Here is a 56,410-nt window from a genome sequence, read left to right on the forward strand (position 1 = left end):
CTGCACGGCGACTACACGATCAAATGGCTCGAAGAGTGGCTTGAGACCCGCGAAGACTGAGCCGCAACCACTACGGTCACGCGCAATCGCCTCTAGCCTGTGAGCGCGACAGGCGGTTCCAGCTCCTTCACCTCCAACCCACTGGCGGTGCTTGGCGAGGCTCCGGGATCGTCCAGCATGCTGAGCGGGCAGGTCAGGCGATAGATGAAGGTCGCGGGCGCTATATCTACCCTCCCCTTCCCACCCAGCAGACGTGGAATGGTCTGGCGCAACAAGGTCTCGCTGAAACTGGTCAGAGGCTCTGGCGTGTAGGTGCCGTCACCTTCCACCGCCTGATCGAACGCATCTGCCCCGCCCGCCACGAACGTTTCGCGCCATTCGAGAGTGAACTCAGCCGCGCACCCAGCTTGCGTGTGCACATCCCACGATATTGCAACCCGTCCTCGGGCCTGTTCTGGATGCCCCATCTGCGCAAAACGCGCGCCCAACTCCCAGACAATCAGGCTAAGCTGCTGCGCTCCTTGAGTGCCGATGTCGAGCGGCGGCCCAGCCACGCACAGCTCTCCGCGCGGACTTGCGAAAAGCGGTTCGAGCTGCCGCATGATGACATATTCGAGAGAAACACCGCCCGGCTCATCCTGTTCAACCACTGCGGCTGTGGCGACGGTCAGCGCATTGACGCGGCCCCGGAGCGCTCGCAGGAAACCGTCGGGATTGGCGCTGTCCTCCCTGGGCTGGTCGACCAATGAGGAAACGACATGGATCAAATTGCGGTTGCGCTGAACTGTCTCGCGCGCCGTAATGGCGAGCTGCGATTTCGCCACTTCCAATTCCCCAGTTCGCCGCTTCACCCGCGCCTCCAACTGGTGACGTGTCTGGGAGAGATCAGCGAGCGCAACTTCCAATTGCTCAACAACGGCATCATGCCGGTCCTGTGTGGGCAGGCCAACAACGTCCAAAGCTCGCCGGATCAGGCCAAAGGCTAAAACCAGCAAAAGCACGGCACTGACCAGCTTCACCGCTCCAAACAAACCTGCCAACAGGCCAGGCAGCGGGTACCATAGGCTGACAAGATCAAGCGCTTGGCCAAATCCGATGGTGAGGAGCAAGGCCGCAAAAATGCTCAGCAATCGGCGGTAGGCACTTTCGGGCCGATGCCGGAGAACCAGAGCAATCACGACTGGGATGAGGCAGCACGCAATGACAACCATGACTTCAGACGCGAACCACAGCGACCCCGCCCACGCGTCCGCATCTGGCCGCATGCTGGGGGGATAGGTCTGGTCATTCGTTAACAAGCGCGCACCTCAATTGAGCTCGCTCTTACCAAGCATACTGGCTCAACAGCCCTACCCCTGCCCCCGGGGCAAATACCTAGTTCGCGGTCGATTGAGCCTTATCGAGCCAGCCGCCCTTGCACTTTGCTGCATATGCTCACACAAAAGCAGCGCAGTGTTGCACCCCAGCGGGATCGGGGGATCACCTATTTAAGGCCCTGAGATGAAACACGATATTCAGTCGCGCACGGATTCCGAGCGATTGCCTCCCGCACGCACAGGAGCCTCGCCCAAAACGCAGATCGTTGTCGTTGGCGGAGGCGCTGGCGGGTTGGAGCTGGTGCGGCGGCTGGGCGCGCGTTACGGCAACAAGCATCACGACATCATTCTGGTCGACCAGAACCTCAGCCATATCTGGAAGCCGCTGCTTCATGAAGTTGCCGCGGGGTCGCTCGACGCCAATCTCGACGAAGTTGGCTATCGCGGGCATTGCGCCAAATGGGGCTACCGTTTCTTTCACGGGCGGCTGGAAAGCATTGATCGCGAGGCCAAGACCATCACCCTCGCCCCGGTCATGGACGATTTTGGCGAGGAGCTGATCGGGACGCACACTTTGCGGTACGATATGCTGGTGCTGGCCATGGGATCGGTCTCGAACGACTTCGGCGTGCCGGGCGTGGCGGAGCACTGCCTGTACCTCGATAGCCGGGTCCAGGCTGATCGCTTCCGCACGAAGCTGCTCAACCACTGCCTGCGCGTCAGCCGCGCGATGATCGCTGACCCGGACGCAGATGAGCGGGTCAAGGTTGCGATTGTCGGAGCGGGCGCGACGGGGGTTGAGCTTGCCGCAGAGCTTTACAATGCGGCAGGGGCGCTGCGCCACTATGGGCTTGAAGTGTTTGATGAAAACCGGCTTGACGTGACACTGGTTGAGGCGGGTCCGCGGATCCTCCCCGCCCTTCCTGACAAGCTTGCCAAGGCAGCGAAATCCGAGCTGGAGGCGCTGGGTGTTGAAGTCCGTGAGAGCACGCAGATCGTTCGGGCGGAACGCCGCTGCCTTGTCACTAAAGAGGAAGAGCGGATCGAAGCGCATCTGATCGTTTGGGCCGCAGGCGTGAAAGGCGCAGACTTCCTCACTACGCTGGGCCTTGAGACCACGCCGCGAAACCAGATCCTGGTCAAGGATACGCTGCAATCGGTGACCGATCCCGACATCTTCGCACTGGGAGATTGCGCGTCCTACACTCCCCCCGGAGAGACCCTGCCGATCCCCCCGCGCGCCCAGGCCGCACACCAGATGGCGAGCACCGTGTTCGAAAACATTCGGCGGCGGGAGCGGGGTAAACAACTGAAACCCTTCGTCTATGACGACAAGGGCTCGCTGATCTCCCTCAGCCGTTTCTCAACCGTAGGCAGCCTGATGGGCAACCTGATCGGCGGCGCGATGGCGGTCGAGGGGCGGCTGGCACGCTTCATCTACGCCTCGCTCTACCGCCTGCACCTGATCGGCATTCACGGCTGGCTTAAGGGCATGGGGCTGATGCTGATCGGAAGGGTCAACCGGATTGTGCGGCCGAAGCTGAAGTTGCACTGACCTTAGCTGCGAGCGAGCCGAATTTTGGCTTTCCCTGGCTCCATTGCGGTGTCCTCTGGGCATTGTCCACGAACAAACTCGGTCGATTGGTGGTTGTTCAGGTCAGGGTCCCACAGCTGCACTATCCGCAACTGACCTAAGGTCTTGATACGGTGCTTGTGTCCGCTCTCCGGATGCAGCTCAATTTTTTCGTGCGATCTGTCCCATTGAATAAAGTGTGACGCAGCGAAGTAATCGAAGTGTTTGCCTTCGCGCCAATCGACTATATCGACCCGCCAACTTTTGCCGCGCGCTTCATCAGTTCTGAGTTCGAAGGCAAAAGTGTCGCGATGAAAGTAGCAACCGACAAACTCCGCCGGGTCGATCGGCGCACGGCCACACGCACCCAAAGCAGCAAGCGCCATCAATCCGACAAGGCCAAGCCGAAGCTTGGGTAAGGTCAAAGCGGCACACCCGGCGCGTGTTTCGACGTGCGGATGGTCAGCGAGGTTTTGACGCTGGCGACATTGGGCGCTGGCGTCAGCTTGCTGGTCAGGAATTCCTGAAAGCTTTGAAGGTCTTGGCTCACGATCTTCAAGATGAAGTCAATCTCGCCATTGAGCATATGGCACTCGCGGACCTCTGGCAGGTCGGCCATGTGCTCTTCAAATTCACGCAAAGCGCTTTCGGCCTGGCTCTTCAAGCTCACCATCGCAAAGACGGTGATCGCAAAGCCCAGTTTGGATGGGTCGAGATCGGCGTGATAGCCGCGGATTACGCCGTCTTCCTCCAGCCCCCGGACACGGCGAAGGCAAGGCGGCGCGGTAAGGCCAACACGCTGGGCCAATTCCACATTGGTCACGCGCCCTTCCGCCTGAAGCTCGCTCAACAGCCGCTTATCAATATCGTCCAAGTTCGCCATTTCCTAAGGCCCCCGAAGGTGAAACTTTCAACGCGCAATATGGGCAGGATCGACCCTGAAAATTGCGCCCACACGTAAAACAGGCTTACGCGCTAACAATCACTAGCAAGAACACGCACGGTTTCACACGGTTCCGGCTAATTTTATTATGTGTGCCAGCAATTGTCCCGCTTTGCAACGCGCTCCGCGAAGCCTGTGTGTCAAGGCTCGCGCGGTGCTAGACATAGGGAGAAGAATTGCGCCATCTGCTTGCGTCGGCGCCATTCATACGGGCGCTGCTACGATCTGATGCGCCCGGACCTGTGCGCAAGCTGGAGTATGTGATGTTTTTCGACGATCGCTTAGAGACGGTGCTGCGCCAGCGCGCCGATAGCGATGTCGGAAAGCGCACACAATACAGGCAGTTGCTCGATCTTCTTGGGGCGAACTCTGCGCCGCATGAGAGCCAATCCGGCGATCCCAGCCTGCTCGCGGCTGCATGGTTGCGGATGGATGCGCTGGGGCAATCGATTCCACCTGCCAAGCGCGCGCAAATGGTCCGAGAACCGGGCTGGCGTTTCCGCAACCCACAGCTCGCCGCGCATCTGGCCGAGTTTGAGCCAGAGGTCGCGGCAGCGGCGCTGTCCCGCGCGCAGTTGAGCGAGGACGATTGGGCTGCGTTGATCCCGCGCCTGCCGGTCCGGGCGCGCGGCTTCCTGCGGCTGAGGCGCGATTTGCCGGTCGATGTGGAAGTGTTGCTGGATCGGCTTGGGGTGAGCGACCGTGGTCTTCCCTCTCCTGCCCAAATGCCCGGTGATGAGCGGGCTGCGGAGCCTGAGCCTGCGGAGACCCCGGCACCCATCGCAACGCCCGAAACAGCCATCCCGACCGGCATCGACATTGCCCGTCCGGTGGAACCGGAACCCGAAACGCCGCCTCCCCCGCCCACGCCGCAATTGGAAGAGCGCGCTTCAAATACGCAGCCGCCGCATGATTTCTCGGACGACGATGCCGACAATGATGACGATGTCGATGTTCCTGATGAGGGCGAGAACGGCGAGGAACCCTTTATGCTTGCAACGCCGATCAGCGAGGATGAACCGCTGTCGCAGGCACCGGAAGAATCCGAGCGTGAGGACGCAGACAACGCCGATCCGCAAGCCTCTGGACGCAGCGAAATCTCCGCTCTTGTCGAACGCATCGCGCAATTCCGCCGCGACCGCGAGAGCGGCGATGCGAGTGAAGGCGATGACGGCGGTTTGATGCCGCGTTTGCCCCTGGGCGAAGGCCAGTATGGCGGAGCGCGCGACATTGTCGGCTTTGGCTTTGCCGCCGATGCAAGCGGACGGATCGGCTGGGCCGAGGGCGAAGTCGCACCGATGGTCGTGGGCGCCCGGCTGGTACGCCCCGTCCGCGCCGGAACAGGTTTGGATATTCAAGAGACGGATATTGAGCGCGCTGTCAGCCGCCGCCAGCCCGTCAGCGCTGCAAGGCTCTCACTCGAGGGCGCACCGCGCATTGCCGGTGAATGGGTTGTCGATGCCCAGCCGCGCTTTACCGATGGCGGCCACTTTGCCGGATATGTCGGACGCTTCCGCCGTCCGGTACGCGCTGACAGCGCTGCGCCATCGGCTGCCGAGCAAGAGGCCGACCGCATCCGCCAGCTGCTCCACGAATTGCGCACGCCTGTGACCGCGGTTCAGGGCTATGCAGAAGTGATCCAGCAACAGCTGTTTGGCACCGCCCCGCACGAATATCGCGCTCTCGCCGCTGCGATTGCCGCTGATGCGGCGCGCATTCTGGCGGGCTTTGAGGAGATGGACCGGCTCGCGCGGCTCGAAACCGGCGGCCTCACCATTGCGCCGGGGGCTGCGGACTTGTCGGCTCAGGTTGCGCGCACGGTCAAACAACTCTCCGACGTCCTTGCCCCGCGCATGGCCGGGATCGACATCACGGCGAGCCCGGCAGACCCGCTCGACGTCGCTATCGCGCCGGAAGAGGCGGAGACGCTGCTGTGGCGGCTGCTCGCGACGCTAGCCGGTGGGTGCGCGGCGGGTGAGATGCTGGAAGCGCGGCTCTATGCCAAGGCTGAAAACGCGGCGCTGACATGCGAGATGCCTGCGGTTCTCCTGCAAGAAGAGGACATCTTCGCAGCCGAAGCTCGCCCAGTCGGCAGTGCAGTCAATGCCGGGCTGTTTGGCGCAGGCTTTGCCTTGCGGCTGGTCCGGGCCGAAGCGCGCGCCGTGGGCGGCGACTTGGTGCGCGAGGGGGAAACGTTGACGCTCACCCTGCCTCAGGTCCTTGCCCTGACACAGCCCGTGGACGAGGCAGAAGAGGACGACGAAGCCGCCGGGAATTGAGTCTTCCGCTCCGCTCGCGCAATCTGCTTTATCGGGCCTACGCACCACCGGGTAACCTCTCCCTTACCGCTTTACGCTAAGGCGGCGCGGATAAGGGATCGGAGCTCGTGATGGGCCCAATGACCGGGCAAAAGGGGAAGTGTCGCGTAATGGCTGAGGCTGCGACCAGCGTTTCAATGATTGAGCCTCCGTCGCAAAGCCGCCTGGCGCGGTTTTCGGCGGGCTTTGGTCAGCGCGTCCTGCTCACCGTCGACACCGAAGAGGAGTTCGATTGGGAGGCCCCCTTCACCCGCGACCAGCACGGCCTCAAACACGTGGCTGCAATCCCGCGTTTTCAGGCCTTCTGCGAGGGGATCGGCGCGCATCCGGTCTATCTGGTCGACTGGCCCATCGCTGGCGATGCCCGCGCGGTGGAGATCATTGGCGACGCTGTGAAGCGCGGCAAGGCTGATGTGGGCATGCAGCTGCACCCCTGGGTCAATCCGCCCTTTGACGAGGATGTGAGCGCGAGAAACTCCTATGCCGGCAGCCTTCCGCGCGAGCTTGAAGCCGCCAAGATGGCTGCTTTGCGCGACAGGATTGAAGAGGCATTCGGTTCAGCGCCCCTCATCTACCGCGCCGGGCGCTATGGGCTTGGCCCCAACAGCGCCCAGATTCTGCGCGACAACGGGATCAAGATCGACACGTCGGTTCGGTCCCTGTTCGATTACAGCGCGCAGCACGGGCCGGACTTCTCCAACCATCCGCTCGCGCCCTATTGGGTTGATGGCTCAAAGGGCGCACAGAATTTGCTCGAATTGCCCGTGACCACAGTGTTCTGGGGCGTGTTGCGTCAGCTTGGCCGTAAGCTCCACCGCGCACAGCGGCACATGCCGACCTTCTTCTCCGGCTTCTCGCGCCTCAACCTGCTCGAACGGATCGCGCTGACGCCAGAAGGGGTGAGCGCGGAGGAAGCGATCCGGGGCATAGACATTGCGCTGGACGAGGAACTGCCGCTACTGGTCCTCTCCTTCCACAGCCCCTCTCTCGCGCCCGGCTTCACGCCCTATTCGGCCAATGAAGCGGATGTGGAGGCGCTGTATGACTGGTTTGCGCAAGTTTACGCCTATCTCGGCAAGAGGGGCGTGCGTTCCGCCAATGTGAGCGAGGTTATCGCAGCAGCCGGACTTTAATGCACTCACGCCCAATCCGCCGCTTGCCTGTTGGGAAAAGGGGCTGTAGAGGCCCCTTTCGCGCATTCGCCCGGACATTGGTTCGGGAGCATCGGGTACGGGCCTGTAGCTCAGCGGTTAGAGCTGGCCGCTCATAACGGCTAGGTCGCGGGTTCGAATCCTGCCGGGCCCACCAAACCCTTGTCGGTGAGGTGGCGAGAGCGCGAGATTGAAATGTCGGGGAGTGGCGCAGCCAGGTAGCGCACCTGTTTTGGGTACAGGGGGTCGGAGGTTCGAATCCTCTCTCCCCGACCATTTCAATCAGAGCGAAGATTGTAATTGCACCATCATAACCGTGTCTCTGACAAGACCTTCTCGACCCGGCAAGTTTCTCCGCTTTCGAGAAAGATCAGCGTCCCTCCGCCATATCCATTCGATCTGAATATGGCATCCTCATAGTAGACATACTCGTAGCAAGTCGGTGTGATAAGAAGGAAACCGTTGAGTGTGGAGTACGACTGCTCCTCAACGGTGACAGTTAGCTCATAATTGCCGCGGGCCGGCGAAATCTCTTGGTAAACTTGTTCAACGTCGCACTTTGAACCCGAATCAAGAAAAATTATCTCAAAATTGCTCAGGATCGCGTCTTCAAAATAGGCAAACTCATAGCAATACCGCGTTTTCACCCAGAAAGGCTGAAGGTTCACGGAGTAAAGGTTTTGCTCCTCGCGGGAGATGGAGACTTCATATCTTGACTGCGCCAAGGCGCTGGTTGTCACGGCAATTATCGCGATGTTTATCAAGAACAGTTTGCCCAACCAACCCATAGTCACCTCGCTTTTGGCCTGCTTTGTTTTCTAATCGAACCTTCAATTTGAACAAGAGACCCCAAATTTGAAAGAGCCATCAGCGACCCCTCGCTGATGGCTCTTTCGGTTGTCGCGCGACCGCGAAGGGCTCTTTGTGGAGCCTCTTAATGCTTAGAACTTCATGCCGACTTCGACGCCGTAGAGACGGCGCGCACCGGGGGAGATGAAGGAACCGCCGAACTCGATCGCGGGGATCGCTTCGTTGATATATTCCTCGCCCAGCACGTTCTCGCCAAAAGCGAAGATGCTGAAATTGCCGATCTCAACGCCTGCGCGGATGTTCAGAACGCCAAACGCGTCACGCTCTGCGACCGAGAAGTTCGCGTCGCCCGTCTCCGCAGGCAGGAAGTTCACCTGACTGATCGGGATGAGGCCGGTGAACAAAGTCGGACGCGTCTGGTCCTGCACGGAGTGGAACACGGTCGGACCCGTGATGCGGTAATCTGCGCGCATGATCAGATCGACATTGTCGCTCATCGGCGTGTCGATCTCCGTCCCGAAATTGAGCGTGTAATCGGCTGTGTAAGGCGACTTGTTGCCGACCGTATAGGGGCGCGATGAGTTGGCCTTGATCTCACTGTCGGTGACGTTGGCCGAGCCGAAGAAGGTCCAGCCATCGACGACTTCAGCGGTCAGGTTGACCTCCGCGCCCATGACCTCGACCTCATCAATGTTCGAGACCACTCGCAGCAGACCAAAGCTGCCCACAAAGAACTCGAAGAACTGCATGTCGTCGATTTCGGTGTAGTAGCCCGCAAGGTCATAGGTGATCGAGCCACCTGCGAAGCTGCCCTTCACGCCGACTTCGAACGCGCTGGAGACTTCCTTGTCATATTGGTCAAGGATCGTGACATTGGCGTTGATCGTACCGGGCGTCACGCCGTCATTGAAGTTTGCATCAATGATCGCCTGGCTGCCCTGATTGTTGAAGCCGCCCGACTTAAAGCCGATGCCCCAGTTGGCGTAGACGTTGATGTCTTCGCTCGGCTGCCAGCTCAAGGAAAGCTTGGGCTGGAGCTGCTTAAAGGTCGCGTCCGCCGGATCGAGCGTGCCGAAGGCCTGCCCCGGATTGATCGGGCCGCCGGTGATTGGATCGGTCGCCGTCGGGACAAGCGATTCTGTCGAGCGATCCTCAATGTCATAACGCAGCGCAAGACCGGCGGTGACATTGCCGAAATCGTACTCCGCATTACCGAAGGCGGCATAGACGCTGGTGTCGAAACTGTCGGCGAGCAGCAGCGAGGTCGGGTTGATCGTATCCGGGCCATTGAACAGCTGCGGGATAAAGCCCTGCCCCAGATCCGCGCCCAGGCTCACGCCGGTCTCACGTTCAAGGTTGAGATAGTAGACGCCAAGCTGCCAGCTAAGCGGCCCGTCGCCGTTCGAGGACAGGCGGATCTCACCGCTAATATCGCTCTGTTCACGCGACTGGAACTGTGTGCCGTCGCAAGTGGTCGGGCTGTAGGGGCCAAAGGTCGAACCGTTGGCGGGATCGAACAGGAACGGCACCGGGACCGTGCCGATGAAGCCGGGTTGGTTGACCGGGAAGCCGGTAAGCTCTGCGGTTGAGGCAAAACACGCGCCCGCGACTTCGCCCGCCGTCGCAGTGGGCGCAGGGAATGGTATGTAGCGCGCAAAGTCAGCCGAGGTTCCGTCCGCAACCAGGCTCTGATCGACATCAGAATACAGCGCCCATGCGGTCAGCGTCGCCCCGCCAAAATCGTGGTCGATCTTGGCTGAGATATCGAACGTGTCCTGATTGTTCTGCGGGTCGATATTGCCGTAATAATTGAACGGGTGGTCGTTCACGTCCTCGTTAAAAGCCGGGTTAAATGCGGCAAAACCGGGCAGATGGAACGAGGCGTTGAAGTTGATCGAGGCGCCACGCAGCTCTGAATAGCGCGCTTTGACGTCGATCTCTGTATCCGGGCCAAGGTCCGCCATGATCCGGCCATCAACCGACCAGACCTCTTGGTCATCGACGTTCTTTTCGTCGAGGAATACGTTGCGGAAGAAACCATCCGTGGTGCGGTAATAGCCCGAGAGGACGAAGCCCAGATTGTCGCTGAGAGGCCCGGCGATGTGACCGGTGGCCTCAATCGTCTGCTCATTAGCGTAAGAGGCGCGGATGCCCCCTTCGAGGAAGTCCCCCGGCTCCAGCGTCGAGATCACAATCGCGCCGGCCGCTGCATTGCGACCATAGAGCGCGCCTTGCGGACCCTTGAGCAGCTCAACCTGACGCAGAGTGCCCTGCGGTTGGTTCAATTGCGCGGTGTTGGTTTTGAGGATGCCATCGACCACAAGCGCGACCGAGCTTTCCGCATCGCGCGCGCCGTTAATACCGCGAATGTTGATCTGCGTGTCGCCCGCCTCAGCTGTGCCGGTCACAATGGTGACGCCGGGGGTCAGCGCAACGAAATCTTCCGAATTGACTGAGCCTGTGCGCGCAATTGTATCCGCAGTGATCACGGAAACCGATGCGGGCACGTCCTGCAAACGCTCACTCTGCCGGCGCGCGGTGACGATGATCGCATTATCCTCGGACGCCGCTTCGGCGCCGGTATCCGCATCTTGCGCGAGTGCCGGGGTCAGCGGAAGAACCGCTCCACACGCGACGCCAGCGGCCAGGAAGGTTTTGAGATTACGCATTAAATGTTCTCCCCGAACAGGAAAGGAGGCCCCGCAAGGGAGCCTGAAGAAACAGGTTGCGTAGCTTCCAGGTAAGATCCCAGCCCATCTTGCCCCGCAATTTTATAACGCTGGCCGGGCCAATAGGTTTCCTGATTGAACCGGTTGCGTTGGCCGCGTCTTATTGTATACAATTGAGCCAAGTCAACCTCTCCAACCACTTTGGGAGCAAGTGTGGCAAAAGCGTCAGACCTTGCCTACGAAACGATCCGCGCAATGGTGCTTTCGGGCGAGCTCTCCCCCGGAGAGCAGCTGAGCGAGGAAGCGTTAGCGGAGCGTTGCGGGGTGTCGCGCACGCCCGTTCGTGATGCTCTGCGGCGTCTTGAAGCAGAGCTGTTGGTGCGCAAAAACGATTCGCAGCGAAGCTTTGTTGCCGACTGGTCACTAGGCGATGTCGCCGATGCGTTTGAGCTTCGCGCCATGATGGAAGGTTACGCTGCTCGCCGCGCCGCAGAACGCATGGACAGCGCCACTCTGGCCCGCCTGAAAGCCGAGAATTCCGCGCTTTTCGATGCCGTAAGTGGCAGCACGGTCAATGTTCGCAAGTTCCTTGAGCACAACAGAAACTTTCACGCGCTTATCTTGGAAGCAGCGGATTCGCGGCGCCTAACCAACCTGCTTACCGCGCTAATCGAACAGCCAGTGGTGTGGCGCACCGCGCAACACTATGGGCCCGACGCCTTCAGTTCATCGCACAGTGAACATGAGGATCTTCTCGCTGCCTTTGCGCGCAAGGATGGTCCATGGGCAGAGGCGATCATGGCGGGGCATATTCGCCGCGCCTTTCATGCTTATGCCGATGCCCATCAGGGCCTCTCCAAGGATGCAGCCTAAGGGAACGCGAAAACGAAAATGTATACAGAAGGTTCCCAAGAAATTGAACTCGTCGAAGTTGGCCCGCGTGATGGCTTGCAGAACGAGCCTGATATTGTCTCGACGCAGGATAAGCTGACGCTGATCAACGACATGCTCGGCTATGGCGCGCGGCGGCTCGAAGTGGCGAGCTTCGTCCATCCCAAACGCGTGCCACAAATGGCAGATGCGGAGGACGTGATTGCGGGCCTGCCCGACATCGCCAACGTCACTTATATCGGCCTCACCCTGAACAAGCGCGGCATCATGCGCGGCCTCGCGACCCGTGAAGGCGGGAAACGCGGGATCGACCAAGCCGGCTGCGTAATCGTGGCGAGCGACACTTTCGGCATGAAGAACCAGGGGCAGACCATTTCAGAAGGCGTCGAAGAAAACCGCGCCATGATCCGCTTTGCCAAGTCGGAAGGCCTTTCTGCGCAAGTCACCATCAGCGCTGCGTTCGGCTGCCCGTTCGAAGGCGAAGTGAAGCCCGAAACGGTCCTCGCCATTGCAGAGGAACTCGCCGCAGAAGAGCCAGCCGAAATCGCTTTAGCTGATACAATCGGGGTCGGAACGCCCGCCCAAGCCACCGATCTGTTCGGCAAGCTCGGCGAATTGCTCGGCGGCAAAATCCCGATGCGCTGCCACTTCCACAACACGCGCGGCACCGGCATCGCCAATGCCTGGGCGGCCTATCAGGCGGGTGTGCGGACCTTTGACGCCTCGCTCGGCGGGCTTGGCGGATGCCCCTTCGCGCCCAAAGCGACCGGCAATATCGCGACCGAAGAGCTGATCTACATGATGGAGCAATCGGGCGTTTCGACCGGCATCGACCTTAAGGCAGCCATCGCGGCCAACCATTCCTTTGCAAGCGTCCTCGGGCGTGAGCTTCCCTCTCTGGTCGCCAAGGCGGCTTGAGCAGGGGCACTTTCCAACCACTCTCTCAACCAGATCCCAGCGGGAGAATTTATGACTTACAGATTGGGCGTTGATGTCGGCGGTACGTTCACCGACCTCTTGCTGTTCGACGAGGCCAATGGCCGTTTTTGGCGGCACAAGACCCCCTCCACCCCGCATGACAGCTCTGAGGGTATCCTCAACGGGGTCAAGGCGATCACTCAGGAAGCGGGCGTTTCGGCGAGCGAAATCAGCTACTTCCTCCACGGGACGACCGTGGCGACCAATGCGGTGCTGGAAGGCAAAGGGGCCAAGGTGGGCCTGATAACGACCGAAGGCTACCGCGACGTCATGCAGATCGCGCGCAGCTTTGTGCCCGGCGGTCTTGCCGCGTGGATCGTCTGGCCCAAGCCTCAGCCGCTTGCCCATCTCGAAGACACCCTCGAAGTGCCGGGCCGGATGGACGCCGATGGGAATGAAGTACGCCCGCTGGATGAAGACGCCGTGCGAGCCGCGCTACAGCAGCTAAAGTCGCAAGGGATCGAAGCGCTCACCGTCAGCCTCATCAACGCTTACGTCAACGGCGCGCATGAAGCCCGTATTGGCGAGATTGCAGCAGAGGAGCTGCCCGGCATTCCCGTCTCGCTCAGCCACGAAGTGCTGCCCGAGATGCAGGAATATGAGCGCACCCTCTCGACCGTCGCTAATGCGGCGGTTCGCCCGGTGGTGAGCAAATATGTCTCCAACCTGCGCGGCAAACTCGAAGCCGAAGGGCTCGGCGGCAAGCTCTCGCTGCTGCGTTCCGATGGCGGCTTGATGAGCAGCCACAAGGCCGAAGAGCATCCCGTCAACATCCTCATGTCCGGCCCTGCCGGCGGGGTCACGGGCGCGAAATGGGTCGGCAAGAATGCAGGGCTGTCGAACATCCTGACGCTGGATGTCGGAGGCACCTCCACCGACGTCGCGCTGATCGAAGGGCTGGAAGCTCGCCGTGTGCGCACTACCGAAGTCGGGCACTTGTCCGTCCGCGCCTCGGCGCTCGACGTGAAAACCGTGGGCGCCGGCGGTGGCTCCATCGCGCACGTGCCTGAGTTGACCGGCGCTCTGCGAGTTGGGCCGGAGAGCGCGGGCGCTGTTCCCGGGCCTGTCGCCTACAATAAGGGCGGCGAACTGCCGACCGTGACAGACGCCAATGTCGTGCTCGGCTATCTGCCGGAAGACTTGCTCGGCGGCTCGTTCAAGCTCGACCGCGAAGGCGCGAAGGCTGCGGTGCAGACCATTGCCGATGCGCTGGGTGTGAGCCTGATGGAAGCCGCACGCGGCATCATCGACATTGTGAACGAGAACATGTTCGGTGCGCTGCGCATGATCTCAGTTCAGCAAGGCTACGATCCGCGCGAGTTTGCGCTGATGGGCTTTGGCGGAGCAGGTCCGCTCCATGTCAACGCGGTGGCCAAGCTGATGGGTTCCTGGCCCGCTGTCTCTCCCGTCTCACCCGGTGTGCTTTGCGCGCTGGGCGATGCGACGACGCAGATGCGGACCGAGACAGCGCGCAGCTTCTCGAAGCTGGCCAAGGACACCTCCGTTGCCGACCTCGTCACCGTGCTCGACGAAATGGCCGCCCAGACCAAGGGTGAGCTGACCGCTGACGGCGTACCCGAAGCATCCATCACCACCCAGTTCGAAGTCGATGTCCGCTATGCCGGACAAGCCTTTGAAGTGCCACTCACAATCGACAAGGCCGTGCTGGACGCGGACGGGATCGAGGGCATTCTGGCGCGGTTCGATGAGGAGCACCTCCGCCTCTTCACCTTCAACATGGATACCCCGCATGAGATCGTGAACCTGCGCGCGGTTGCTCTGGGAGAGGCCCCGGCCCTTCCCGCCAATGAGCTGCCTAAAGGCGATGGCGATCCATCCGCTGCCAAGATCCGCGACCACACGGTCTGGATGGACGGGAAAGAGATGGCTGCGGTGATCTATGACCGCTCCAAACTGCGCCAGGGAGACGTGATCCCCGGCCCCGCTATCATCACGGAAATGGACTCGACCACGCTCGTCGAAGCAGCCTGCACCGCGACTATCGACGCGGTCGGCAACATCCTCATCAATCCAGATCAGGAGGGCTAAACCATGCCTGCACAGATCATTGAAACGAACCAAACCCCGTTTGAACGCGTCGCTATCGACCCGGTTACGCTCGACATTATCGAGAACGCCCTGCGCAATGCCCGGATTGAAATGGACGCGACTTTGGTGCGCACCGCAATGTCCCCCGGCATTCGTGAGCAAGGCGATGCCTTCCCGCTGATCGCCGACCACTCGGGCAAGATGATTGTCGGCCAGTTTGGCAGCTATATCGGCCCATTCCTCGACGGATATGACGGCACGGTTGAGGAAGGCGATATGATCTTCCTTTCCGATCCTTACTCGGTCGAAGGCGCGATCAGCCACTCCAACGATTGGCTGGTACTGCTGCCAGTGTTCAAGGATGGCAGGGTGATCGCCTACACCTCGATGTTCGGCCACCAGTCCGACATTGGCGGCATGGTCCCCGGCTCCATGCCGATTGGAGCCTCCAGTATCTTTGAGGAAGGCGTGCGCATTCCTCCGGTGAAGATCTGGAAGAAGGGCGAGTATAATGACGACCTGATGAAGCTCGTCATGCACCAGACGCGCAAGCCCGATTGGTGTCAGGCTGACCTCAACGCGCTCATCGCCAGCTGCCGTGTGGCTGCGAACCGCGTGGTCGAAATGGCCGAGCGTTTTGGCGACGATGTCTACTACTCCGCAACGCAGGAACTGCTCGACCGCAATCACCGCGCGATGAAGGCGCTGATTGGCATGGCGGTGTCCGAGGAGCCCAAGAGCTTCGAGGATTACATCTGCGACGATGGCAAGGGCTTTGGCCCCTACAAAATCAAATGCACCATGCGGCGCGAGGGCGAGAAGGTCATTCTCGACTTTGACGGGACCGATCCGCAGTCGGCTGCCTCGATCAATTTCTACCTCAATGAGAACATGTTCAAGATGTTCTTTGGCATCTACATGATCATGGTCTTCGACCCGCAGATCATGTTCAATGATGGCTTCTATGACCTGATCGAAGTCCGCATTCCCGAAGGCTCCTTGCTCAAACCCGAATTCCCAGCCGCTCTATCGGGCCGGACCCACGCGCTGGGTCGGATCTTCGACATTCTGGGCGGTCTGCTGGGTCAAGGCACGCCGGAGTTCCTGAACGCAGCGGGCTTCAGTTCCTCCCCCCACCTGTTCTATTCAGGCTGGGATGAGCGAGGCGGCAAAAGCCGCGAATGGTATCAGCTGTTCCAGATCGGCTTTGGCGGCATTCCAGGGCGTCCGCTTGGCGATGGCCCGGACGGGCACTCGCTGTGGCCGGGCTTCACCAATGTGCCGAACGAGTTTCTGGAACGCTATTTCCCACTGCGGATCGAGCGTTACTCGACCGAGCCTGACAGTGGCGGCGCAGGCCTGCACCGTGGCGGCAACGGCATCCATATGACCTATCGCTTCCTCTCCGACGGTGCGATTGCGATCCACGATGACCGCTGGTTCGTGCCGCCTTGGGGCGTGAACGGAGGCCATCCGGGAATGCGCGCCAAGAAGGTTCTGGAGCGTGCAGATGGCTCGACCGAGATCGTCGGCAACAAGATCGAGGATGTTGAAGTAAAGGCGGGCGACCTCCTCCACTTCATCACCTGGGGCGGCGGCGGCTGGGGCGACCCGCTGGAGCGTGATCCGGAGATCGTGGGCCTCGAAATCCGGCAGGGTCTTGTGACGCCGGAGGGCGCGAAAGCCTATGGCGTAGTCGCGGATGACAAAGGCGTGATCGACACAGCCGCAACCGAAAAGCTGCGGACCGAGATCAAAGCCTCGCGCGGCGATCTGCCGCTGTTCGATTACGGCCCCGGCATCGAGGAACTTCGCGCCAATTGCCTCGAAGAAACCGGCCTGCCCGCGCCGAAGCAGCCGCAATGGCACACCTCAGAAATGCAGGAGGCAGCCGAGTAATGGGCGCTCTCAACGACATTCGCGTGGTCGAGATGGGCCAGCTGCTTGCTGGTCCCTTCTGCGGCCAATTGCTTGGTGACATGGGCGCTGATGTAATCAAGCTCGAGCCTCCCGGAAAAGGCGATCCCATGCGCCTGTGGGGTCAGGGCGAAGAAAAGGTGCAATGGGAGGTGATCGGCCGCAACAAGCGCTCCGTCACCTGCAATCTGCGCATTCCCGAAGGTCAGGCTCTGGCGCGTCAGCTGATCGCCAAGGCGGATGTGCTGATCGAGAATTTCAAGCCCGGCACGCTGGAGAAATGGGGTCTCTCGCCCGACAGCCTGCTCGCGGAGAACCCCGGTCTGATCATCGCACGGATGTCCGGCTATGGTCAGGACGGCCCCTACTCCAATCGAGCCGGTTTCGGCGGTATCGGAGAGGCGATGGGCGGCTGGCGCTATGTCGTGGGTGATCCCGACAGGCCTCCGGCTCGCATGGGTGTCTCCATCGGCGATACGCTTTGCGCGAGCTATGGCTGTATGGGTGTCCTCGCCGCGCTCCACCACCGCGAAAAGACGGGCGAAGGTCAGGTCGTTGACACCGCGCTTTACGAAGCCGTTTTGCAAGTGATGGAGGGGCTGGTCCCCGAATATGATCACAACGGCTTCATCCGCGAACGATCCGGTTCGATCCTGCCCGGCATTGCTCCCAGCAACGTCTATCAGTGCAAGGACGGCCACTTCATGATCGGCGCGAACAAGGATGAGATCTTTGCGCGCCTTGCCGAAGCGATGGGAGAGCCAGAACTCGCCAGTGACGAACGCTACGCCACGCACATCGCGCGCGGCATCAACCAGACGGAGCTGGACGACAAGGTCAACGCCTGGACCGGCACGCTGACGGTGGATGAGGTTGAAGCGGCAATGATCGAACATTCGATCCCCGCAGGCCGCGTCTATCGCGCGCCCGATATGATCGCCGATCCGCATTTTCAGGCGCGTGAAGCCATCATCGAGGTTGAGACCGCAAAGCGCGGCAAGCTCAAAATGCAGAACGCCTTCCCCAAACTCTCCGCCACCCCCTCCGGCGTGCGCCGCCCTGCCCCGGCAGAGCCCGGCATGCACAATGGCGAGGTGCTGAGCGAAGTGCTGGGCTTTGGCGACGCAGAGCTGGCTCAGCTGTCAGAAGCCGGAGCGATCTAAATGCCAAGCTGGAAGGGCGCTTTCGCCGGACACCTCTCCCCCGGCACATCGCCTGCGCTCCTGCTGGTCGATCCAGTGCGCGCCTATGTTGAGGAGGGCTCTCCGCTCCACCTCGACTCCGGCGCGGCGGCGGTTGCGCGGATGGCGGAGCTGGTTGCGGAGTTTCGTGCCCGCGACCTGCCTGTGATCTGGACTGGCGTGCGCTACCAGGAAGGCGGCGCGGATGGCGGATATTTCTTCCAGAAGGTGCCCGCGCTGGAGCTGTTCGTCGGAGAGACGGAGGCCGGAAGCTTCCCCGACACATTGACGCCAAGCGACACAGATCCCGTCTTCCTCAAACAATACCCATCTGCATTCTTCGGCACGCAGCTAGATGTCTGGCTCAAAGAGCGCGGCATCGACACGCTCTACATCACCGGCTTTTCCACCTCAGGCTGCGTCCGGGCGAGCGCTCTGGACGCGCTGCAATATGGGTTCATCCCGATGACCGTGCGCGACGCCTGCGCCGACCGGAACGAAGAGCTCCACGGGTCAAACCTGCGCGATCTGGGCGCGAAATATTCGGAGATTGTCGACACGGGCGATGTCCCCGCGATGCTCGATACCGGCGTCCTTCCCGCTCGCACCTGACCCAAACGCAAAGCGCGGCCCCCATCAAAGTGAGAGCCGCGCCCCTGCGTAAGTGGGGAATACGCGTTTAGAAGGTGAAGCTGACCCCGGCGCTCAGCACCCATGGGTCGAGGCTGTGCTCGGTTTCAAGCACCAGAGTGTCGCCAGCGCGAACCTGCAGAGTGGTGTCGATGAAGTAGCGCTTCGCATCCAGCGTCAGGCCAAAGCCGTTATCGTTCAGCGGCACGTCAACACCCGCTTGCAGGACAAAGCCGAACTCATCGGAAAGGTCGCTATCGGTCGCGCCGAGAGGCACCGTTCCCGCGCCGCTCTCATCGCTCAGCCACATGAAATAGGCCGCGCCTGCACCGACATAGGGCTTCACGCCGCCAGCATCGAAGTGCAGCTTGCCGGTGAAGGTTGCAGGCAGCAGCAGCGCGTCGGAAACGACTTCGGTGCCGGCGGGCAGGCCGGAGACCGCATCGACATCGTGCTGCGTGGTGCCAGCGATGGTCTCGATCGAGAAATTGTCGCTCACGAAATACTCGACCGCAAGGGTCGGCACGACATTATCGTTGGCGGCGGTGTCGGTGCCAGCAGGCAGTCCGATCTCGTCGACATTCACCCGCTCGATCCCGCCATCGGGAAGGACAGCCGTGGCCAGCACTTTGACCTGAATGTCGCCCGCGCGATCCTGCGCCATTGCGGGGGTTGCCGTGACCAAACCGCCAGCAGCAGCGGCGAGCAAAAGAAGTTTCGTCTTCATCATCATGTTCCTCAAGTTATCGCTTTGAAAAGGGGAAAGCGTTGCGGAGCATTTGGAGGCTGCGCGAACCGGGAGCATCGGCTGAGCGGCAGGCCTGCTGGCCTATGCTAGGCAGCGGATTTTAGGATCAGTCTGTGTGACTTCAGCCGGAATTGGTCTGCCCGAGCACCCAAGCCGCAATCGCGTCACTTGCTAGAGCCTCCGCCGCAACGCCCAGAGCTTGCGCTGCATTGGCCCGGTCCGCGGGCGCGTCGCCGGAAGGCGTTTCGACGAAAGCTTTGCCGCCCGTTTGCATCAAGATTTGCAAGCCCTTGGCCCCGTCATTGCCTGTGCCGGGCAGCAGGCCCCCGGTCGCGGTTAAACGTGCACGGGCAATTGAGCCGAACAGGAGGTCGGCGCTGGGGCGAATTCCACCCACAGGGTCCCGCGCAACGCAGCGCAGGCGCGGCGGCGGTCCGCCTTCGACGATGACATGGGCCACGCGGTCGAATGCAACGACGACGGTGCCGGGGGTCAGCTCTACGCCGTCGCTGGCAGCAACAATATTGCAGGCCGCTTTGGTGCAGGTTTCGGTGATCGCTGCTTCGACCACAATCGGATCGTCATCGACCACAATCACTGTGGGCGGGCAGCTGGCGGGGAAGGAAGCGGCCATATCCATGGCGGAATCGAGCCCCGCTTTGCCGCAGGCGAGGACCACTAGGCTCCCATCGGATTGGTAATCCGCAAAGGGGTCCGCTTCCGGCGCTGCTGGCGCCGCCTCGGACGCGGGCTCATCATCATTCTCAGCAAGCTCTGCCAATGTGCCATTATGCGCGCGGATCACAATATCGCCGAGCTTCTGGACCGTCGCGTCAAACTCTTCCTGGCTCGAATGGAGCGGTTTGGGGAAGCAGTGCACCGCGCCCAATTCCATCGCCTGCTTCGCGACGCCTGATCCGGCTTGAGCGATGCTGGAGAGCATGATGACGGGCATGGGCCGCTCTTCCATGATCTCCTTGAGGAAATCCATGCCGCTCATGCCGGGCATTTCTACATCGAGGGTCAGGACATCCGGGCGGCAATCGGGCATTTTCGCGCGCGCATCGGCTGCATCATTGGCAACGCCGCACACCTCAACGCCCTTTGCATTTTCGAGAATTCCGCAAAACAGCGCTCGCATCGCGGCGGAATCGTCGACAACCATCACTCGTGTATCGGCCATAGCTTATTAGTGTCCCGTGGGGTGGTAAACTAGGCCCACCGGGCGCGATTGTTTTGCGCACCACTTTGCGGGCTGCACAGGTCGTAGCGCCAATCCTTCGAACATTTGCTGTGCGCCCTCTTACGCGCTTGCGCTTAGGCGCGGCCGAAAGGGTTTTTCACTCTGGGGGGCTACTTCAACGGGCAGTGATTTGCGCTCTTGCGCTCGTAATGAAGGGTTTTCCGCTCATGTCTATTGCGCGTCTTTTTAAAGTGGGGGCGATCGCCCTCACCCTCCTCATGATCCTCGCCACTGCGTTGACCTATCACAACGTCAATCAAGTAAAACTTGGTGGACCACTTTACAAAGTGGATAGGGATTTCTCGGATTTCAACGCGGACATCCTTCCGCCGCCCTCCTATCTGGTTGAGGCCTTTACCCTTTCGAATATCGTGGTCATCCATCCGGAGTCTTATGATATCAACGAGGCGCGGCTTGCGGACGCCAAAGCCGCGTGGCGCGAAAGGGCTGACCATTGGGCCGCGTCTGACCTTGATCCTGAGTTGAAGGCCGGTCTTGCAGCGACGGTTAACACCGATGCCGCCGAATTCTGGCGCGTTGTAGAGACCGAACTGATGCCGGCAGCGAAACGTGGTGATCGCGAAGCTGTTGAGGCTGCGGCGGACAAAACGCTTGCATTGTACCGTGCCCACCGAGCTGCAATCGACGAATTGGTGGAGATGACAGCGGTAAAACAGCAACAGGTCGCCGACGAAACAGAGGTGACCGTTTGGTTTGACATCCTTACCACAGTCGCGTTCAGTCTATTTGTCATAGCGACCTTGGTTGGCGCGTACTTCTTTGTCGCACGCAAGGTCCTGGCCCCGCTCAGCAACACGACAGAAACGATGAAACGCTTGGCCGCCGGCGACCTTGAAGCGGGCCGAACGACCAATCATCGCAGCGACGAAATCGGCGATATGACCCGTTCGATCGAGACTTTCCGCAAGGCGCTTTACGCCGATCACGAGCGCTCTGAGGAGCAAAAGGAGGTGGTCGAATCGCTCAACACCGCGCTCCAGAAACTGGCCGATGGCGATCTCTCCTATCGGATCGACAAGCCGATGCCAGGTGAGAACGACAAGGTCCGTCACATCTACAATGAGTCCGTCCAGCGTCTTTCGGGCATGATCCGCGATGTTCGCGCCTCGGCGAGCAGCGTCAGCCAGGGATCGGACGAAATCCGCGCGGCATCGGATGATCTGGCGACCCGAAACGAACAGCAAGCGGCCAGCCTTGAGGAAACCGCTGGTTCGATGAGCCAGGTGACCGAACTGGTGCGCAAATCAGCGGACAATGCTAAGAACGCGCAAAGCTCGATGCTCAGCACCCACCGTCAGGCCTCCGATGGCGGCGAAGTCGTGAAGCGCGCGGTTGACGCAATGGCGTCGATTGAAAGCTCCTCGTCAGAAATCACGCAGATCATCGACGTGATCGACGGGATCGCGTTCCAGACCAACCTCCTCGCGCTCAATGCCGGGGTGGAGGCTGCTCGCGCTGGCGATGCTGGCAAGGGCTTCGCCGTGGTCGCCAACGAAGTGCGCGCTCTTGCCCAGCGCAGTGCCGAGGCCGCGCGCGATATCAAGCAGTTGATCTCTACTTCGACCGCGCATGTCGGCGAAGGGGTGACGCTGGTTGGCGAGACCGGCACGCTGCTCGAAGCGATCGTTGAACAGATCGGTTCCGTCACCGCCGAGGTCGACGAAATCGCCTCAATGGCCGTCGAGCAGGCGTCCAATCTGGAACAAGTCAACACCTCCGTCACCACGATGGATCAGATGACTCAGCGCAACGCAGCGATGGTTGAAGAGACCACGGCCGCCGCCCGCTCGCTGTCTGAAGAAGCGACGCGTCTGGAACGGATGGTGACGCAGTTCCGCACTGATGGTGGAAGCGTCAGCACTCCGGCCGTACCCGCTCCGATCTCAGCACCCGCGCCAACGACGCCTGCTTTGCCAAAGCCCAAGCAGACAAGCCCGGCTGGCGGATCAGCAGTACAAGCAGCGCCGCTCCCCACGTCAGGCAATCTGGCGTTGAAAGAGGATAGCGCGCTCGACTTCGACGATCAGGATTGGAGCGAGTTCTAGGGTCAGCGCCCTAGCCCGCCTCCGCCGCCTGCCGTCCATCATCCTCAAATACCGAGGAATATCAATGACTACAATGACCCTGCCAGCGGTTTGTGATCGCGCCGCAGCAAGAGAGCTGTTCCCCGAACTGCGCGATGCGATCGGCCCAGCGCCCCTGCCGATTGATGCAAGCAAAGTCGAAAAAGCGGGCCAGGCCATGCTGCAATTGCTGGTCGCAGCATCGCGGACCGAGGGCGGCATCACACTGCACTCTCCCAGCGGTCCGCTGACTGAGGCGGTGCGTTTGGCCGGGCTCACCGAAGCTTTGGCGGCAGAGATCAATGAGGAACCCGCGCAATGAACGAAGACGACATCCAGCAGATTTTCTTCGTCGAATGCGAAGAGGCGCTTGAAGCGACCGAAGACGGGCTTGATGCGTGCAAGGCCGGTACGCATGACGACGAAACGATCAACGCGATCTTTCGCGGCGTGCATTCGATCAAAGGCGGTGCGGGCGCGTTTGGTCATTCGGCGCTTGCCTCTTACACCCATTGCTTTGAGAATCTGCTGGGTGAAATTCGCGAAGGCCAGGTGGAGCTGGAACCTGCACTGGTCGACCTGTTGCTGCGCGCCTGCGACTTGCTGCGTGATCATGTCGAAGCGGCTCGCAGCGGGGGCGCTGCACCCGATGATGCCGCTCTGATGGAGCAGTTGGAAGCCGCGCGCGCTGGCGGTGCAGGCTTGGACGCTGGCGCTGGTGAAAGTGAAGCTGCGCCCGCTGCGGATGCAGACCTGCCGCCTGACCTGGGCGATGATCTTGACGCCCTTCTCGATGAGCTTTCCGCTGACATCCCTGGGGCTGCGGCAGAGCCTGCGTCACCATCCTGGCAAGTTCACATCCGCCCCCATGCCGGTGCGATGGACAATGGTGGGGAGCCTTTGCTTTGGCTGCGCGAGCTTGAGCGACTGGGCGGCACATGCGAGCTGATTGATCTCAGCGCACTGCCTCCGGTCGATCAGATGTCGGTCGATGAAGGCTATTTTGGCTGGACTTTCACCATGCCCGGCTCAGTCGACCGCTCGGAAGTCGAGGAAATTTTCGATTTTGTCGGCGAAGATTGCGGCCTGGCCTTTGGCGCAGACGAACCAATGCCGGAAGCCAAGCTCGCCACGCCTGAAGAGCCGTCAAAAACACCTTCAGCTTCGACCCCGGAGCCGGCCAAAACTGCGGACAATTCCAAACCTGCTCCCGCTCCCGTAGCAGCAACGGCGGCTGGGTCTTCCTCCCGCTCTTCCGCCTCGCAAAGCGTGCGGATTGACCTGTCAAAGCTGGATAGCTTGATCGACGGTGTGGGTGAGCTGGTGATCGCGCAGGCAATGCTCGCTCAGCGGCTGGAAAACGAAAACTTCGCCCATATCGAAGAGCTGGCGATGCTCGAAACCCTGGTGCGTGACATTCAAGAGCACGCCATGGCCTTTCGCGCCCAGCCGATCAGTTCGGTCTTTGGCCGTGTCCCGCGTCTGCTGCGCGAGCTTGCAGGGAACACCGGCAAGAATGTGAAACTGGTGGTCGAAGGCGAGACGACCGAGCTCGACAAGACCGTCATTGAACGCCTTTCCGAGCCGATGACCCACCTGATCCGCAACGCGGTCGATCACGGGATTGAAGGCCCGGAGGAGCGCACCAAAGCGGGCAAGGACCCGGAAGGCACGCTGTCCCTCTCTGCTGAGCAAAAGGCGGGGCGGATCGTGATCAAGATCAGCGATGACGGCGCAGGGATCAACCGTGAACGCGTGCTCGAAAAGGCTATCGCCAACGGCATTGTCAGCCAGGACGCGAACCTTAGCGATGATGAGATCAACCAGCTGATCTTTGCCCCCGGCTTCTCCACCGCCGCCGCTGTCACCAGCGTCTCTGGCCGCGGTGTCGGGATGGATGTGGTGAAGTCCAATGTCCGTGATCTGGGCGGACGCATCAGTATCGAATCCACACCGGGAGTGGGTACAACCTTTATCCTCGCATTGCCGCTGACGCTGGCAATTTCTGACGGGATGATCGTCCAGACGGGGGACCAGTCTTTGGTCATCCCGCTTACCCATGTGATCGAAAGCCTGCGTCCGGGCGAAGGTGATCTCAAAGGCCTCGGTACGGATCGCACCATGCTGAATGTGCGCGGGAGATTTGTGCCCGTGATCTCGCTTGGCAAGATGACCGGAGCGAGCGACCCGATTGAGGATGCGACACAAGGCGTACTGGTCCTGGTCGAGACCGAAAGCCACGGACAGGCCGCTTTGCTGGTTGATGCGATCACGGATCAGCGTCAATTCGTGATCAAGAGCCTGGATGCCCATTATCGCTCAGTCGACAGCGTTGCTGGCGCGACGATCTTGGGCAATGGGCAAGTGGCGTTGATCGTCGATGTCGACTTTATCGTGCAGTCTGTTGTTGCCCCGGCCTCTTTGGCCCTGGCGGCTTGAGGGAGCGGTAGACAATGAACCTCCCTGCCCAAACCCACGCCGACGAAACCTTCATCCCCGGCGTCAGCCCGCAGGTCTATGGCGCGCGCGATTTTCAGCGCATCTCTGAATTGCTGCACGCAGAAGCAGGCATTGTGCTCAACGACAAGAAGAGGATGCTGGCCTATTCGCGGATCGCACCTTTGGTCCGCGAAAGCGGAATGCAGACCTTCTCTGACTATCTGGCAATGATCGAGACTGACACTCTCGCACGGACCAAGACTATCGCGTCGTTGACCACCAACCACACCTATTTCAACCGCGAACCGCACCATTTCGAGCATTTCGAGAGCACGTTGCGCGGCGACCTGATCGCGCGGGCCAGCTCAGCTAATCCGGTGCGCATCTGGTCAGCGGGCTGTTCCAGCGGAGAAGAGATCTACACCCTGATGATGGTCTTGCTGGGGCACGACCGGCGCGCTGGCGTTCAGATCGCACGCAGCGGCGGATTTCTGGTTCTGGCCAGCGACCTCGCCGAACATGCCGTCGCGGGTGCAAAGCGCGCGGTCTATCCTGAAGAGGCGCTCTCCAAAATGCCGGCTAAGCTGCGCGAAAACTGGTGCGAGCCCTACACCGAGAACGGCATTCCCGAACTCGCCATCAGTCCAGAGATCACTCAGATGCTGCGCTATCGCCAGCTCAATCTGTTGAGACCATGGCCCTTCACCAACCAGTTCGACGTGATCTTCTGCCGCAATGTGATGATCTATTTCGACGGGCCGACCAAGGAAGGGCTGGTGCTGAACTTCGCGCGTCAGCTCAAACCAGGCGGGCATCTTTATATCGGCCATTCAGAGCGGGTCTCAGGCGAAGCAAGTGCGCTGCTCGAACCTGTCGGCGCAACCATCTACCGCAGGAGAGCGCAATGACTATTCGGGTCGTTGTGGTCGACGATTCTTCGCTGATGCGCAAAGTCCTCCAGCAGAGGCTGAGCGCAGAAGTCGACATCGAAGTGGTAGGCACAGCCTGCGACGCGATGGAAGCACGCGGGATGATCAAACAGCTCAATCCCGATGTCGTTACGCTCGACATCGAAATGCCGGGCATGGACGGGCTGTCGTTCCTGGAAAAGATCATGGCCTTGCGCCCGACGCCGGTCATCATCGTGTCCGGAGCCACGCATGACGGCGCAGCTGCAACCGCAAGAGCGCTGCAGATTGGCGCGGTCAATTGTTTCGCCAAGTCGATGCTGAATATTGCCGAGCCAACCAACGATACAGGCGAGCTTGCCCGGCTGGTGCGCGAGGCATCTACGGTAAAGTTTCGCCAGCCAAACGCCCCTTCGCAAAACGTGCCTATACCACCCCCTTCGCCGCGACCTTGCGACAATGCAGGCGGGCGGGCGGGGTTGCCGCCCGTCAACAATGCTGCGCCGGAATTGATTGCGGTGGGTTCGTCCACTGGCGGTGTTGAAGCGCTCCACACTCTCCTCGCTGGGTTCCCAGCCGATTGTCCGCCCACACTGATCGTCCAGCACGTCAATGCCCATTTCGCCGGAGCTATCGTCCAAAGCCTCGATGCGATTGCGGCGCCCAAGGTTGAGCTGGCGGATAGCGATATCATGCTGGAACGCGGCAAAGTCTGGCTCGCGCCGGGTGATGAAAAGCACTTGATGCTCGCCAATGCCGGAACCCGCGGCTGGCGCATGGTCTTGCGGGCAGAGGACAAGGTCTGTGGCCATCGCCCCAGCGTTGACCGCCTGTTCCAATCGGTCGCGCAAGTCGCCGGCGACAAAGCGCTTGGCATTCTGCTCACCGGCATGGGTCAGGATGGCGCGAAAGAGCTGTTGTCCATGGCGCAGACCGGATCGCGGACCATTGCACAGGACGAGGCCAGCTGCGTCGTCTTTGGCATGCCCCGCGCTGCCATTGCCTTGGGCGGCGCGCGCGAAGTTCTTCCGCTCGACAAAATTGCGAGCGCGGTGTTCGGATCGCCCGCTTCACAATCAGGCCACAGCTTCGACACCAAACAAAGGATGGGCGCATAAGATGACGACCAAAAGAGTCACCGTCATGCAAGGCGAAGCCAAAGCGAGCACAGACCCCGACGTTGTGATGTCGACGGTCCTGGGCAGCTGCATCTCGACCTGCCTGTATGACCCCGTCGCCAAGGTGGGCGGGATGAACCACTTCTTGCTCGCAAAGCCGCTTGATGAAGCGTCTGAGATCAAATTCGACCGGTCCTATGGATTGTTCCTGATGGAGCTGCTGATCAACGAGATGATCAAGCTGGGCGCGCAGAAACGCAACATGAAGGCGCGTGTCTATGGCGGCGCGAATATCACCGCCAGCCTTGGCCCCATTGGATCGGGCAATGCGGCCTTTGCGCGTAAGTTCCTGAAAGATGAAGGGATCGAGACGGTCCACGAAGATCTTGAAGGCGATGTCGCGCGCAGGGTTGAGTTCTGCCCGGCAAACGGTCGCGTTAGAGCGCGGCAGGTTTCGACCACCGAAGCGCCCAGCGCTCCGCCACCCACACCTAAGGACAAACCACGGGGTTCCTCTTCAGGCGACCTTGGGGCTGTCGAACTATTCTAACTCGCAAAGGAACAGCACATGCCGCCAGAAAATCCCGCCATGGTCAGCGCTAGCGAGAACAATGAGCGCGCCATCAGCGTCCTTACAGTCGATGACAGCGCCAGCATGCGCGCCCTTTTGCGCGCCGCACTCACTTCCAATGGGTTCAAGGTCGAACAGGCTGAAGACGGGCAAGAGGCGCTGGAATGGCTTGCCGCGAATGAAGTCGATGTGGTCATCACCGATATCAACATGCCCCGCCTGGATGGCTTTGGCTTGATCGAGAAGCTGCGCACCACCGCGCTCCACGCCGACCGCCCGATCTTGGTGCTGACCACGGAAAGCTCGGACGAGAAAAAGGCGCGCGCGCGCAATGCCGGCGCGACCGGCTGGATCGTCAAACCATTCGATGCGGAAAAGCTGACGACGGCTTTGCGCCGCGTGACTCACTAGACCTGCGACCCGATCAAGGACCCTGCCCCCATGCGTTACGAACTGATCACCTTTGGCATCGCCAACCAATTGTTCGGCATCGACATTATGACGATCCGCGAAATCCGCGCCTGGTCGCCGGTTACTCGCTTGCCGCGTGTGCCGGACTATGTATCCGGTGTCGTCAATCTGCGCGGCACTGTGCTGCCGGTGATCGACCTGTCTGTCCGGCTCGGCTGGCCCGCAACTGAGGCCACTCCGCGTAACCCCATTGTCGTTGTAGAAGTCGAAGGCCAAACGCGTGGCCTGATCGCCCATGACGTCAATGACATCGTCTCGATTGAAGCTGAAACGATGCAGCAACCCGATTCAGCGGCAGAGGATTCAGTGTCGCATTTTCTTGAAGGCATCGCCCCGCTTGATGATCAGATGGTCATGGTGCTCGACCTCAAGAAACTGATGGCAGCAGATGAGTTGGACCTTGCCGCGTGATCGAATTCCAATCCTTTCCAACGGACGAAAAGGTCGGATTGGACGAAGCCATCGCAAATCTGTTGACCGCAATGTCGGTCCAGATCGAAGGCTTGGGCGCTGATCTGTGCGCTGATCCGGTCATCGTCCAGCGTCACCTGACCAGCTTGCAAACCATCGACAAGCTCGCACAATATCTTGAGCAGATCGCTTTCATCCTGAACGCAGACAACCCGTTTACGGCGATTGATCAGGTTAGACTTGCTGATCTCAAGGAGCATCTGCGCGCCGTCACTTGATGGGATGCTTGGGGTACTTTTGCGACAATTTGCGACGCAGAGCGACGTGACTTTGCGCTGAGCTGCGTGCACCTTCCTCCTCATGCCCTCACGAGGAGTGATTGAATGGGACACTCAAGTCTAGGCGCGCATATTGCGCTCAACCGGTTTGGCTATGGCCTAAAGCTGGGGGAGCGCGCGCCCGCTGATCCGGAAACCTATCTGCTGCGCCAACTCGACCGCTTTGACCCTCAGCCCGAGGCGCTGAGCGGGCGTGGTTCGGGGATTGAGAAGCCGGGCGAGATCTTGGAAATGCTGCGCCGTTTGCGCCGACAACGTCAAAGCGTGGCGGGTCAAAGCGAAGCGGGTACTGCCGATATGGCGGGCATGGAGGCGATGGAGCAATCGGGCGGTCGGAACCGGGCCGACCCATTCAACGGCTTGCCTGATGAAGTGCGCCAATCCTACCGCCGCGCAGGCGAGACTTTGCGCGCCGACATTGGCCTTCGCACCAACCTCACCATTGCCAGCGAAACGCCGTTTGCGGAACGGCTGGTCCATTTCTGGTCGAACCATTTCAGCGTCTCTGCGCAAAAGCCGGGAACGCACTACCTCGTCGCCAATCACGAATTTCACGCCATCCGCCCGCATGTGACGGGCAGGTTTTCCGACATGTTGAAAGCGGCGGTGCTGCACCCTGCGATGCTGCTCTATCTCGATCAGTTTCGATCCATTGGACCCAACTCGCGCTTCCAACAGCGCCGCGCGCAGCAGCAAGCGCGCCGGGGCAGCAATGAGCCCGAATTGGGACTGAATGAAAACTTGGCGCGGGAAATTCTCGAACTCCACACTGTCGGCGTCGATGGAGGCTATGCCCAAGGCGACGTGACAGAGCTGGCGCGCGCGCTTACCGGCTGGACCATCGCCGGGATCCGACGCACCGCGCGGTTTAGCGAAACGAAGCCCAATGGTGCCGCCTTTGCGACCCCCGCTCACGAGCCGGGCACGCGGCGGATCATGGGCAAAGCCTACCGCGACAATGGCGCAGATCAGGCACTCGCCGTGCTGGACGACCTTGCGACCCACCCTGCAACCGCGCGCTTCATCGCGACCAAGCTGGCGCGCCACTTTGCCGGAGACACGCCGCCCGAAAGCCTCGTCGCGCGGTTGGAGGCCGACTTCAACGAAAGCGGAGGCGATCTGGGCAGCCTATCGCGCACCCTCATCGCCGCACCGGAGGTCTGGACAGAAGGCCCGGTCAAATACCGCCAGCCGTTTGAGTGGCTCGTCTCCGTCCTGCGCCTGACCGGGATCGACAGCCTGAATTCGCGCCGGATTAGCGGAGGGCTCGATCAGCTCGGACAGCTTCCCTGGCGTGCGCCCTCCCCTGCGGGATATGACGATCTGGAAGGCAGCTGGGCCGGTCCCGATGCGCTGTTCCGCCGGGTCGAACTCGCCGAGCGGATCGCGCGGGAAGTGCCGGTGGATGACATCATGAAACACGCCGAGGCCGCCTTCCCTGGAGGCGCTTTGTCAGAGCACACAAGCACCTGGCTATCGCGCGCTGAAAGCGGCAGCCAAGCGCTAGGCCTGCTGCTCGTCTCACCTGAAATGCTGCGGAGGTAAGCGCCATGACACTCTCACTCAATCGCCGCGCTCTTCTGGCTGGGTCTCTTGCCGCCACCGCGGGGATGACTTTGCCGCAAATGGCGTTCGCGCAAGGGACGGGCCAAGGAGCAGGGACGCGGAACTTCCTCTTTGTACTGCTGCGCGGAGCCGCCGACGGAATGGCTATGGCCGCGCCTGTGGGCGATCCGGGATACGCCGCTCTGCGCGAAGTGACGCTGCCCGAATATACCGGCGCTCGCATGGCCGAGGGGATGTTTGCCATCCACCCCGCATTCGAGGAAGTCGGCAAGTCCTATGATGCAGGCGAGGCGCTGTTCGTGCACGCCACCGCGACCGGCTACCGCGAACGCTCGCACTTCGACGGGCAGAACATGCTCGAGACCGGCGGAGCACAGCCTTATGCCGCGCGCGATGGCTGGCTTAACCGGCTGGTCGGGCTGATGGCGCAGGATGCTGGGACGGCCCCTCCCCCGCGCGCTCTTGCCATTGCACCGACCATGCCGCTTGCCCTGCGCGGCGATGCGCCCGCGTCAAGCTATGCGCCCAGCTCCCTGCCCGATGCGTCAGAGGATTTCATGAACCGAGTCGGCTTGCTCTACCAAGGCGACCCGCAGCTCGACATGTTGTGGAACCGCGCATTGGAAACGCAGGCGATGGCGGGCGATGATGGCCTCAGAAACCTGCGCGATGCGCGTGCGGCGGGCGAGCTTGCCGCCTCGTTGATGCGCGGGGAGGATGGCGCGCGGATCGCGATGATGGCGCTTGACGGTTGGGATACCCATGCCGGCCAGATCGGCGCCTTCCGCCGCAACGCCACGCAATTGGACGCGCTGCTGGGTGCCTATCGGACCAGCATGGGCAGCGCCTGGGCGAACACTCTGGTGGTGGTTGCAACCGAGTTTGGCCGCACCGCACGCTTCAACGGCACCGGCGGCACCGATCACGGCACGGCAGGAGCCACTCTGCTGATGGGCGGAAGCGTGCGCGGCGGGCGAGTGGTTGCCGACTGGCCGAGTCTGCGTGAAGCCAACCTGTTCCAAGCCCGCGATCTCGCCCCCACAACCTCGCTTGAAAGCGTGCTCGCCGGAAGCGTGGCGGAGCATATGCAGCTCGACCCCAAGCGGGTCATGGCACAGCTATTTCCGGGGCGTGAGAGCCGAGCGTTAGAGGGCCTGATCCGCGCTTAACTGGCGGCGCGCTGCAAATCGGCGGGTTCAATGGCTGGCCCATCACCGCCCAACAGCGTAGGCACATCAATATCGCGCTCTGCATTGCCGACGCGGTTGCGGCCTGCTGATTTCGCCTCGTACAACGCCGCATCAGCGCGCGCGAAGAGACGGTCGTAATCCTCGCCCTCGCGCAGGGTTGCAACACCAAAGCTGGCGGTCAGGCGAATATCGTCGTTGATGCCGTCATGCTCAAGCTTGGCAAAGGCGCGGCGGATACGGTCTGCGAGGCGTCCGGCGGGCTCGTTCGGGCAGTTCCACACTGCGATGCAGAACTCTTCTCCGCCAACCCGGCCTGCGACATCGCAGCTGCGCACCATATCCTCGATCAAAGTGCCGAAGCTGGAGATCGCTTGGTCGCCCGATTGGTGACCCCAAATATCGTTCACCTGTTTGAAGTGGTCGATGTCAGCGACGACGAGGCTCAGCGGACGATCCTCTGCATCAGCGCGCGGGATCAACGTGCGCATGTTATCTTCAAACGAAGCGCGGTTGTGCAGACCGGTGAGCGGGTCTTTCTCGCTGCTTTCGCGCAAGGAGTTGGTCCATTCAACAATCGTCGCGGCAATCAGGATCATTGCTCCGATGATCGACTTCACGCCCAGCACCAGACCGATCATCGAATAGTATACCGACTGCTGGTACTGGCCCGCCGGGATGGTCTGTTCAAACAGGACGGACAAGGAAGGGCGGATGAAGAAATCAGCAGCCGAGAACGCGATCAGGAAGATGATTGCCTTGTCGGTCAGCTCGCGCCGTTTGGAGCTCAAAAGCGTGGTCAGCCCGACCATATACATCGCGCCATAGCCGATATTGATCAAGATCAGTTGCGGCCCTGCATCATCGGTGAAAGCGATACACAAGGCGAGCATCGCGGCGCTGATCGCATAGATCGTGGCAATCGTGGGAAGGTGCAATCGCAGACCCACACGCTCGCAAACCGAGGCGAGGAAAAAGGTCACACCAATCGTGTAGAAGACCTGCGTCACGTGGAAGGTGTAGAGCGCATTTCCGGGCAGGAAGTGCGTGGCCAGAAAGCCCACCGCAAACGCCAGATAGCCAAGAGCAAAGCCAAGCACGTGGCGCTTCATGCGCCCCAGCTTCCAGAAAACCGCAAAGGTGATGGCGAACAACAGCGCCATCAACGGTGTCAAAAGTCCTAGAATCTGCGTCTGCATTGACCCGTACACGCTCCTTTGAAAGCGGGTTAGGTCAAGAAGGTTAACAGCACCCTTAGATGGTGCCCTGAGTTGGAAATTTTTCCGACATGTGAGCCAATACGGCCAAGTGTTCGTTCGGACGGCATTCTTCGCGCCGGTCCAGAGTATCAAGCCAAAGGTGAAGCAACCTTCACCGGAGCGCGGCGATCTTCAACCTGACCGTCAAATCCATCGGTCATCACCTGATTCCGGCCATTGTTCTTGGCGCGGTAAAGCGCCGTATCCGCGCGTTCGTACAGGCTCGCATGGGATTCTTGAGGTCGCCGCTCGGCCACGCCAAAACTACATGTGATGGTCAGCGATCCATTGGCGGCATCGACTGCGGTGCTGGATACACCATGGCGCAAGCGCTCTGCCAGTTTGGCCGTGGTTGCGCGATCACAATTCCAAACCAAGATACAGAATTCTTCACCGCCCACCCGGCCTGCAAGGTCTGAGTGGCGGATCGCGCTCCTGATCAGCCCGCTCACATTCGAAATCACCACATCGCCGACAGAGTGGCCATGATTGTCATTGATGCGTTTGAAGTGATCGATATCGCACATAATCATGGAGACCGGAACGCCGGTCTGGTTCGCCTTGCTCAAAAGCATAGCTGCATCGCCTTCGAATGCTCGGCGATTGCGAAGACCAGTGAGCAGATCAATCCGCGCCTCATCACGCTGGCGTTGCATCTTGTCGAACACCATCATCGTGACGAGCGACATCAGAATGAGGAGCGCAAGCAGGGCAGAGATGACAATATTGACCGTCGAGAAGATCGACTCCTGATATTGCGCCATGGTCATCTGGGTCTGCGCAAGGATCGTGACCGCCGGGCGCACAAAGCAGTACGCGACGAGCGCCAGAAAGACCCAGAGCAACATCCGATCACCAGGCGTTTCATGCGGTGTTTGCCATTTGCCATGGGCGCCGATTGCAAAGACCAGTCCGACGGAGAAATTCTGTGTCATCAAAAGCAGGTTCTGATCGCCATAATGGCGCGCAGCCATCAGGATCGCATTCGTCATAACGGTCAACGCTATCACCGCGACGATCGGAAACGCTCTCTTATCGCGCTTCGCAACGCCCCACATAAGCGCGATCAAACCGATCAGCGCGTTGGTGTGGAATATGGCAATGTCGAACGGTGGCAAACCCCAGCCGATCATGCCTTGAAGCACGACACCGGCTGAAAAGGCAAAGCCCCAATAAGCAAAGGCAAGGATGTATTTGCGTTCGCGATCCTGCCACCAGAGCACAGCAAGAACCGCTGCAAAAAGCAGCGTAATCACCGGTATCACGGCCGTGAGGATCTGGTTCTGCATCAAAAGTCTCTGGCTAACGTGCACGGCCTAACTCACGAGAGTTAAGGAAATCCATCGACCAACCATCGTGATTAGCCGCGTCTGGCCGCTTGCCCTTGCCTGCGCCGCCGCCTATCTGAGCCCTCAAGAAACAGCTTTACCTCTTAACCCCAAGGATACCCCCATGGCCGCGCAATACGCCTTCGTAATGAAGGGCATGACCAAGAGCTTCCCCGGCGCGCAAAAGCCGGTGCTCTCGAACATCAACCTGCAATTCTATCAAGGCGCGAAGATCGGCATCGTCGGCCCCAATGGCGCGGGCAAGTCGACGCTGATGAAGATCATGGCCGGGATCGACACCGATTTCGCAGGCGAAGCATGGCCGGGTGAGAACATCACCGTGGGCTATCTGCCGCAGGAACCGCAGCTCGATGAGAGCAAGACGGTGCTTGAGAACGTGCGCGAAGGGGCAAAGGAAACCGCCGAGTTGGTCGAGCGCTTCAACGCCGTCTCTGCGCAAATGGCCGAACCCGACGCCGATTTCGATGCTTTGGGTGACGAAATGGCCGAGCTTCAGACCAAGATCGACGCGGTCGATGGCTGGACGCTCGATAACCAGCTTGAAATTGCGATGGAGGCCCTGCGCTGCCCGCCCTCGGATGCCTCCGTTGAGAACCTGTCGGGCGGTGAGAGGCGCCGAGTCGCCCTTACCCGCCTGCTGATCCAGAAGCCGTCAATCCTGCTGCTGGACGAGCCTACCAATCACTTGGATGCCGAAAGCGTTGAGTGGCTTGAGAACCACCTCAAGGAATATGCCGGCGCCGTCCTGATGATCACCCACGATCGCTATTTCCTTGATAACGTTGTAGAATGGATCCTCGAACTCGATCGCGGCACCTACTACCCATATGAAGGCAATTACTCGACCTATCTCGAGAAGAAGGCCAAGCGTCTGGAGCAGGAAAGCCGCGAGGAATCAGGCAAGCAGAAAGCGCTCGCACGCGAACTCGAATGGATCCGGCAATCACCATCGGCGCGCCAGACCAAGTCCAAGGCACGTATCCGCAAGTTTGAAGAACTGCAGGAAGCCCAAGGCTCACGCGCTCCGGGCAAAGCGCAAATCGTCATTCAGGTGCCAGAGCGCCTTGGCGGCAAGGTGATCGAGGCGAAGAACATCACGAAGGCCTATGGCGACAAGCTGCTGTTCGAAAACCTCTCTTTCATGCTGCCCCCCGGCGGTATTGTTGGCGTCATCGGCCCCAATGGTGCGGGCAAGTCGACCCTGTTCAAGATGATCACCGGTCAGGAGACTCCGGACAGCGGTAGCATCGAAATCGGCGACACAGTCCACCTCGGCTATGTCGACCAGAGCCGCGACGATCTGACGCCGTCGAACAATGTCTGGGAGGAAATCTCTGACGGGCTCGATTACATGCAGGTCAACGGCCACGACACCTCGACCCGCGCTTACGTGGGCGCGTTCAACTTCAAGGGCGCTGACCAGCAGAAGAATGTCGGCAAGCTCTCCGGCGGTGAACGCAACCGCGTCCACATGGCCAAGATGCTGAAGCAAGGCGGCAACGTCCTGCTGCTGGACGAGCCGACCAACGACCTCGACGTCGAGACGCTGGGCGCTCTGGAAGACGCGATCGAGAATTTCGCCGGCTGCGCCGTGGTCATCTCGCACGACCGCTTCTTCCTGGACCGCCTTGCAACGCACATCCTGGCGTTCGAGGGCAACAGCCACGTCGAGTGGTTCGAGGGCAACTTCGAGGCCTATGAAGAAGACAAACGCCGCCGTCTTGGCGACGCAGCGGATCGGCCTACGCGGTTGGCTTATAAGAAGCTGACTCGGTAGGTTCCCCAAACCACCCTCAAAGGAGTCGCAAGCATGAACATGACGCCTCGCAATATCGGCATCCTGGTTGGAGGCGGCCTGATCGGGCTGATCCTTGGGATCATGTTCCCGATGCTGGGACTGCTTCTACTGATACCTGTGATCGCGTTCGTAGTGATCGTCTTCATGCGCAACAAAGGCGGGGCTGATGCGGATGAGGCGACCGCTGCGCAAGCGCGGCAGTTCACCACCTCGGACGGGAAAGCCGCGATCTATGTGATGCGCAAAGGTTTTGTTGCGGGCCAGCAGGGGCTCAACATCACCATCAATGACGATCTGACCACCCAGTTTCGCACGGGACGCTTCGTCAAAGCCGAGGTTGAGCCGGGCAGCTATACAATCGCCGCGCAGATGGCGAGCCAGACCAAAAGCACAGCCACTTCGCACACGGTCGAAGTGGCAGCGGGCGACTGCGTACTGCTTGACGCAAAGCTCAATATGGGCGCGCTCCAAGGCAGTATCGAATTTCTGGAAACGCGCGACGTGGCTGAGGCGCGCTCCAAACTGGCGGGATTAAAGCTGGTCGAATGGAAGTCGGACGAGAACTGAGCTAGCCCGTATCTAAGCCGCAAGCAACTGATCGGCGCAGAGTGCCTTTTATCCTAGTAAAAATACTTGCACCACTCCCAATTCTACACTCAACGGTTTAAATAGACTTGTGAGCTGATCTGAATTACGCCCACCGCACAGCGCCCGTTTTACTTGGGAGGCCCATGCAAACTGTCGACGATGCTGCTTTAGAGAGCTGTGATAACGAACCAATCCATGTTCCGGGATTGGTTCAGTCCTTTGGCTGTCTGATTGCATTTGATCGCGACAATTTGCTGGTCGCTGCAATCTCGCAGAATTGCGCTGAATTTGTTGGGAAATCGAGCGAAGAGTGCATTGGCGCGGCGCTGGAGAGCCTGTTCGATCACGAATTGCTGCATTCGATATCGAACAAGCTTGCCTATTCGACGATCCGCACGCGGCGCGAATATGCGGGAACGATTGATGCTCCCAACACGCGGGATGCGACACAGAACTCCCAGGGCGCGCTCGACATCTTCGTCCATGCGGGGCCCCGCTATGACTATCTTGAGCTGATCGAAAGCTCGCAAACCTCCCGCGCGACGCAGGCCCGGATTGCAGCGCTTACCAGTGGCATGCAGAAGCAGGACACGCTGGAAGACATCTTCACGCTGGCGACCGAAACCGTCCATGCGATCCTTCAGCCTGATCGCACAGTGTTCTTGCGCAACATGCCGGACGGGACGGGAGACGTCGTGGCGGAGTGTCGCGCTGGCCATTTGGAGCCGCTGCTGGGGCTGCGTTACCCCAAATGGGACATCCCCAAACAGGCCCGCAGGCTATATTCGACCACGCCCATCCGCACGATCGCTAATGTGAAGGATCCGGGAGTGCCGATGGCCTATGCGCCAGGGCTTGGCGCTGAGGATTTCGACCTCTCCTTTGCCGTCACGCGCGGCACGTCCCCGATCCACCTTGAATATCTCAACAACATGAAGGTGGCCGCCAGCATGACGATCCCGATTGTCGTGGATGGCACTTTGTGGGGTTTGATCTCCTCACATTGTGACAAACCGCGCTTCGTGGGGATGGATATGCTCGATACCGGAGAGGTCATCGGCCACATCGTATCGTTCGGGATTGGCCAAGTGCTGCGCGCCAATGCAGCGCAGGTGAGAGAGGGCGTGGCCGACATACGCGATGACTTCATCGGCCTGCAATCGCGCGTCAAAACACCCCGCGAATTCCTCGAAAGCGTCGCCACGGCAGCACAGGGAATGATCGATTTTGATGGGCTTGGCTTTGCCGTTGGATCCGATTGGCATTCGCAAGGCACCGCGCCGGACACATTTGCGCGCGCGGCGGATAAGGCCTTTTCCGTGCCGTCAAAGATTGCTGATCTGGAAGGATCAACCGATGCTGCTGCCATTCTGAGCAGCCCTGAAGGAGAGCCGATTGCCGGCTATCTCGAAATCCCGCTGGTCAAAGACCCCGCAACCCGCATCGTCTTCTTCCGAAAAGCGATCCGATCAGAGGTGTCCTGGGCAGGCTTACCGCAAAAGGACATCGAAGAAGCGGAGAACAAGCCCCGCCTGTCACCGCGCAAATCCTTTGCCAAATATATCGCGCAACATGGTGACCGAAGCGAGGAATGGTCGACCAGCGATGTGCAATATGCGCTTGGCCTGCAAGAAGAATGCGCCTCTAGCCAAAGCGCGGCAGGTCGCATTTTGCAGCAAAAAGACAATCTGCGCATCCTTGCTGATGAACTGAACCACCGGGTCAAAAACATCCTCGCGCTGGTAAAGTCGCTCTCCACCCACGCGCGTGAAAGCAGCGGCAGCGCCGAAGAATACGCGCATAGCCTGGAACAACGCCTGTTCTCCCTTTCCGCATCACACGACCTGCTAACGCGCGAGGAGATGGAGAGCGTGTCCTTGCGCGCCTTGATTGTGATGGAGCTGGAGCCGATCCTGCCCGCAGCGCAGATCGAAGCGGCTTTGTCGGGTCCTGATGCCTTGCTGGCGCCAGACTCTGTGCCGATGGCAACCCTGCTGATCCATGAGCTTGCCTCAAACGCAGCCCGCCATGGGTCGCTGTCAGTCCAAGGCGGCAGGGTCGAAATCAGCTGGCAGATCGAAGGGGACCAGTTCTTGTTCGATTGGCGCGAAATGGGCGGTCCCGCCGTCACCGAACCAAGCCGTCAGGGGTTCGGGATGGAATTGCTGAAAGAAGCGATCCCGTTTGAATTCAATGGCAGCGCTGATCTCAACTTCGCCGCAGACGGCTTGCACGCTCGGTATAAAATTCCGGTCTATCCTTTCCTGCGGGCCTATTCCAAACTGTCATCGGAAGGGGAGCAATGGAGCAGTCCGGCCCCGGCGGTAGAGGGCTTGGAGCATGGCCGCGCGCTGGTGGTCGAAGACAGCTATCTGCTGGCCTCAGAGCATTCCAAGATACTCCAGCGGGTTGGATTTGAAGAGGTCGACAAGGCCTCTTCGGTTGCCTCTGCCATCAGCTTGATCGAACGCACGCTTCCCAGCTTTGGCTTGCTCGATGTGAATTTGCGCGATGAAATGAGTTTTGCTGTGGCTGACCTCTTATCTGATCGCGGGGTTCCTTTCGTCTTCGTCACAGGATACGGCAGCCTTTCCAACCTGCCGCCAAAGTTTGCGAGCATTCCGATGCTCAAGAAGCCTCTGACAGCAGACACCGTAATGGGCGTATTGCCCGCACTGACAGCTTAGGCATCGGCGCAGGATGACAGATAAGCAAAAGAAGCATGTTCTTCTGATCGACGATGATGCCGTTCTGCTTCACGATTGGAGTCGGGCTTTAGAGGCGCATGGCTACCAGGTGAGCGTATGCAGCACCATTGACCAGGGCTTTGATGCCTGTCTTCTTCGGTGGCCCGACGCGATCGTGATCGACGCTTTTTTCCGGGATGAGGACGGCAAACCAACGTCAAGCGGCGGGATGCTGTTTTGCACTCGGCTATCCTTGCATGCCTATGACGCAGGGTTAGACCTGCCCTTCATCATGGGCGTCACAGCATCTCGTCCAACCGAATTGTTCCCCGTGGACGTGTTTGGTCAGGTCTCACAGAATGTCATGCCGGTGCGGATGAGAAAGCCCTTCTCTTTAGAGGCCTTGGTTGGCGCGATTGATGAAGCGCTTGCTCCAATTAAACCGAGTGGGGCGGATTAGGACGCGCCCAGCGTCGGGCTAGAGGCACAGTCAGGCGGATAAGCGTAGATTGATTTTCCTACATCGAAAAGGCCCGCTACTTTCGTTGCTGGCTCTTTCACAACCAAATCCACGCTCCTGAAGTCGCCGCTCTTATTAAACCCATGGCCACGGATGCACTTCGTCAACTTGCATTTTGTGCAAGCGGGCAGAAATGGCGGGTTTCTGGGAAAAACAGGGCATCGTGACGCTGCGACTCGCTGCTCCGTTTTCACCACCAACGGGCCTCTCCAACAAGGCGGCGTGAGCCAGCTCAACAAACGCCCTTTACGCGACTTTAACGCGCCATAGGGCATTCCCCTGATCAGGCACTCAACAGGGGGAATGTCGATGTCTGCAAATGGGGGAAATTGGGGCGAAGCGCTGGGCAGCGCATTCGTGACCCAGCCATGGATGTTTGCAGCAGCCGCGCTGCTCGCTGTTTCCATGATTGCTGTCGTCAGCTTCCGTATTGGCGCTCGCTTGCGCAAACCGGCAGACCCGCTTGAAGGTCTGTTCCAAAGCAACAGCTTCGACACTCGTGCCAAAGTCCACTCCGGCAAGACGCCGCTCGACCGCCGCATTTCGCATCGCTCGGGAGCAGTGTTGCACGGGCGGGTCGATCACTTTGCTCAAGTGGGACAGGTCTGGGGCACCGAAACCCGCAGCGATGCCATCGATGAAGTCGCCCGCGTAATGCGCGCCGGAGTGCGCCGAACCGATGCGGTTTGGCCTGCTGGCGACGCGGCGGATCGTGAAGCGGTTGGGGACGAATACGGTGGAGCCTCTTCACCCCGCGGCATCATCATCCACGCCCATGGCGCCAACGAAGAAGAGGCAAGCGGCATCGCACAAAGATTGCTCAAGCAGCTCGCCGACACGCCGGTGCCCGGAATGGGCAAAGATATCCGTCTCACGGCAAGCTTTGGTGTCGCTGAACGGCGCGAAGGCGAAGACGCTGCTTCTCTCTATGCCCGTGCAAGTTCTGCGTTGTTGGCTGCACAAGAGGCTGGCGAAGAGGAAATCCTCTCGGCGAGCGAATGGGAGGATGTCAAAATGCTACCCGCGCCGGCCCCGACGGATGGTCCAGACGAGCCTTCCGCAGCGCAAAAAGCCAACCGCGCCGCCTAGGGCGAGACCCAGTCCCCTCGCCAATCCGAACCGTCGCGGATGAACTGCGCACGCACGTGGCCGGTATGAGCAAGATACAGCCAATCAAGCTCCTCCAACTCCACCAGCAAGACTGCAAAGTTTGCGCGGGCCGGGACGAGTTGCTCGTCACTGGGCTCAACGCCCTCGAACTCAGTTGGAAGGCCTGACGTGGCTTGCTCGCTCGAGGTCCCCGGCCCGTCCCCCAGATAACAGCGGCGCGCAAAGTTTGACCCGTTGTTCCAAGCCTCATCGGTCACCGGAGCATCGCGCAAGACTTGCCCTTTGCCACGCGCCCTTATCTGGATCTTGGCGCCCTTGTCATAGAGCAAGACAGCCATGCGCGGATCAGCCTCGATCGCGGCAACCTTGGGCGCACGGGTGTCGGTGTGGAAGCGCAAGGTCCAGGCTTGCTTGTCAAATTCGCGCAGCACCATCCCGCGCGCGTCGACATCGCTGGTGATGACTGCAGGAACATGCATGGGTGATTTGCGATCTTTGGCCGCTCTTGTCAGGCGAGCGGCAAGGTCTACGCGAATGTCATCGAGAGTGTCGAACATCCCATGCCCTTTGGCGGTTCCGGACGCTGGGTCAAGGCGTTCAGAAAAGGTGGTAGAAACATGAACCTAAGCCTAAACGCCCGGTTAAGGGTACGCTCAGCGACTCGTCTCTAGAACGCCAATGTATCAAAACGTATCAATCGAGCCGTAAGTGGTGGGGCGGCAACACTGGAGGCATCTCATGGATATTACCCTGTTTTTGAGGGGCAGTGCTTTGTCAGCTCTGGCCCTGGCTTTGGCCTTCGTCGCACCGCCCGAAGCGGCTGAGGCGGCGACCGCTGAAAGCTTTGAAGAAAGCTCATCGGCTGAACAATCGCGCCAGGATCGGCGCGCTGAAAGGCGTGCGAACCGTCAGAACCGACAAGCCAACCGCAACCGCGGCCAGGCGCGTAATGAGCGTCGCGCTCAGCGCGTTGAGCGACAAGGTAGCAATCGCGCCAATCGCGTAGATAGACGTTCGGAGCGCCGCGCAGATCGGATTGATCGCAACTCCGCTGCCCGCGCAGATCGTGTGGAACGCCGCGGGGACCGCCGCGCCAACCGGGCAGAGCGTCAGGGCCGCGACAGAGCTGCTCGCCAAATCGACCGTCGCAGTGAGCAGCGCGCGGATCGGGTCGAACGTCGCGGTGATCGCCGGGCGGATCGGGTAGAGCGGCGGGGCGACCGCCGGGCGAATGGGATTCAACAGCGCTCTGAACGGCGCGCTGATCGGATCGAACGTGGCGGCGCAACTCGTGCAGAACGGCGCGGGGATCGGACAGAGCGGCGCGGCAATCGCTTCGGCACCGCTCAGGAACGGCGCATAGCCCGAGACCGGGCCGCAAGGCAGACGGATCGCAGGGCCGACAGGCGTGCCGATCGTCGCGCAGACCGCAGGAGCGATCGTCGCTTTGACCGGCGCAATGATCGCCGGGTCGATCGGGCCAACCGTCGTGGCTACCGTGACGGTGTGCGGGACGGTCGCCGGTATGAACGGCGTGCTGAACGTCGCCGGGACTTCCGTCGCTGGAACCGCAATGCCTGGCGCAATGATCGTCGCTATCGCTGGCGCAACCATCGCCACGCCAACCGCTCGATCTTCCGTCTGGGCCGGTATTATGCGCCTTTCCGCGGGCACTACTACAACCGGCTGAGCATTGGCTTCTACCTCGACAGCCTGTTCTTCTCGAACCGGTATTGGATCAATGATCCCTGGGCTTATCGTCTGCCCGCCGTCTACGGCCCCTATCGCTGGGTGCGCTACTACGACGACGTCGTGCTGGTCGATATCTACACCGGAGAAGTGGTCGACGTGATCCACGACTTCTTCTGGTAAGACCAAGCTCAGGAGCCACAATCGAAGCCCCCGCTGGAGCGATCCGGCGGGGGTTTCATTTTACCGGCCCGAGGTCTTGCACACCGACGAACGATTGCTAGACCTTCCCTCATGCCTAAGACCAAGAAGCCCGCTGATCAGGATGCCCTGCGCGATCTCGGCGCCAAAGTGCGCGCACGTTTGGAAGGTGATCCCGGCGTCTACAAGGTCGACACCGACAAGGCCGAGCTCTTCGCAATCGGAGACTTTCTGAGCCCCACCGAATGCGAGCGCTTGATCGAGATGGTCGACAAGACGGCGCGTCCCTCGGCTCTGCATGAGATTGGGTACGAAAGCGGATTTCGCACCTCCTATTCCGGCGACCTCGACCCGTTTGACAGCTTTGTGCGCGGGATTGGGCGGCGGATTGACGATATGCTCGGCGTGGATTCAGAAATCGGCGAAGCGATTCAGGGGCAGCGCTACCTTCCGGGGCAACAGTTCAAGCCGCACAATGACTGGTTTTATGAGAGCGAGAGTTACTGGGAGGGGGAGCGCCAGCGCGGTGGCCAACGCAGCTGGACGACCATGGCCTTCCTAAACGACGTGGAGGAAGGCGGTGAGACCCATTTCACCCGGCTTGGTTTGAAGATCGAGCCAAAGCCTGGCGTGCTGCTCATCTGGAACAACGCTCTGGCTGATGGCACGCCCAACATCGATACGATGCATGCCGGCACCCCTGTGGTGTCGGGGGCCAAGTACATCATCACCAAGTGGTATCGCACCCGAAAGTGGATGTAGGAATGGGGGTTAAGCCCTTTCCAACGCTTCTGCGATCAGCTTGCGGGTTGGCTCGACACCGTAGAGCGCGATGAAGCTGCCCATGCGCGGACCTTGCTCTGATCCTAGCAGCGTCTCGTAGAGCGCGCGGAACCAGTCGCGAAGGTTCGCAAAGCCGAATTCCTCACGCTTGCCGATTTCATAGACCATAGTCTGCAAATCCTCAGCGCTGGTGTCGGGAGCAACTTCCGCCAACTGTCCGTCCAGCTCGCGCAGGGCCGCAGCCTCGCTTTCCGAGGGAGCCCGCTTTGACAAGGTCGGGGCGACGAAATCGCGATTGTAATTCACCGCACACTCGATCAACCGGATGAGCGCAGGGTCGGTGACCGGCTCTCCGGTGTAGCTTGCGACATACTCCGCCAGATTCTCAGGCGTCGCCTCCAGCCCCAGGACGCTGACGAGGTTGAGCAGGAGGCTATAGGGCACCGCAAGCGAGTCCCCTGCCCCCGGCGCTTCCGCACCAGCCCCTGCCATATTGGCGCGCAACAGGTGCCAGACAGGATTGCCCATCTGTTTGTCGAGCGGCTGTTCAGCAAGACGCTCGCGGAACTGCCAGTAATCGTCGATGGCCTTCGGGATGACGCCAGCGTGGAGTTGCTTCGCGCTCTTCGGGTTCGCGAAAATGTAGAAACCCAGGCTCTCTTCGCTGCCATAGTCGAGCCACTCTTCGATCGAGAGACCGTTGCCTTTCGACTTGGAGATTTTCTCGCCCTTGGCATCGAGGAACAGCTCGTAGATCAGGCCTTCCGGCTTGGAGCCGCCCAACACGCGCGCGATTTTGCCTGACTGCACCCCGCTATCGGTGAGGTCCTTGCCATACATTTCATAGTCGACGCCAAGCGCGACCCAGCGCATGGCCCAGTCGACCTTCCACTGACACTTGGACATGCCGCCAAGCGCGCTCTGCTCAACCACGCTGCCATCTTCGTCAGTGAAGCGGATCAGCCCCTCTGCCGCATCGACCACTTCAATCGGCACTTGCAGCACCGCCCCGGTGGTGGGGCTGACCGGCATGACGGGCGAGTAGGTCTGCTGACGCTCCTTGCCGAGCGTGGGCAACATGATGTCCATGATCGCGTCAAAATTGGTCAGCACACCGCGCAGGGCGTCGTCAAACGCGCCCGAATTGTAGCGGTCCGACGAGCTTACGAACTCATAGTCGAAACCAAACTGGTCGAGGAAAGCGCGCAGCATCGCATTGTTGTGCGCAGAAAAGCTCTCATACTCAGTGTCGAACGGGTTTGGGACGCGCGAGAGTGGCTTGTGCAGGTTTGCCTCAAGCAATTCCTGATTGGGAACGTTGCTCGGCACCTTGCGCAGGCCGTCCATGTCATCGCTGAATGCAACAAGCCGCGTCGGCTCACCGGTCAGCGCTTCATAGGCGCGGCGAACGAGCGTGGTGCGCAGCACCTCTTGGAACGTACCGATATGCGGCAAGCCAGAGGGGCCATAACCGGTCTCGAACAACACAGGTTCGCCTTCTGGCTTCTTGCCCTTCAACCGTTTCGCCAGACGCTGAGCCTCTTGGAAGGGCCAAGCTTTCGAATTGCGAGCGGTGTCGATGAGGGTGCTGTCAGTCATAGTGACTTGGCCTTTAAGCAAGCAAAGCCATGTTGCAAGCGCGAAAGCGTTTGCGTCCAACCGATATGTGCGCTCGATCAGGAGCCCGTGCGCAGGAAGCTGACCTTGCCGTTCGTGACTTCATATTGGGAGACAGAGCAGCACCATTCCTGACCGTCTTCCATCACATAGCCCGCATGCAGGACAACCATGCCGTCCTGCTGATAGCTGTCGTGGATCTTGAGCTTGGGCGCGCCCGGCTCAAAATTAAGCTGATAAAGCGCACGGATCTGGTCGTGGCCAATCGCGACATAGCCATCCGCGCGGACCACAGCATCTCGGGCAAAGGTGTCGACAAAACGGTCAAGATCGCCTGAACGATAGGCGTCGACATGACGCTGCACCGCTGCGAAATTGGCTTCGTTGACGGTCTCAGCAGCGGGCTGGACTGTGGGTCCCTCTGCACTGGCAGGCAGAGTTAGCGCGGCAGCCGCGCACAGACCGACCAGCGGAACTGCGAGGGTTGAAAGCAACTTGTTACGCATGATTCAGCCTCCATCGACGTCTGAAACCGGGTCCGACTACGTTGCGTAGATTGTCACAGAGTTCTTTCTCTCGCGCGTTTACTTATAGTAAACAGGAAAGCATGCTTACCTCGTGACGATCCTTAACGCGCCCTCCCCGCAACCCATCCCGATTGCCGCGCTTCACGCAAGCCACGGCGGCAATTGGCTGCGCGCCGCGAACGCAGAGACAACAGCGGTTTCCAAGGGTGAGGCGATCATGGCGGCGGCAGATACTCCAGTCCTGTTGCTCAATGCGCCGCTGGTGGCGAACCGGTTGGGCTATCCCGACCTTTCCGGCCTCGATCTGCTGGAGCTGTTTGCTTTCGTCTTTCCCGCCTGCTTTTGCGTGCCCACCCCGCGCGGGCTTGCACAGGCCTTGGAATTGCCCGAGCCAGAGGGGGATGAGCATGTCCCCGCCTTCCTGCAACAAGCTGCCGGTGCGTTGTTGGCTGCCTGCGAGGATCCGGAATGGTTTGAACGAGCTGGGTCTTGGAGCGCGCTCCAATCGCTCGAACGTCTGCGCTGGCCATGGGCGCAGGTTTTGAAGCCGCATGTGAAACGGCCTGAGCGTGCAGAGAAATGGCTATTCTCTCGCCTCCCGGAATGGGAGGAAGCGGGTGAACGTGCGCCTCCGCGTCAGGTTGAATTGCCTGCTGAGCAAGTGCTTGGGCAGCTCGACGCTTTGACCGGCGAAGGCGCAGAAAAGCGCGAGGGCCAGCGCGCCTATGCCACTGACGCCGCGCGCATCTTTGCGCCGCGGGACAAGGCAGAGCAGCCGCATGTGGCGCTCGCGCAGGCGGGGACCGGGATCGGCAAGACGCTGGGCTATCTTGCACCCGCCTCGCTTTGGGCAGGAGTCTCTGGCGGCACGGTCTGGGTCTCAACCTTCACCAAGAACCTCCAGCGCCAGTTGCGCTCCGAGAGCCGCCGCGCCTGGCCGTTGAAGCGGCGCGATGGCACGCCGCCGGTGGTGGTGCGCAAGGGGCGGGAGAACTATCTGTGTCTCCTAAATCTGGAGGATGCGCTGCAAGGGGGCTTTGCGGGCCGCCCCGCCATCCTTGCGCAACTGGTTGCGCGCTGGGCGAGCTTCACGCGCGATGGCGATATGATCGGCGGCGACCTGCCTGGTTGGCTCGGGACGCTCTTCCGCAAGCGCGGGATCGCGGCGCTCACCGACCAGCGCGGCGAATGCGTCTATGCCGGCTGCCCGCACTACCGCAAATGCTTCATCGAACGCTCGGCCAGAGACAGCGCGCAGGCCGATTTGGTGATCGCGAATCACGCTCTAGTGATGGTCAATGCTGCGCGCGGGCGCGACCATGCCGCCCGCCCAACCCGCATCATTTTTGACGAGGGCCACCACGTTTTCGAAGCGGCGGACTCAACCTTCGCCGCAACGCTCTCGGGCCAAGAAGCGATTGAGCTCAGGCGCTGGATCGTCGGCCCGGAACGCAAGAACCGAGGGCGCAGGCGTGGGCTCTCCGCGCGCCTCGCAGATGTCGCAAGCTACGATGAAGAGGGCGGCGAAGCCATCGAAGCGGCGAGCGAAGCGGCCAAGGCCCTGCCCGGCGAAGGCTGGCTGCAACGCCTGATCGAAAACGAAGCCTCAGGCCCAATCGAAGGCCTGCTCGCAGCTGTGCGCACCTGCACCTATGCCCGCGATGAGAGTGGTCAGGAGGCAGGCTATGGCATCGAAACCGAGGCGAGCGGATTGCCAGGTGAAGTTATCGAGGCCGCCAACGCTGCAAGCGAGGCTCTGTCCGCAATCCGCACCCCGCTGATCCGGTTGGGAGGCAGGCTTGAGGCGATCATGGCGGACCCGCCCGACTGGCTGGATGGTGCCGGGCGCGCGCGGATCGAAGGCGCCCGGTTCAGCTTGCAGTGGCGGACCGATCTACTGGCGGCGTGGGCCGCTCTGCTCGACCGGCTTGGAGGCCCTGCCGATCCGGAGTTTGTTGACTGGCTCGCCGTCGACCGCTCAGACGCGCGCGAATTTGACGTCGCGATCCACCGCCGCTGGCTCGACCCCATGAAGCCCTTCGCCCGCACGGTGCTGGAGCCCGCGCACGGCGTCATGCTGACCAGCGCAACGCTAACCGACCGGATCGAGGATGAGAGCGCGGCATGGGATAGCGCGATTGCCCGTTCCGGCGCAGCGCATGTAGAAACGCAGCCGCTGCTTTCGTCCGCGCAAAGCCCGTTCGACTACGCGAGCCGCGCCGAAGTTTTGATCGTCACCGACGTTAAGAAGGGCGACCTTCCGGGCTTGGCCGGAGCCTATGCGCGCCTGATCGAAGCCTCAGGCGGAGGAGTGCTCGGCCTGTTCACTGCAATCCGCCGGATGCGGGCCGTGCACGGGCGGATCGCGGACCGTTTGGCGCGTGAGGGCCTGCCGCTGTTCGCGCAGCATGTAGATCCGATTGACACAGGCACTCTGGTCGACATCTTTCGCGATGATCCGCGCGCGAGCTTGCTTGGCACTGATGCCCTTCGCGATGGAGTGGACGTGCCAGGGCGTAGCTTACGCTGCGTGGTCATGGAGGCCGTGCCCTGGCCTCGCCCCGATATCCTCCACAAGGCGCGCCGAGCAGCCTCTGAAAGCGGCGGCAAGTATGACGATCGCATCATCCGCGCACGGCTCGCCCAGGCCTTTGGAAGACTGATCCGGAACAAGGATGATGCAGGCCATTTCGTGGTCCTCTCCGCCGCCTTCCCATCCCGCCTGCTCAGCGCCTTTCCCCAAGGCACTCAGATACGCCGGGTCACTTTGGATGAAGCCTTGAACAGGGTAAGCGAGGGATTGATCGGCGAAGACGCCATCGCTTCCGTTGAAAAGGCTGGAAACTCCGGCGCAAACATCCCAAGTCTTGATCCATGATCGAGGAGTTCAACTATCTCGTCCGCATGATCGCGCTTGGGTCAGGGCTGATGCTTCTGGCGCTGGTGGCTGCCAACGAAGTGCGCCGAGAGGTAAAACTCCCGCTAGTGGGCCTGGTTGTTGGTGCCATTGCTTACCTCGTCAATTCCACACCGCTCACCGCGCCTGAGAGCTTTTTTGATCCATGGGTCGACCTGATCTCTCTTTCGACGCCGTTCTTCATCTGGTTGTTTGCGCGCAATCTGTTTGAGCGAACGCCGGACCGCCGTTTTCTGCTTGGGGCCGCCGCGATGATAGTGATTGGCTGGTTTGCGGCCAACTTCTTGCCCTTCACCCGGCCTGCCGGTTTTTACATCGTGCACATCGTCTCACTCGGCCTGATCGCGGACCTCGTCCGGATCGGTGTCTTTGAGCGGGATGACGATCTGGTCGAACAACGCCGCACCATTCGATTGTGGCTTCCGCTTCTTGTTGCCGCGCAGGCAGCTGCAATCCTCATCTTTGAGATCGCAGAGATGGTTGCCGGGATTGGAGAACGATCTCCTGCCGCGCAGTTGGTCAACTCGTTGTTGTTTATCGTCTTGATGATCTTCGCTGCCATCGCCCTGTTCCGCTCCGATGCCGAACTGCTGGCGAAAACGCAGACACCGAGTGAGGCTGATGAGGAGCCTGAGCCGCTCAAACTATCGCCCGCAGAGCAAGTGCTGCACGACAAGCTTACCGGCGCGATGGTCGAGGGCTTCTACCGCGAATCCGGTCTGACGATAGCGCGGCTCGCTCAGCATCTGGACACGCCCGAACATCGCCTACGCGCGCTCATCAATCGGCGCATGGGATACCGCAATTTCAGCGCCTTTCTAAACCACCATCGCATTTCTGAGGCACGCGAAAAGCTCAGCAGCCGCGATGAAGTGGACCTGCCCGTGCTCACAATCGCGATGGATCTGGGATATAACTCACTTCCCACCTTTAATCGTGCCTTCCGCAGTGAGACCGGAACAACACCCAGCGATTTCAGACGCTTGGCTTTCGAGGAGACCGCGGCGGCCCCGGTCGCAGAGGCTGTTCAAAACTGAAAATAGGCGGTCATTTGCGAAACTGACCGCCATTTTTCAGCGCTGAGAGGATTTGTCCGGCGCCCTCCCCCATTGTCGCATCATCACTTCCGCTTGAAGGGAAACACGATGATGACGGACCCCGCCACCCAGACAACTCTCGCCTACGTGACCGAACGTGTTGGCGAGCATTTCTTCAATGTCTTCTATTTCGATCTTGGACGATACCTGATTGCAGCCGGCGTGATGACAGTCCTGCTGCTCATCTTCAAAGGTTGGGCAAAGGCACGGCGCATTCAGAAGAAGTCAGCAACCCGAGCCGATTACACGCGCGAGATCCTGTCGTCGCTGCGCACCGTGCTAGTGTTTGGGGTGACGACATTGGCGACCGTCATCGGCGTTGAGGCGGGCGTCATCCACATGGAGATCGACAACGCCCCGCTCGTCACAGTGGCATGGCAGTTCGTACTAATAGTGTTGCTGCACGATGCCTATTTCTATTGGATCCACCGCGCGATGCATACGAAGCGTCTGTTCAAGGCTACGCACCTTCATCACCATAAGTCACGGACGCCAACGCCGTGGACTGCCTATAGCTTCTCATCCTGGGAGGCGGCGGCAGAGGCGGCTTTTGTGCCCGTCTTCCTGCTTGTGACAAGCGCCTTGGGTATCGCCTTTGCAGCGATGGCGATGTTCCTTTTCCTGTGGCACATGATCATCCGCAATGTGATGGCGCATACGGGCCACGAGCTTTTCCCGGCAGGTTGGCTGGATGTGCCGGTGCTCAAGTGGATCAGCACCACCACGCATCACGACCTGCACCACTCCTCGGGCCACAATTTCGGGTTCTACTTCACATGGTGGGACAAGTGGATGGGCACCGAACACCCGCGCTATGCTGAAGAGTTCAATGCCAATGCCAAACCGCTGCGCGTACCCTCCATCCCGCGGCGCGCTGCTGAGCGAATGAGCGTGATGATGGCCGCAATGCTTGCCGCTGCTGTCACTCTCAATGGCTGGCTGACCGCCATGGGCGCGAACGTGATTTGAGGCCCCACACCCCCGATTGACCCGCTGCCATCCTCAAGACGGGTCAACTGCGGCAGTCTCTAGAGCGCTCTCCCCAGAATGGCGCTTGGAGGCTGCCGCACTCACATTCAAGACTTGCGCCCCATGCGCCATCGCCTACACAGCAGGGCACGGAACCTTATTAGAGCGGTGGGATCAGCAAACTTGGCGAAAATCTTGGGTCTCTTGCGACATGCGAAGTCGGATTGGGGCGATGGCGCCGAGCGAGACTTCGACCGCGGCCTGAATGATCGAGGACGCCAAGGAGCTCAGCTGATTGGCGACCACATCCGTGCCCAGGGTATTGAGTGGGACAAAGTGATCGCCAGCCCTGCGACGCGGGTGAAGCAGACACTTGCTTCCGCGATCCCCGAAATGCCGGTGACCTTTGACGAAAAGCTTTATCTGGCCAGCCCCGACACGATCATGGATGTCATCGCGGCGCATGGCGACGATGATGCGGATGAGACGATCCTGATCGCCGGGCACAATCCGGGCTTGCAGGAAATGGTGCTGGAGCTTGTCTCCCCCTCAGACGAGAACACGCTGTTCCGCGACGCCGTGGTGAAGTTCCCTACCGCGACCTTTGCTGTGCTCACATGTGATGTCGAGAATTGGTCGAGGCTCAAGAAGTTTTGCGCCAAGCTGACGCACTTCACAAGGCCGCGCGATCTTGATGCGGAGCTGGGGCCAGAAGAGCTTTAGCCTTCAAGCACCTGCCTTGGCCCTGGCCCTTGCTCTCCCAATCGATCATCGGGATTGTAGATCGCGCATTTCTTGAGGCTCAGACAGCCACAGCCAATACACCCGTCGAGCCGATCACGCGTCCGTTCAAGTTCAGCGATCCGCGCGTCGATGCGGGCGCGGATGCTCACGCTGATTGTGCGCCAATCACGCGCGGTTGGGGTTCGTCCGTGAGGCAGCCCGCTCATAACGTCGTCGATTTCGGAGAGGCTCAATCCAAGCTGCTGCGCGATCAGGATGAAACTCAACCGGCGGATGTCGGAGCGCAGGAAACGCCGCTGATTGCCGCTGGTGCGGACTGGTTCGATCAGCTTTTTGTCTTCGTAAAAGCGGATTGCCGAGACCGACAGGCCGGTGCGGCGGGCCATTTCGCCGATGGGGATGAGGTCTTTTGAGGAGAGTTTGTTCATGAAGTACATCCGTGTAGCAAATAATTAGCTTGATCTCAAGTTAGGTTGAGGTTGCATTGATAGTGGTGTCAGACGGGATGGTGATTCGCAAACGCGAGTTTGTTCCATCGCCCAACGCGATTTTCTTCAATCGCCCAACGCGATTTTCCTCCATCGCCCGTCGCCCTGAAACGCGAAGGACACCGCCATGCCAAACGCCATGATCGAACACGCCAACCTCTCCGTCACCCGCCCGGATCGCAGTGCGGAGCTGTTCAAGCAGCTTTGCGGATGGGAGGAGCGCTGGCGCGGACAAGCACAAAAGGGCGGCGACACGATCCATGTTGGCGCGCCCAATAATGGCGGCACCTACCTCGCGCTGTACACCAGTGACACCGTCAAAGGCGGCTATTCCAAAGGCCAGCCGCTCAACCATATCGGCCTCCTCGTTGATGATCTCGCCGCGGCCGAAAAGGTCGTCATCGCTGCCGGGCTCAAGCCGTTCGGACACGATGATTACGATCCGGGCCGCCGGTTCTACTTCTACGACTGGGACGGGATCGAGTTTGAGATCGTCACCTATGACGGGGTCAAAATCGGAGACGCATCATGATGGAGCCCATGCCGCGCGAGCCAATGTTCGCCCTCATTCCTGCGCGCAAGATGCAATCCATGTTCGAACCTCCCAAGGATGAGGCTCAGAGCAAGTCCTTCTGCACCGGAGCACCGCGCACCCCCGAACGAGACCATGCCTGGTCGGTGCGATCGATCCTGATGTCGCCGTTCCACGCTGTGCAAAGGCTCTTTGCATCCTCCGGCGACCCTGACACCCACCCTTCATAGTCCTGAGGCCCGAGAAGCACCGGCATGCGGTTGTGGACGTCCTCAGCCGCAGAGCCGGCGCTGTCGGTCATCACCATCGAGTAGCAAGCGCCGAATTCGTCGCTCTGCCGCCACACGCCTGCCGCAGCGAACAGTTCGGTATCGGGCAGTGATAGCCAGGTGCGGGTCTTGGAACCCTTTGCCCCTTGCGCCTCGGCCCATGCGCTAAGCGGGATCAGGCAGCGGCGCTCCTCGAAGGAATACTTCCAGAAGAACCCGTCGAGCTTGTCGGTCCGCGCATTGTTGACTGGCTTCGGCTTCAAGGGCTGGCCGTTCTTGCCCTTCAGGACAAGCGGGAAGCCCCAACTCATCGAGCGCACCGCGCCCTCTGCAACGACCAGTCCGGGATAGCCGGGATAGACCTCCTCGCCGAAATTGGCCCCGCCTTGAGCGGCAATGGCGTCGAACCATCCTGCGACCTCGTCGACATTCTTGGTCATTCGGTACAGATTACACATCAGGTCGCTCCGGCGTTTCCAACAACGAAGCAAGCCATCGCCATCAGCGCCCCGGCCCAGCGGTTCGAACGAAAGCGCTCAAGCGGATTGTCGGGATCAGACGGATCAAGCGTCGCAACCTGCCACACCAGATGGAGCGCCACCGGAAGCAACGCCAACAGCGCAAAAATGTCCGGACGGAACATCCAGATCGCTAGGGCCCACAAGCCAATCGTTGCAGCATAGAAGCCTGCAACGCCCGCCTGCACGCGTTTGCCCATGCGCAGCGCCGAGCTTTTGATCCCAACCAGCGCATCGTCCTCACGATCCTGCAGCGCGTAGATCGTATCGTATCCGATGACCCAGCAGATGCAGCCCGCATAGAGCGCGGCAAGCACCTCCCAATTGTCGAACCTCAGCTGCGTCCAACCAACCAGCACGCCCCAGTTAAACACCATCCCCAGCCACGCCTGCGGCCACCAGGTGATGCGCTTCATAAACGGATAGGCCGCGACCAGAGCGAGGCTGGCGAGCGCGACAATCTGGGCTTGCCAACGCAATTGCAGCAGCACGACCAAACCGATCAGGCAGAGGAACAACAGCCAACCCCAAGCCACCTTCTTGCTCACCCGCCCGCTTGCGACGGGGCGCAGGGCGGTTCGCTCAACCTGCTTGTCCAGATCGGCATCGACAATGTCGTTATAGACACAGCCCGCCCCGCGCATCGCAATCGCGCCAAGCAGTAGCCAGCCGAGCAAAGCGAACTGAGGCCCCGCCCCGGCAAGCCAAACGCCAAAGACGCAGGGCCAGAACAGCAGCCACCAGCCAATCGGCCGGTCAAACCGCGCCAATTGCGCGAGATCGCGGGGAAGCTGCGGCAGGCGCGCGACGATGGCCCCAGAGATGGTGGTGTGCTCGCTATCGGGGACGACGTTGTCGGTCATGTCGGCTCATTAGCCCACCTCGTCATTCCCGCGAAGGCGGGAATCCAGCTTTTCTTCCGACTATGCGTAAAAAGAAGCTGGATCCCCGCCTTCGCGGGGATGACGGTTCAGCTCAACCTATGTACGGCGCTTCCATGCCCGCTACACCGTCCCCTCGAACCCCGGCCTGGCCTCCGAAAAGCGCGCCGCGTCTGTTTGTCGAAGACGAGCTGGGCGAAGGTCGGACCTTCGCGCTCGATGGCAACCATGCGCATTATCTCGGCAAGGTGATGCGCGTCTCCACCGGCGACACCGTGATTCTGTGCGACAATGTGACCGGCGAATGGGCGGCACGGGTGGGCGCGGTCGAGAAACGCCGCGTCGATGTCACCGTCGTTGAGCGCCTGCGCCCTCGCGAGGAGGTGCCCGACCTTTGGCTCTGCCCCGCTTTGCTCAAGAAAGACCGTTTCGACCTTGTGCTGGAAAAAGCGACCGAACTGGGCGCGGCGCGAATCCAACCTGTCATCACCCGCCGCTGTGTCGCGGACAAGCTCAACCTCGCTCGCGCGGCTACGCTCACCATCGAAGCCGCCGAGCAATGCGCGCGCACCGCTCTGCCGGAGCTGACAGAGCCGGTGAAGCTCGACGCGCTGCTGCGCGAATGGCCAAAGGGACGCGCGCTGTTCTTCGCGGACGAGGAAGGCGGGGAACCTGCTGCGGCGGCGTTTTCGGCTCATCATGGCCCCGCCGCGATCCTGATCGGGCCGGAAGGCGGCTTTGACGATGCCGAGCGCGCTGCCATTCGCGCGCATCCGCAGGCACGCGCCATCTCGCTCGGCCCCCGCATCTTGCGCGGGGAAACCGCAGCGATTGCAGCGCTTTCGATTTGGATGGCCGGGGCCGGAGACTGGTAGGGCGATTGGTCGAGAACAGAATAGCTTCGTCGACAAATAGGCAAATTGGCCTTCCCTCAAAGCCATTGGTTTTCTAGGGCCTCCCGAACAGTAAGGGGCCACCTATGAGCACCAGAGAAGCTTCCAGTGCCGACGAACCGATCATCGAGAGCCTTGATGATCTGACAGCTCCAATGCGCAGCGGTGAGAAGCCCAAGGCGGATTGGCGCATCGGGACCGAGCATGAGAAGCTGGTCTATAAGCGCTTGGATGCCGGTGGCGACCGACGCGCCCCGTCCTATGACGAGCCTTGCGGTATCCGCGATCTGCTGATGGGCCTCACCAAATTTGGGTGGGAGCCGATTGAGGAAAACGGAAACGTCATCGCCCTTAAGGGCAAGGATGGGGCCGTTAGTCTGGAACCGGCTGGCCAGCTCGAATTGTCCGGCGCGCCGCTCGAAACCTTGCACGAGACCTGCAACGAGACCGGACGTCATCTGGCTCAGGTCAAGGAAATCGGCGAGAAATGCGGCGTCGGCTATCTTGGCCTTGGCATGTGGCCCGACAAGACCCGTGAAGAGCTGCCCGTGATGCCCAAGGGGCGCTATGGGATCATGATGAACCACATGCCGAAAGTCGGCAATCTGGGTCTCGACATGATGCTGCGGACCTGCACGATCCAAGTCAATCTCGACTATTCGTCAGAGGCTGACATGGTGAAGAAGTTCCGCGTAGGCCTGGCGCTGCAACCTTTGGCGACGGCTCTGTTTGCGAACTCGCCCTTCACGGAAGGCAAGCCCAACGGCTATCTCTCCTACCGCAGCCACATCTGGTCGGACACCGATCCGCACCGCACCGGCATGCTGCCTTTCGTGTTCGAGGATGGCTTTGGCTATGAACGCTGGGCTGAGTACATGCTGGACGTGCCGATGTACTTCGTCTTCCGCGACGGCAAATATATCGACGCGGCGGGCTTGTCCTTCCGCGACTTTATGGAGGGCAAGCTGTCCGTGTTGCCCGGAGAGCGTCCCACGGCGAGTGATTGGTGGGATCACCTCTCCACTGCCTTCCCGGAGGTTCGCCTCAAAAGCTTCCTCGAAATGCGCGGCGCGGATGGTGGGGCGTGGAGCCGCATCTGCGCTCTGCCCGCTTTCTGGGTGGGCTTGCTCTATGACCAAGGCTCGCTCGATGCCGCGTGGGAGCTGGTCAAGGACTGGTCGATGGAGGAGCGCGAGCAACTCCGCAATGACGCGCCCAAGCTGGGCCTTGATGCGAAAGTGCCCGGCCTTGGCACGATGCAGGATCTGGGCCGCGAAGTGCTCGATATCGCGCATAGGGGCTTGGCTGCACGCGGCAAACTGAATGTCAGCGGCGACAACGAAACCGGCTATCTCGAAACGCTCGACGAGATTGTCAGCAGCGGCAAGGTTCCGGCACAACGCCTGCTCGACGCCTATCACAACGAATGGAACGGCGATGTCGGCGAGGTTTACCGCCAGTCGT

Annotated in this window: 52 protein-coding genes and 2 tRNA genes (2 of these 54 cut by a window edge); 38 read left to right on the forward strand and 16 right to left on the reverse strand. The window is 60.5% G+C overall.

From position 1 onward, the window contains the following. Window positions 1–60, forward strand: the end of a protein-coding gene (gene accC, locus AC0V6X_RS07895; RefSeq protein WP_486184023.1) for an acetyl-CoA carboxylase biotin carboxylase subunit. It extends 1,290 nt beyond the left edge of the window; only the last 60 of its 1,350 coding nucleotides appear in the window; the start codon falls outside the window, past its left edge; it ends in the stop codon at window positions 58–60. A 32-nt stretch (window positions 61–92) separates the two neighbouring features. On the opposite strand, the gene AC0V6X_RS07900 is transcribed toward accC, so the two are convergent. Further along, the gene (locus tag AC0V6X_RS07900; protein WP_486184024.1) at window positions 93–1,298 is read right to left on the reverse strand and encodes an HWE histidine kinase domain-containing protein; all 1,206 of its coding nucleotides are present in this window, start codon (window positions 1,296–1,298) and stop codon (window positions 93–95) included. A 202-nt stretch (window positions 1,299–1,500) separates the two neighbouring features. On the opposite strand from AC0V6X_RS07900, the gene AC0V6X_RS07905 reads away from it, so the two are divergent. Continuing rightward, window positions 1,501–2,871 carry an NAD(P)/FAD-dependent oxidoreductase gene (locus tag AC0V6X_RS07905; protein ID WP_486184025.1) on the forward strand — a complete coding sequence of 457 codons (1,371 nt, stop codon included), beginning with the start codon at window positions 1,501–1,503 and terminating at the stop codon, window positions 2,869–2,871. Between the two features lie 2 nt (window positions 2,872–2,873). Here the strand turns inward: AC0V6X_RS07905 and AC0V6X_RS07910 are convergent, their stop codons facing one another. Next, window positions 2,874–3,275 (reverse strand): hypothetical protein, encoded by a 402-nt coding sequence (locus AC0V6X_RS07910; protein WP_486184026.1) that lies wholly within the window; start codon window positions 3,273–3,275, stop codon window positions 2,874–2,876. A 35-nt stretch (window positions 3,276–3,310) separates the two neighbouring features. Next, window positions 3,311–3,772: an Lrp/AsnC family transcriptional regulator gene (locus AC0V6X_RS07915; protein WP_486184027.1), complete on the reverse strand. Its 462-nt coding sequence runs from the start codon at window positions 3,770–3,772 to the stop codon at window positions 3,311–3,313. A 323-nt stretch (window positions 3,773–4,095) separates the two neighbouring features. Here AC0V6X_RS07915 and AC0V6X_RS07920 point away from each other — a divergent pair, with 323 nt between their 5' ends. The 4 genes from AC0V6X_RS07920 to AC0V6X_RS07935 all read left to right on the forward strand — a co-directional run bounded on the left by AC0V6X_RS07920 (window position 4,096) and on the right by AC0V6X_RS07935 (window position 7,577). Next, the gene (locus AC0V6X_RS07920; RefSeq protein ID WP_486184028.1) at window positions 4,096–6,111 is read left to right on the forward strand and encodes a histidine kinase dimerization/phospho-acceptor domain-containing protein; all 2,016 of its coding nucleotides are present in this window, start codon (window positions 4,096–4,098) and stop codon (window positions 6,109–6,111) included. A gap of 149 nt (window positions 6,112–6,260) precedes the next feature. Then, entirely contained in the window at window positions 6,261–7,283 is a 1,023-nt protein-coding gene (locus tag AC0V6X_RS07925) for a polysaccharide deacetylase family protein (RefSeq protein ID WP_486184029.1), read from the forward strand. Between the two features lie 99 nt (window positions 7,284–7,382). Continuing rightward, a tRNA-Ile gene (locus tag AC0V6X_RS07930) sits at window positions 7,383–7,458 on the forward strand. 42 nt (window positions 7,459–7,500) lie between these two features. After that, window positions 7,501–7,577: transfer RNA gene (locus AC0V6X_RS07935), tRNA-Pro, on the forward strand. A 32-nt stretch (window positions 7,578–7,609) separates the two neighbouring features. Here AC0V6X_RS07935 and AC0V6X_RS07940 read toward each other — a convergent pair. Beyond that, entirely contained in the window at window positions 7,610–8,089 is a 480-nt protein-coding gene (locus AC0V6X_RS07940; protein WP_486184030.1) for a hypothetical protein, read from the reverse strand. 153 nt (window positions 8,090–8,242) lie between these two features. Next, window positions 8,243–10,780 carry a TonB-dependent receptor gene (locus tag AC0V6X_RS07945; protein ID WP_486184031.1) on the reverse strand — a complete coding sequence of 846 codons (2,538 nt, stop codon included), beginning with the start codon at window positions 10,778–10,780 and terminating at the stop codon, window positions 8,243–8,245. 213 nt (window positions 10,781–10,993) lie between these two features. Between AC0V6X_RS07945 and AC0V6X_RS07950 the strand changes: the two genes are divergently transcribed. The 6 genes from AC0V6X_RS07950 to AC0V6X_RS07975 are packed head-to-tail and all read left to right on the forward strand — an operon-like array spanning window position 10,994 to window position 18,408. After that, the gene (locus AC0V6X_RS07950) at window positions 10,994–11,653 is read left to right on the forward strand and encodes a GntR family transcriptional regulator (protein WP_486184032.1); all 660 of its coding nucleotides are present in this window, start codon (window positions 10,994–10,996) and stop codon (window positions 11,651–11,653) included. Between the two features lie 18 nt (window positions 11,654–11,671). Beyond that, window positions 11,672–12,589, forward strand: a complete 918-nt coding sequence (locus AC0V6X_RS07955; protein ID WP_486184033.1) for a hydroxymethylglutaryl-CoA lyase — start codon at window positions 11,672–11,674, stop codon at window positions 12,587–12,589. A gap of 51 nt (window positions 12,590–12,640) precedes the next feature. Further along, the gene (locus tag AC0V6X_RS07960) at window positions 12,641–14,698 is read left to right on the forward strand and encodes a hydantoinase/oxoprolinase family protein (RefSeq protein WP_486184034.1); all 2,058 of its coding nucleotides are present in this window, start codon (window positions 12,641–12,643) and stop codon (window positions 14,696–14,698) included. Window positions 14,699–14,701: 3 nt separating this feature from the next. Next, entirely contained in the window at window positions 14,702–16,597 is a 1,896-nt protein-coding gene (locus AC0V6X_RS07965) for a hydantoinase B/oxoprolinase family protein (RefSeq protein ID WP_486184035.1), read from the forward strand. Beyond that, on the forward strand, window positions 16,597–17,778 hold the full coding sequence (locus tag AC0V6X_RS07970) for a CaiB/BaiF CoA transferase family protein (RefSeq protein ID WP_486184036.1): 1,182 nt from the start codon (window positions 16,597–16,599) through the stop codon (window positions 17,776–17,778). The genes AC0V6X_RS07965 and AC0V6X_RS07970 overlap by 1 nt, the downstream gene beginning before the upstream one ends. Next, on the forward strand, window positions 17,779–18,408 hold the full coding sequence (locus AC0V6X_RS07975) for an isochorismatase family protein (protein WP_486184037.1): 630 nt from the start codon (window positions 17,779–17,781) through the stop codon (window positions 18,406–18,408). Between the two features lie 67 nt (window positions 18,409–18,475). Here the strand turns inward: AC0V6X_RS07975 and AC0V6X_RS07980 are convergent, their stop codons facing one another. Both AC0V6X_RS07980 and AC0V6X_RS07985 read right to left on the reverse strand, forming a co-directional pair. Next, on the reverse strand, window positions 18,476–19,156 hold the full coding sequence (locus AC0V6X_RS07980) for an OmpW/AlkL family protein (RefSeq protein WP_486184038.1): 681 nt from the start codon (window positions 19,154–19,156) through the stop codon (window positions 18,476–18,478). Between the two features lie 139 nt (window positions 19,157–19,295). Then, window positions 19,296–20,357 (reverse strand): response regulator, encoded by a 1,062-nt coding sequence (locus AC0V6X_RS07985; protein ID WP_486184039.1) that lies wholly within the window; start codon window positions 20,355–20,357, stop codon window positions 19,296–19,298. Window positions 20,358–20,584: 227 nt separating this feature from the next. Here AC0V6X_RS07985 and AC0V6X_RS07990 point away from each other — a divergent pair, with 227 nt between their 5' ends. The 11 genes from AC0V6X_RS07990 (at window position 20,585) to AC0V6X_RS08040 (ending at window position 31,492) form a co-directional block, all read left to right on the forward strand. Further along, window positions 20,585–22,483, forward strand: coding sequence for a methyl-accepting chemotaxis protein (locus AC0V6X_RS07990; protein ID WP_486184040.1), 1,899 nt, complete (start codon window positions 20,585–20,587; stop codon window positions 22,481–22,483). Window positions 22,484–22,547: 64 nt separating this feature from the next. Then, on the forward strand, window positions 22,548–22,823 hold the full coding sequence (locus tag AC0V6X_RS07995; RefSeq protein WP_486184041.1) for an STAS domain-containing protein: 276 nt from the start codon (window positions 22,548–22,550) through the stop codon (window positions 22,821–22,823). Next, window positions 22,820–24,940 (forward strand): chemotaxis protein CheA, encoded by a 2,121-nt coding sequence (locus AC0V6X_RS08000; protein ID WP_486184042.1) that lies wholly within the window; start codon window positions 22,820–22,822, stop codon window positions 24,938–24,940. Before AC0V6X_RS07995 ends, AC0V6X_RS08000 begins: the two co-directional genes overlap by 4 nt. A 14-nt stretch (window positions 24,941–24,954) precedes the next feature. Next, on the forward strand, window positions 24,955–25,848 hold the full coding sequence (locus AC0V6X_RS08005; protein WP_486184043.1) for a CheR family methyltransferase: 894 nt from the start codon (window positions 24,955–24,957) through the stop codon (window positions 25,846–25,848). Next, window positions 25,845–26,966, forward strand: coding sequence for a protein-glutamate methylesterase/protein-glutamine glutaminase (locus tag AC0V6X_RS08010; RefSeq protein WP_486184044.1), 1,122 nt, complete (start codon window positions 25,845–25,847; stop codon window positions 26,964–26,966). The genes AC0V6X_RS08005 and AC0V6X_RS08010 overlap by 4 nt, the downstream gene beginning before the upstream one ends. A 1-nt stretch (window position 26,967) precedes the next feature. Next, the gene (locus tag AC0V6X_RS08015; protein ID WP_486184045.1) at window positions 26,968–27,516 is read left to right on the forward strand and encodes a chemotaxis protein CheD; all 549 of its coding nucleotides are present in this window, start codon (window positions 26,968–26,970) and stop codon (window positions 27,514–27,516) included. 39 nt (window positions 27,517–27,555) lie between these two features. Continuing rightward, on the forward strand, window positions 27,556–27,948 hold the full coding sequence (locus AC0V6X_RS08020) for a response regulator (RefSeq protein ID WP_486185540.1): 393 nt from the start codon (window positions 27,556–27,558) through the stop codon (window positions 27,946–27,948). A gap of 30 nt (window positions 27,949–27,978) precedes the next feature. Further along, window positions 27,979–28,419: a chemotaxis protein CheW gene (locus AC0V6X_RS08025; RefSeq protein ID WP_486184046.1), complete on the forward strand. Its 441-nt coding sequence runs from the start codon at window positions 27,979–27,981 to the stop codon at window positions 28,417–28,419. Continuing rightward, window positions 28,416–28,697: a hypothetical protein gene (locus AC0V6X_RS08030; protein ID WP_486184047.1), complete on the forward strand. Its 282-nt coding sequence runs from the start codon at window positions 28,416–28,418 to the stop codon at window positions 28,695–28,697. Before AC0V6X_RS08025 ends, AC0V6X_RS08030 begins: the two co-directional genes overlap by 4 nt. 105 nt (window positions 28,698–28,802) lie before the next feature. Further along, window positions 28,803–30,302: a DUF1800 domain-containing protein gene (locus tag AC0V6X_RS08035; RefSeq protein WP_486184048.1), complete on the forward strand. Its 1,500-nt coding sequence runs from the start codon at window positions 28,803–28,805 to the stop codon at window positions 30,300–30,302. A gap of 5 nt (window positions 30,303–30,307) precedes the next feature. After that, a complete protein-coding gene (locus tag AC0V6X_RS08040; protein WP_486184049.1) occupies window positions 30,308–31,492 on the forward strand; it encodes a DUF1501 domain-containing protein in 1,185 nt (394 codons plus the stop codon). Here AC0V6X_RS08040 and AC0V6X_RS08045 read toward each other — a convergent pair. Both AC0V6X_RS08045 and AC0V6X_RS08050 read right to left on the reverse strand, forming a co-directional pair. Then, window positions 31,489–32,709, reverse strand: coding sequence for a GGDEF domain-containing protein (locus AC0V6X_RS08045; protein ID WP_486184050.1), 1,221 nt, complete (start codon window positions 32,707–32,709; stop codon window positions 31,489–31,491). The two genes, AC0V6X_RS08040 and AC0V6X_RS08045, sit on opposite strands and share 4 nt — an antisense overlap. A 149-nt stretch (window positions 32,710–32,858) precedes the next feature. Next, window positions 32,859–34,058, reverse strand: coding sequence for a GGDEF domain-containing protein (locus tag AC0V6X_RS08050; protein ID WP_486184051.1), 1,200 nt, complete (start codon window positions 34,056–34,058; stop codon window positions 32,859–32,861). 163 nt (window positions 34,059–34,221) lie between these two features. Here AC0V6X_RS08050 and ettA point away from each other — a divergent pair, with 163 nt between their 5' ends. The 5 genes from ettA (at window position 34,222) to AC0V6X_RS08075 (ending at window position 40,800) form a co-directional block, all read left to right on the forward strand. Then, window positions 34,222–35,895: an energy-dependent translational throttle protein EttA gene (gene ettA, locus AC0V6X_RS08055; RefSeq protein WP_486184052.1), complete on the forward strand. Its 1,674-nt coding sequence runs from the start codon at window positions 34,222–34,224 to the stop codon at window positions 35,893–35,895. A 33-nt stretch (window positions 35,896–35,928) separates the two neighbouring features. Further along, complete coding sequence (locus AC0V6X_RS08060) at window positions 35,929–36,483, forward strand: hypothetical protein (protein WP_486184053.1); 555 nt, start codon at window positions 35,929–35,931, stop codon at window positions 36,481–36,483. A gap of 164 nt (window positions 36,484–36,647) precedes the next feature. Continuing rightward, the gene (locus AC0V6X_RS08065) at window positions 36,648–39,191 is read left to right on the forward strand and encodes an HWE histidine kinase domain-containing protein (protein ID WP_486184054.1); all 2,544 of its coding nucleotides are present in this window, start codon (window positions 36,648–36,650) and stop codon (window positions 39,189–39,191) included. 13 nt (window positions 39,192–39,204) lie between these two features. Continuing rightward, window positions 39,205–39,651, forward strand: coding sequence for a hypothetical protein (locus tag AC0V6X_RS08070; protein WP_486184055.1), 447 nt, complete (start codon window positions 39,205–39,207; stop codon window positions 39,649–39,651). A gap of 369 nt (window positions 39,652–40,020) precedes the next feature. Next, window positions 40,021–40,800 carry a GGDEF domain-containing protein gene (locus tag AC0V6X_RS08075; protein ID WP_486184056.1) on the forward strand — a complete coding sequence of 260 codons (780 nt, stop codon included), beginning with the start codon at window positions 40,021–40,023 and terminating at the stop codon, window positions 40,798–40,800. On the opposite strand, the gene AC0V6X_RS08080 is transcribed toward AC0V6X_RS08075, so the two are convergent. Together AC0V6X_RS08080 and AC0V6X_RS08085 are read right to left on the reverse strand one after the other, a co-directional pair. Continuing rightward, window positions 40,797–41,378, reverse strand: coding sequence for a flavin-binding protein (locus AC0V6X_RS08080; RefSeq protein WP_486184057.1), 582 nt, complete (start codon window positions 41,376–41,378; stop codon window positions 40,797–40,799). The genes AC0V6X_RS08075 and AC0V6X_RS08080 overlap by 4 nt on opposite strands. Window positions 41,379–41,676: 298 nt before the next feature. After that, window positions 41,677–42,063 (reverse strand): hypothetical protein, encoded by a 387-nt coding sequence (locus AC0V6X_RS08085; RefSeq protein WP_486184058.1) that lies wholly within the window; start codon window positions 42,061–42,063, stop codon window positions 41,677–41,679. Between AC0V6X_RS08085 and AC0V6X_RS08090 the strand changes: the two genes are divergently transcribed. From AC0V6X_RS08090 to AC0V6X_RS08100, 3 genes are all read left to right on the forward strand, one after another. After that, window positions 42,053–42,184 (forward strand): hypothetical protein, encoded by a 132-nt coding sequence (locus tag AC0V6X_RS08090; protein ID WP_486184059.1) that lies wholly within the window; start codon window positions 42,053–42,055, stop codon window positions 42,182–42,184. The two genes, AC0V6X_RS08085 and AC0V6X_RS08090, sit on opposite strands and share 11 nt — an antisense overlap. A gap of 143 nt (window positions 42,185–42,327) precedes the next feature. Next, on the forward strand, window positions 42,328–42,693 hold the full coding sequence (locus tag AC0V6X_RS08095) for an RcnB family protein (RefSeq protein WP_486184060.1): 366 nt from the start codon (window positions 42,328–42,330) through the stop codon (window positions 42,691–42,693). A 111-nt stretch (window positions 42,694–42,804) separates the two neighbouring features. Beyond that, the gene (locus AC0V6X_RS08100) at window positions 42,805–43,473 is read left to right on the forward strand and encodes a prolyl hydroxylase family protein (RefSeq protein ID WP_486184061.1); all 669 of its coding nucleotides are present in this window, start codon (window positions 42,805–42,807) and stop codon (window positions 43,471–43,473) included. Between the two features lie 9 nt (window positions 43,474–43,482). On the opposite strand, the gene AC0V6X_RS08105 is transcribed toward AC0V6X_RS08100, so the two are convergent. After that, on the reverse strand, window positions 43,483–45,093 hold the full coding sequence (locus AC0V6X_RS08105) for a lysine--tRNA ligase (RefSeq protein ID WP_486184062.1): 1,611 nt from the start codon (window positions 45,091–45,093) through the stop codon (window positions 43,483–43,485). A gap of 77 nt (window positions 45,094–45,170) precedes the next feature. After that, window positions 45,171–45,617: a nuclear transport factor 2 family protein gene (locus tag AC0V6X_RS08110; protein WP_486184063.1), complete on the reverse strand. Its 447-nt coding sequence runs from the start codon at window positions 45,615–45,617 to the stop codon at window positions 45,171–45,173. A 238-nt stretch (window positions 45,618–45,855) separates the two neighbouring features. Here AC0V6X_RS08110 and AC0V6X_RS08115 point away from each other — a divergent pair, with 238 nt between their 5' ends. The 4 genes from AC0V6X_RS08115 to AC0V6X_RS08130 all read left to right on the forward strand — a co-directional run bounded on the left by AC0V6X_RS08115 (window position 45,856) and on the right by AC0V6X_RS08130 (window position 51,344). Further along, entirely contained in the window at window positions 45,856–48,516 is a 2,661-nt protein-coding gene (locus AC0V6X_RS08115; RefSeq protein ID WP_486185541.1) for an ATP-dependent DNA helicase, read from the forward strand. Then, entirely contained in the window at window positions 48,513–49,592 is a 1,080-nt protein-coding gene (locus tag AC0V6X_RS08120; RefSeq protein WP_486184064.1) for an AraC family transcriptional regulator, read from the forward strand. The genes AC0V6X_RS08115 and AC0V6X_RS08120 overlap by 4 nt, the downstream gene beginning before the upstream one ends. 111 nt (window positions 49,593–49,703) lie before the next feature. Next, a complete protein-coding gene (locus AC0V6X_RS08125; protein ID WP_486184065.1) occupies window positions 49,704–50,621 on the forward strand; it encodes a sterol desaturase family protein in 918 nt (305 codons plus the stop codon). A 183-nt stretch (window positions 50,622–50,804) separates the two neighbouring features. After that, entirely contained in the window at window positions 50,805–51,344 is a 540-nt protein-coding gene (locus tag AC0V6X_RS08130) for a SixA phosphatase family protein (protein ID WP_486184066.1), read from the forward strand. Here the strand turns inward: AC0V6X_RS08130 and soxR are convergent. Beyond that, on the reverse strand, window positions 51,341–51,793 hold the full coding sequence (soxR, locus tag AC0V6X_RS08135) for a redox-sensitive transcriptional activator SoxR (protein WP_486184067.1): 453 nt from the start codon (window positions 51,791–51,793) through the stop codon (window positions 51,341–51,343). The genes AC0V6X_RS08130 and soxR overlap by 4 nt on opposite strands. Before the next feature lie 187 nt (window positions 51,794–51,980). Between soxR and AC0V6X_RS08140 the strand changes: the two genes are divergently transcribed. Next, the gene (locus AC0V6X_RS08140) at window positions 51,981–52,385 is read left to right on the forward strand and encodes a VOC family protein (RefSeq protein WP_486184068.1); all 405 of its coding nucleotides are present in this window, start codon (window positions 51,981–51,983) and stop codon (window positions 52,383–52,385) included. 85 nt (window positions 52,386–52,470) lie between these two features. Here the strand turns inward: AC0V6X_RS08140 and AC0V6X_RS08145 are convergent, their stop codons facing one another. Together AC0V6X_RS08145 and ubiA are read right to left on the reverse strand one after the other, a co-directional pair. Beyond that, entirely contained in the window at window positions 52,471–53,112 is a 642-nt protein-coding gene (locus AC0V6X_RS08145) for an SOS response-associated peptidase (RefSeq protein WP_486184069.1), read from the reverse strand. Next, window positions 53,112–54,035, reverse strand: a complete 924-nt coding sequence (gene ubiA / locus AC0V6X_RS08150) for a 4-hydroxybenzoate octaprenyltransferase (RefSeq protein WP_486184070.1) — start codon at window positions 54,033–54,035, stop codon at window positions 53,112–53,114. The genes AC0V6X_RS08145 and ubiA overlap by 1 nt, the downstream gene beginning before the upstream one ends. Window positions 54,036–54,169: 134 nt before the next feature. On the opposite strand from ubiA, the gene AC0V6X_RS08155 reads away from it, so the two are divergent. Both AC0V6X_RS08155 and AC0V6X_RS08160 read left to right on the forward strand, forming a co-directional pair. Continuing rightward, on the forward strand, window positions 54,170–54,928 hold the full coding sequence (locus AC0V6X_RS08155) for a 16S rRNA (uracil(1498)-N(3))-methyltransferase (protein WP_486184071.1): 759 nt from the start codon (window positions 54,170–54,172) through the stop codon (window positions 54,926–54,928). Between the two features lie 104 nt (window positions 54,929–55,032). Continuing rightward, window positions 55,033–56,410, forward strand: the 5' portion of a protein-coding gene (locus AC0V6X_RS08160; protein ID WP_486184072.1) for a glutamate--cysteine ligase. The gene runs 5 nt beyond the window's last position; only the first 1,378 of its 1,383 coding nucleotides appear in the window; it begins with the start codon at window positions 55,033–55,035; the stop codon falls past the right edge of the window.

It is taken from the genome of Erythrobacter sp. S267, assembly GCF_057365045.1.

What these genes read in the sequence shown, in the direction of transcription:
- AC0V6X_RS08050 (WP_486184051.1), bottom strand. Translation starts at nt 34,058, where the DNA reads ATGCAGAACCAGATCCTCACGGCCGTGATACCGGTGATTACGCTGCTT.
- AC0V6X_RS07920 (WP_486184028.1), top strand. Translation starts at nt 4,096, where the DNA reads ATGTTTTTCGACGATCGCTTAGAGACGGTGCTGCGCCAGCGCGCCGAT.
- AC0V6X_RS07995 (WP_486184041.1), top strand. Translation starts at nt 22,548, where the DNA reads ATGACTACAATGACCCTGCCAGCGGTTTGTGATCGCGCCGCAGCAAGA.
- AC0V6X_RS07940 (WP_486184030.1), bottom strand. Translation starts at nt 8,089, where the DNA reads ATGGGTTGGTTGGGCAAACTGTTCTTGATAAACATCGCGATAATTGCC.
- AC0V6X_RS07905 (WP_486184025.1), top strand. Translation starts at nt 1,501, where the DNA reads ATGAAACACGATATTCAGTCGCGCACGGATTCCGAGCGATTGCCTCCC.
- AC0V6X_RS08025 (WP_486184046.1), top strand. Translation starts at nt 27,979, where the DNA reads ATGCGTTACGAACTGATCACCTTTGGCATCGCCAACCAATTGTTCGGC.
- AC0V6X_RS08125 (WP_486184065.1), top strand. Translation starts at nt 49,704, where the DNA reads ATGACGGACCCCGCCACCCAGACAACTCTCGCCTACGTGACCGAACGT.
- AC0V6X_RS08080 (WP_486184057.1), bottom strand. Translation starts at nt 41,378, where the DNA reads ATGTTCGACACTCTCGATGACATTCGCGTAGACCTTGCCGCTCGCCTG.
- AC0V6X_RS08040 (WP_486184049.1), top strand. Translation starts at nt 30,308, where the DNA reads ATGACACTCTCACTCAATCGCCGCGCTCTTCTGGCTGGGTCTCTTGCC.
- AC0V6X_RS08110 (WP_486184063.1), bottom strand. Translation starts at nt 45,617, where the DNA reads ATGCGTAACAAGTTGCTTTCAACCCTCGCAGTTCCGCTGGTCGGTCTG.
- AC0V6X_RS08100 (WP_486184061.1), top strand. Translation starts at nt 42,805, where the DNA reads ATGCCTAAGACCAAGAAGCCCGCTGATCAGGATGCCCTGCGCGATCTC.
- AC0V6X_RS07925 (WP_486184029.1), top strand. Translation starts at nt 6,261, where the DNA reads ATGGCTGAGGCTGCGACCAGCGTTTCAATGATTGAGCCTCCGTCGCAA.
- AC0V6X_RS07945 (WP_486184031.1), bottom strand. Translation starts at nt 10,780, where the DNA reads ATGCGTAATCTCAAAACCTTCCTGGCCGCTGGCGTCGCGTGTGGAGCG.
- AC0V6X_RS07975 (WP_486184037.1), top strand. Translation starts at nt 17,779, where the DNA reads ATGCCAAGCTGGAAGGGCGCTTTCGCCGGACACCTCTCCCCCGGCACA.
- ubiA (WP_486184070.1), bottom strand. Translation starts at nt 54,035, where the DNA reads ATGACCGACAACGTCGTCCCCGATAGCGAGCACACCACCATCTCTGGG.
- ettA (WP_486184052.1), top strand. Translation starts at nt 34,222, where the DNA reads ATGGCCGCGCAATACGCCTTCGTAATGAAGGGCATGACCAAGAGCTTC.
- AC0V6X_RS08075 (WP_486184056.1), top strand. Translation starts at nt 40,021, where the DNA reads ATGTCTGCAAATGGGGGAAATTGGGGCGAAGCGCTGGGCAGCGCATTC.
- AC0V6X_RS08020 (WP_486185540.1), top strand. Translation starts at nt 27,556, where the DNA reads ATGGTCAGCGCTAGCGAGAACAATGAGCGCGCCATCAGCGTCCTTACA.
- AC0V6X_RS07965 (WP_486184035.1), top strand. Translation starts at nt 14,702, where the DNA reads ATGCCTGCACAGATCATTGAAACGAACCAAACCCCGTTTGAACGCGTC.
- AC0V6X_RS08045 (WP_486184050.1), bottom strand. Translation starts at nt 32,709, where the DNA reads ATGCAGACGCAGATTCTAGGACTTTTGACACCGTTGATGGCGCTGTTG.
- AC0V6X_RS07985 (WP_486184039.1), bottom strand. Translation starts at nt 20,357, where the DNA reads ATGGCCGATACACGAGTGATGGTTGTCGACGATTCCGCCGCGATGCGA.
- AC0V6X_RS07980 (WP_486184038.1), bottom strand. Translation starts at nt 19,156, where the DNA reads ATGATGAAGACGAAACTTCTTTTGCTCGCCGCTGCTGCTGGCGGTTTG.
- AC0V6X_RS08145 (WP_486184069.1), bottom strand. Translation starts at nt 53,112, where the DNA reads ATGTGTAATCTGTACCGAATGACCAAGAATGTCGACGAGGTCGCAGGA.
- AC0V6X_RS07915 (WP_486184027.1), bottom strand. Translation starts at nt 3,772, where the DNA reads ATGGCGAACTTGGACGATATTGATAAGCGGCTGTTGAGCGAGCTTCAG.
- AC0V6X_RS08155 (WP_486184071.1), top strand. Translation starts at nt 54,170, where the DNA reads ATGCCCGCTACACCGTCCCCTCGAACCCCGGCCTGGCCTCCGAAAAGC.
- AC0V6X_RS08140 (WP_486184068.1), top strand. Translation starts at nt 51,981, where the DNA reads ATGCCAAACGCCATGATCGAACACGCCAACCTCTCCGTCACCCGCCCG.
- soxR (WP_486184067.1), bottom strand. Translation starts at nt 51,793, where the DNA reads ATGAACAAACTCTCCTCAAAAGACCTCATCCCCATCGGCGAAATGGCC.
- AC0V6X_RS08005 (WP_486184043.1), top strand. Translation starts at nt 24,955, where the DNA reads ATGAACCTCCCTGCCCAAACCCACGCCGACGAAACCTTCATCCCCGGC.
- AC0V6X_RS07970 (WP_486184036.1), top strand. Translation starts at nt 16,597, where the DNA reads ATGGGCGCTCTCAACGACATTCGCGTGGTCGAGATGGGCCAGCTGCTT.
- AC0V6X_RS08115 (WP_486185541.1), top strand. Translation starts at nt 45,856, where the DNA reads ATGGCGGCGGCAGATACTCCAGTCCTGTTGCTCAATGCGCCGCTGGTG.
- AC0V6X_RS08035 (WP_486184048.1), top strand. Translation starts at nt 28,803, where the DNA reads ATGGGACACTCAAGTCTAGGCGCGCATATTGCGCTCAACCGGTTTGGC.
- AC0V6X_RS07955 (WP_486184033.1), top strand. Translation starts at nt 11,672, where the DNA reads ATGTATACAGAAGGTTCCCAAGAAATTGAACTCGTCGAAGTTGGCCCG.
- AC0V6X_RS08000 (WP_486184042.1), top strand. Translation starts at nt 22,820, where the DNA reads ATGAACGAAGACGACATCCAGCAGATTTTCTTCGTCGAATGCGAAGAG.
- AC0V6X_RS08065 (WP_486184054.1), top strand. Translation starts at nt 36,648, where the DNA reads ATGCAAACTGTCGACGATGCTGCTTTAGAGAGCTGTGATAACGAACCA.
- AC0V6X_RS08060 (WP_486184053.1), top strand. Translation starts at nt 35,929, where the DNA reads ATGAACATGACGCCTCGCAATATCGGCATCCTGGTTGGAGGCGGCCTG.
- AC0V6X_RS07990 (WP_486184040.1), top strand. Translation starts at nt 20,585, where the DNA reads ATGTCTATTGCGCGTCTTTTTAAAGTGGGGGCGATCGCCCTCACCCTC.
- AC0V6X_RS08010 (WP_486184044.1), top strand. Translation starts at nt 25,845, where the DNA reads ATGACTATTCGGGTCGTTGTGGTCGACGATTCTTCGCTGATGCGCAAA.
- AC0V6X_RS08105 (WP_486184062.1), bottom strand. Translation starts at nt 45,093, where the DNA reads ATGACTGACAGCACCCTCATCGACACCGCTCGCAATTCGAAAGCTTGG.
- AC0V6X_RS07910 (WP_486184026.1), bottom strand. Translation starts at nt 3,275, where the DNA reads ATGGCGCTTGCTGCTTTGGGTGCGTGTGGCCGTGCGCCGATCGACCCG.
- AC0V6X_RS08015 (WP_486184045.1), top strand. Translation starts at nt 26,968, where the DNA reads ATGACGACCAAAAGAGTCACCGTCATGCAAGGCGAAGCCAAAGCGAGC.
- AC0V6X_RS08070 (WP_486184055.1), top strand. Translation starts at nt 39,205, where the DNA reads ATGACAGATAAGCAAAAGAAGCATGTTCTTCTGATCGACGATGATGCC.
- AC0V6X_RS08120 (WP_486184064.1), top strand. Translation starts at nt 48,513, where the DNA reads ATGATCGAGGAGTTCAACTATCTCGTCCGCATGATCGCGCTTGGGTCA.
- AC0V6X_RS08090 (WP_486184059.1), top strand. Translation starts at nt 42,053, where the DNA reads ATGGGATTCAACAGCGCTCTGAACGGCGCGCTGATCGGATCGAACGTG.
- AC0V6X_RS07960 (WP_486184034.1), top strand. Translation starts at nt 12,641, where the DNA reads ATGACTTACAGATTGGGCGTTGATGTCGGCGGTACGTTCACCGACCTC.